Raw genomic sequence first — 56,905 nt, 5'->3', positions numbered from 1 at the left:
AAAGAGTTTCGCTAGGATTTGGTGCGGTATCATCGCCTAAGAGTGTAGGTGGCTCATCGACCACATAGGCAGGGAGATTGCGAATGTAGTTCAAATGGCGAAACTTGCCCTCCGCAACCGTTTTGCACTTGAGCGTTTTAATCGCATTCGGGTTTGCCTTACCCGCCTTTACGAGTTCCTCTAAGCCCTCTTTATCGATAGGCTCTAATCTTGTGCAACTAGTTTGTGCTACTTTCATAATATTCCTTTGTGTTAAATTCTAGCTTTTTAAGGCTAGGGCTTTTGTAACCTAAGATTCTAAAAGCTCTAGCCTCCTAAATGCACGAGATGTAAGTATTCTTATGCTTTTTGTCGGGCTTGAATAGCGCTAAAGCCCTTTCCCAAAAGCGCGAAACTCACATTACCAAGCGCATTGCACCACGGCAAGAGGGCATATTCTTGAAAAATCTTTATGCAGTTTATGAGATTCGCTCTATGGAAGAAAGGGCGTCCATTAATAGATAAGATTCCATCATTAAAGTCCTCAAATCCGCCAATGATGTTTAATAATGTCCTCTTGCCACAGCCACTTGTCCCAATCAAAGCGAAAAACTCATCCCTTTTAATGTCTAAATTGATATTGTTTGGAATCTGCCTTTGATGAAAAGATTGTGATAAATGTTTGATTGCAATCATACTTTTTCTCCAAGTTTGCGCTTTAGAGTATTATATCCCAAAAGGCTAAAAACTCAATGAACACAAAGCCCTAAAATCCCTATAAAAATCATCGCCACAATCATCATATTCCATAGCGATGAGATTACGTCCATCTATTATGATGAGGTAGCCTAGCCCACTTTGAATCCCTAGCATCTCCTCCTGCCACAAGGTGAATCCAAGCTAAAAAGCCCCCTCTTGCCTTATAAATCCTTTATAATCCTTCATAAAGCCGATGTAGAAAGCTTACTACTTTATCTGCTGCCCCCAACTGCCCTTGTGCGCGGAGCTTAGATTCTAAAGTGCTGTTGTAATTAGTGTTGGTATTAATATCATACACCACATTTTCGCCTTTATCGCTCTCTATAAACTCCACCCCGGCAATCTCTATATGATGTTTTTGCAAAAATGTCTCTAACTGCTGCACGAGCGGCGTTTGTGTGGTAATCTCCTCCCTCACGCTAAACTTATCGCCACTGCCTATATCACAGGCTGCTCCAGCAAGTTCAGGCAGGGCTTCTGCCCTTTCAATGTCGCAACTATCGGCAGGACAGAGTTTGAACGCTCCGCCACTTGTATCTACACGCACAGCATATACGAATTTTCCACCAATAAATTCACATCGCGTAATGAAAAGCTCCTTAGAGCGCACATACTCCTGCAAGAGCGTAATGCCATCAATAGGGGCTTCATAGGCACTTGATTCTACATAATCCTTTAGCTCTTTAAGATTCTCAAATCGCTGCACACCTAAGCCTTTTCCACCTTGATTATGCTTTGTGATAAAGGGCGTTTGCAGAGCCTCCGCGCTTTTAAGCAAATCATCTTTGCCAAAAACCGCTATGGTCTTTGGTGTGCGGAATCCTGCGTTGTTTAAAGCGAGATATTGCCTCACTTTGCTTACTTCAAATTCAAGCACATTACTGCCATTAATCACCTTTCTGCCATAAGATTCCAGCCACGCTAAAATTGCCCGTCCATATTCTTTAGAATCCGCGTGGTTGCGCGTATGGCTTGAAGCACTAAGTCTACTCCAAAATACACCTTCGGGTGGAGGCACATCAAGGTTGATCCCGCCACGTGTTAGAAGTATTTCTTTAAACTCCACTCCCGCACGTTTAAACGCATCAGCAAAGGGTGGTATCCACTCAGGGTTCTCATGCAGGATATAAATCCCTTTTTTGTATTCATTATAGAGCATAGATTCTCCTTATTTTTTAGTTCTACCACTATTAGCATAATCATCTATCGTAGATTTCTCGCCACCTACGCGGTATTTCGCCCCTCTGTGAGAGGAGGGCAGCCTATCACCATTGCCAAAGAGCTTATGGCGCAAACTTCCCTCTGTGTAGGATTCTTGATACACGCCTCGCTTTTGGAGTTCAGGCACGATAAATTCCACTACATCCTCAAAGCTTCCCGGTGTGGTTGCATAGGCGAGATTAAACCCATCTGCATCGCTATATTCTATGAGTTCTTGCAGGGTATCGCATACTTCTTTTTTGCCACCGATGATTTTATTGCCTAATGCACCAATTCCCGCGATTTTAATCAGTTCCCTTAAAGTCCAAGTTTTGCCCTCATCGGTGCGAGATTCGGCAAATTCCTTTACCTTGCCAATAATCGCATTAGATGTAATTTCTGTGAGCGGGTCATCAAGGCTGTATTTGCCAAGATTCTCTCCTAGCCAACCTGAATTAAGCACCAAAGAGCCTTCCTCATTGACATAACTTAGCAAATCTTTGTGCTTTGCTTCGGCAAGTTTTTGATTTTCATCAGTGATGATGGTCGCTAATACATAGATTTTCGCGCTATGTGGGTCGCGCCCTGCTTTTATAAGTTCATTGCGTATCTGCTTGACAGCGGTTTTTGTGTATTCCTTAGAGATGGGCGAAATAAAAATCGCCTCCGCATTTTCCGCTGCAAAGCGGATACCTCGCGGGGAATTGCCCGCTTGGAATAGCACGGGCGTGCGTTGGATGCTTGGCTCACATACGTGGATTCCGGGTACATCAAAATATTTGCCCTTATGCCCGATATGGTGAATCTTAGCAGAATTAGCAAACTGCCCACTCTGCCTATCTAAAATCACTGCATCATCTTCCCAACTGCCCTCCAAAAGCTTGTAAATCACCTCTAAATATTCATCAGCTACCTCATACCGCTCATCGTGTGGAAGTTCTTTTGTCCCCATTTGCGCGTTTGCGCTAGGCAGATAGCCTGTTGTGATGTTCCAACCTACGCGTCCTTTGGTAAGATGATCGAGTGTGCTAAGCCGCCTTGCAAATGGAAATGGGTGCTCAAAAGGCACGCCAGCAGTGATTCCAAAACCTAAGTGTTTGGTAACTGCCGCACCAATAGCCGCTAATTGCACAGGGTCATTCACAGGTGTTTGCACTGCCCCGCGCAATGCCGCCTCATCATCGCCATTGTAGATATCATATACGCCCAAAACATCAGCGATAAAAATTGCATCAAATAGCCCCTTTTCAGCTATACGAGCGACATTTTGCCAATATTCAATGTCCTTGTATTTTAAGGCTTGGTCTCCGGGATAACGCCATAAACCCGGGCTTAAGTGGGTAATGCAATTCATATCAAACGCATTGAAACGAATGTGTTTTTTGTGTCCCATACTTTACCTCCTATGGTTTTTATTTGTGTTAAGTGTGTTGCAACTTATGGAGTGATTATACTGATAAATTACATATTTTTTAAAATACAATATGTAATTTAAAAAATATGTAATTTAAGTGATACATTTTTACTCATTTTTTGAGATATAGGATAAAGCTAAAAACGAGGATTCAAATAATTCTTGGATAACAACAATGGTTTTATTTATGGTAATTGTAGTGTGGCCGTGCCGAGAATATATAATCCTTAGTAGTACGTGGTAAGATCAAGATAAAATATTTTTATCAAAATTATATTCTTAATATTAATAAGGATAGTTGGGTTACGAGTCTGGCTGAAGGTAAAATCTTATTGTATTGTCCTTACATTAATTATGAGAATGCAAGGACAATACAGAATCTGTTCTTAATTAAAATGATTAAAAGGCAGGAATAATTTCGCCTTGATATTTTTCATTGATAAAATCCTTGACTTTTTGAGATTGCAAGGCATTTTTGAGCTTTTGCAAGTTTTCATCATTAACCCTTTGACTTTGCACGACTAAGATATTCGCATAGGGCGATTGCGGTCCCTCTAAAAGCAATGCATCACTGCTCTTTAGCCCTGCTTGAAGCGCGTAATTGCCATTGATCACCGCCGCATCAACATCGCCCAATGTGCGAGGCAAAAGTGCTGCATCTACAGGCTTAATCTTTAAATGCTTAGGATTCTCTATAATATCTAGATCTGTGGCGTTGAGATTACTAGAATCTGCAAGTTTGATAAGCCCTTGGGCTTCAAGCAAAAGCAAGGCTCTCCCACCATTGCTTGGGTCATTAGGAATGCCAATCACCGCATTATGAGGCAATTCATCAATATCTTTAAACTTAGTAGAATACAAGCCAATCGGCTCTACGTGGATATTTGCAATCGGCTCTAATGCAAACCCTCTATCCGCTTTGAGCACATCTAAAAAAGGCTTATGTTGATGAAAATTTGCATCAAGTGAGCCATCATCCAAACTCGCATTAGGTGTTACATAATCAGTAAATGCCACGATTTGCAAGTCTATGCCCTCCTCTGCTAAATCCGGTTTGATAAACTCTAAAATCTCCGCGTGTGGCACAGGCGTAGCACCCACTTTGAGTGTTATCTTTTGCGTATTTGATTCTATATGGGAATCTGCCTTATCATCGCCACAACCGATAAATGCCAATATGGTTAAAAGTAATATGCCTAGTTTTTTCATACTTACTCCTTTGTAGAATCTTGAGCGGCAGGGAGGATTTGCCCTTCGTATTTTGAGAGAATAAATGCCCTTGTCTCATCGCTTAGAAGTGCATTTTTAAGCACCGCTATGCGCTCATCATTTTGATTGTCCTCCCTAGAGACAAGCACATTCACATACGCGCTTTTATCATTCTCGTGAAAAAGCGATTCCTTAATACTCATTTGCGCCTGAAGTGCGTAGTTTGCGTTAATCACAGCTCCATCGACACTATCAAGCACCTTAGGCAATCCCGCCGCCTCTAAGGGCTTAAACACCAAACCCTTAGGATTCTCTACACTATCAAGCTCACTTGCACTAAGGTTTTTCGCGTCATTGAGCGTTATCACACCATTATCGTGAAGCAAAATAAACGCCCTTGCCATATTAGACGCATCACCGGGAATAGCGATAGTCGCTCCTTGTGGAAACTCATCAATGTTCTTAAACTTATTAGAGTAAAATCCTAGTGGCACGATATATATGGGTGCTAGAGCCACGAGATGATAACCCTTTTGCTCATTTGTCTTATCCATAAAGGGCTTATGCTGATACATATTCGCATCGCTACTTCCCTCTGCTAAGGACACATTAGGCACGACATAATCTGTAAATTGCTGAATCTGCATTTCCACACCTTGCGCTTTCATCTGTGGCTTGATAAATTCTAGAATCTCTGCCGCTGGCACAGGCGTAGCACCCACTCTTAAAATGGTGAGTTCTGCCTTGTCTTGCGTTTGCGTATTTGATTCTATATGGGAATCTGCCTTATCATCGCCACAACCGATAAATGCCAATATGGTTAAAAGTAATATGCCTAGTTTTCTCATTTTCCTCCTTTGAATTAAGATTAACGATGTGCGCGCAAACGCTTGACGATGAAGTCCCCGCTGCTTTGGATACATTGCACCAAAATAATGATACAAATCACCGCATAAGTCAATACATCGGGCTTAAAAGATTGGAATCCTATGCGATAGGCTAAGTCTCCTAGCCCTCCAGCACCCACCACACCAGCCATAGCTGAAAAGCCCACTAAGCTTACTGCTGTAATGGTAATGGCATTTGCCAGTGAGGGGAGGCTCTCGCTTATCATCATTAGCACCACGCGGAATCTACTCGCCCCCATACTCATTGTGGCTTCTATCAAGCCTTTATCCACTTCATCAAATGCCCCCTCAAAAAGCCGTGCGATGAATGGAGTAGCTGCAATCACAAGCGGGATAATCGCCGCCGTGCTACCAATGCTCGTGCCAATAAGGGCTTTTGAAAGCGGTAAAAGCAAAAATATCAGCACGATGAAAGGAAAGGAACGCACAACATTGACAATCGCGCTTAAGATTCTATACACAAGGGCATTTGCCATAATGCCAGAGGGCTTAATTGCGCTCAAATACACGCCCAAAGGCAGCCCAAATACACAGGCAAAAAACACAGAAAATACCACCATATAGATGGTTTCACACACGCTTTTTGCTAAGCTAAATGCCACAGGGTCGCTAAAAATATCGCGCAATATAAGCAAAAAATGCTTTTCACACAGATTCAAAAAATCAAGCATAGCACTTTCCTTGCACCTGCGGATTAGAATCTATGCTAAAGACACTCACGCCTTGCGTTTTAAGCCACGCTAATGCCTTATCTCTTTTATCATCTGTGGCAATAATCTTTAGTGTCAAATGCCCCACTTCCCCTGTAGCAAGTTCATCAATATGTCCGCTTAGGATATTCACATCAATATCAAAATGCTTTATCATTTGACTAATAAGTGGAGATTGCGCGTAAACACCGGTAAAAATCACCCTATACACATTGCGTAAATCCCTTAAATGAGTGATGATATGTTTGTCATCTTGCGGGAGGAATGCGATTAACTCCTGTGTGATAGGGTGCTTAGGCTTGGCAAAGACTTCGTTCACACTACCCCGCTCTACGATTTCCCCATCGCTCATCACACACATTTTATTGCAAATCTCGCGCACGACTTCGATTTGATGTGTGATAAGCACCACGCTTAAATCTAGCCTTTGCTGAATCTCCCTTAGAAGCGCAAGGATAGAGCGCGTAGTTTTTGTATCAAGGGCGGAAGTTGCCTCATCGCATAGTAGTACTTTAGGGTGATTGGCTAAGGCTCTAGCAATGGCTACCCTCTGCTTTTGTCCGCCACTTAGCTGACTAGGATAGAATGCAGCTCTCTCGCTTAAGCCTACCATCTCTAAAAGCTCATCTACACGAGGTTTAATTGCCTTTTTATCCCATTTGGCAATCCGCAAGGCAAAGGCGACATTATCAAACACATTTTTAGCACTAAGTAAGTTAAAATGCTGAAAAATCATACCAATTTTTTGCCTTTGGGCTTGGAGTTGCTTTTGATTGAGTTTGAGTATATTTATATTATCGATTTTTAACTCCCCGCTTGTAGGCTCTTCAAGGCGATTAATGATACGTATAAGTGTGCTTTTACCCGCACCAGAATAGCCAATTATCCCCATAATATCACCTTTTGAGACTTCCAAATCGATATTTTTTAAGGCACAAAAGCCATTAGGATAGGTTTTGCTAATGCCCTTGAGGCTTATCACATCTCACTCCTTGCGGTTTCCATAAGAAGCTCGATTATATCACAAAATATTAAAATACAATATGTAAATTAAACTTTATGCAGGGCGATTATATTTTTGCGTATAGATTTTGCTTACATAGTACAAAAGGTATTCCTTTAGACGTTAATTGGTGGGTGAGAGGCTTAAATAAAGAATCTTTCTCAATTTAAGCGTTTCTAACAAAAGTTTGTTTTATAATTCCTTATCTGGATTTTGCTGCTTTAAAAAGGATATATGATGAGTTTCACACATTTACATTTACATACAGAATATTCCCTCCTTGATGGGGCAAATAAGATTAAAATTTTAGCGAAAAAAATCCGTGAATTAGGTATGAGCTCAGTGGCAGTAACTGACCACGGCAATATGTTTGGCGCACTTGATTTTTATGTAACAATGAAAGAGGAGGGGCTAAATCCTATCATTGGCATAGAGGCATATATCCATAATGGCGATGTGCTGAATGATAAAAATGTCAAACAGCGATTTCACCTTTGCTTGTTCGCGAAAAATGAAGTGGGCTATAAGAATCTTATGTATCTTAGCTCACAATCTTTTATTCAAGGATTCTACTACTATCCACGTATTAATAAGGCATTGCTTAGGGAGCGAAGCGAGGGGCTTGTATGTTCTTCAGCGTGTTTGCAAGGAGAGGTGAATTGGCAGCTTAATATCAATAACCCACGTAATGTCCGCTATGGCGCGAAAGGCTATGAAGTAGCGAAAGAAGCTGTGCTAGAATATAAGGATATGTTTGGCGATGATTTTTATTTAGAGATTATGCGACACGGCATTGCCGATCAGTTCTTTATCGATGAGCAGATTCTTAGGCTAAGCAAGGAATGCGGGGTAAAGGTGATTGCCACCAATGATACGCACTATACCTTACAAGAAGATTCAAGCGCACAGGAAATTGCTATGTGCGTGGCAATGGGAAAAACGCTCAATGACAAAGATAGGATCAAGCATTCTGTGAAAGAATTTTATATCAAATCGCCCGAGCAAATGCAAAGGCTCTTTTGCGATATACCTGAAGTGATTGCAAACACACAAGAAATCGCGCAAAAATGCCGCTTAGAGCTAAATCTTAAAAATATAGAGATTAGAAATAAGCATACAGGGGAAGTGCTATTATCTAATACCCCCGCTACGCCGCCTACCTTTAAAAACACGCAAGATTATGCTTTAAAAGAAAATCTCCCCCAAATACTCAATTGCCCTTTAGGATCTATTGATGATGCAGCGTATTTTGCTTATAAATGTAGGCAGGGGCTAGATGAGCGTCTAGAGCATATCCCTGAAAATTTGCATACGCAGTATAAAGAGCGTCTAGAGCAAGAAATCAATGTGATTAATACGATGAAATTCCCGGGCTATATGCTTATTGTATGGGACTTTGTGAATTTTGCTAAGCAAAATGGCATTCCTGTGGGTCCCGGGCGTGGCTCTGCGGCGGGAAGTCTTGTGGCGTATTCGCTAAAGATTACTAATATTGACCCTTTAAAGTATGGTTTGCTTTTTGAGCGGTTTTTGAATCCTGAGCGTGTGAGTATGCCTGATATTGATATGGACTTCTGCCAACGTAGACGTGGTGAGATGATAGAATATGTAGCAAATACCTATGGCAAATATAATGTAGCACAAGTCATTACCTTTGGTTCGCTTTTGGCAAAGGGCGTGATACGTGATGTCGCGCGTGTGCTTGATATGCCCTATAATGATGCAGATGCGTTTGCAAAGCTTATTCCTAATGAGCTTGGTATTACCCTGACTAAGCATATAGGCAAGGATGGGCAGGAGAAAGATGGTGCGTGGGAGAAAGAGCCAAAGATTCGGGAGTTGGTTGAGAGTAATGCTTTAGCAAAACAAGTGTGGAATTATGCGGTGCTTTTAGAGGGATTAAAACGCAATGCAGGGACACACGCGGCGGCTATTGTGATAGATTCACAAGAGGAGCTATGGAACAAAGTGCCGCTTTATACCAATGACAAGATGAATGGTGTGGCTACGCAGTATTCTATGAATTGGCTTGAGCCGGTAGATTTGATTAAATTTGACTTTCTAGGGCTCAAGACGCTTACCGTGATTGATGATGCTATTAAGCTCATTAAAAAGCGATATGGCAAGGCGATTGATTTTAGCATTATGGAAATGGAGGATTCTAAGGTTTATGAGAGTATCCAGAGTGGTAATACTCTAGGGCTATTCCAAATAGAATCTGAGGGTATGCAAGCGTTGGCTAAAAAGCTAAAGCCCAGCACATTTGAAGATGTCGTGGCGATGCTTGCCCTCTATCGTCCCGGTCCTATGGAATCGGGTATGCTTGATGATTTTATTGACCGCAAACACGGCAGAGCGAGTATCAATTATGCCTTTAACTCGCTAGAGTCGATACTAAAGCCCACTTATGGGGTTATCGTCTATCAAGAGCAAGTTATGCAAATCGTGCAAACTATCGGTGGATTCTCACTTGGCGGGGCGGATTTAGTCCGTAGAGCGATGGGAAAAAAGAAGATTGATGAAATGCTAAGACTCAAAAAAGAATTTGCCGATGGGGCGCAAAAGCAAGGCTATGATAGGGCTAAGGCGGAGGATTTATGGGAGCTTATTGTTAAATTTGCCGGATATGGATTTAATAAATCGCATTCTGCGGCGTATGCGATGATAACCTACCAAACAGCCTATTTAAAGACATATTACGAACACGAATTTATGGCAGCAATGCTCACAAGTGAAACGAGCAAAATAGAATCTGTGGCAAAATACATCGATGAAGTCAAAAGCCTTAATATTGACATCGTGCCTCCACACGTGAATATTTCTGAAAATGACTTTGGTGTGGGTGAGTTTGAAGGGGAGAAAAAAATTATTTTTGGCTTGAGTGCGATTAAGGGCTTGGGCGATGCGCCTATTGAAAATATTATACAGGAGCGTGAGAAAAATGGCGCGTATAAAAGTTTAGAGGATTTTATCGCACGAGTGGATTTTTCAAAGCTTACTAAACGTTCACTAGAGCCACTTATTAAATCTGGCGGGTTAGATAATCTAGGCTATTCGCGCAAAAGTATGCTTGAAAATATTGATGTGCTTTGTGAAAAGGGCAGAGAGAAAGACAAGGCAAAAGATATGATTCATAACTCTTTGTTTAGTAGTGATGATGTGGAGATTAATATTTATTTATCTATTCAAGATAGAGGCGAGTATGATGTGAAGACCTTGCTTGATTATGAATATGAATGTATGGGGATTTATGTGTCCGGGCATCCACTTGATGATTTTAAAGAGCAGATTCAAAGCATTAAGGGCATTGTAAAAAGTATAGATTTAGAGAATCTTGAAGTTGATTCTTCGTGTATGCTTGTGGGTAAGGTGCTATCTATCAAACGAAGGATTAGTAAAAAAAGTGGTAAGCCTTTTGGAAGTATTGAATTTTTAGATTATGGCGGCAGTATGGAGATTATGGTGTTTGAAAAGCAGCTTGAAAGCCTTGAGAAAATCGATTTACAAGAGCCAATAGCGCTTAAATGCAAGGTGGAGGATAGATTAAATTTCCGTATCTTAAAAATTCTTACGTTAAGGGAAGCAAAAAAAGAAGAGGTGGAAACAATCTTTAAAAAGACAGATGAAAAAAGTGAAGATGAGATTATTCCTATTGATATGAGCGTAGCACAGGTTGATATGTGTATGCCGCTGTGCGTGGTGGTGGATACCCAAAGTGTGCAAGATGGTATTTTAGAAAAGCTTAAAGCCCACGCACAAAGCCTTAAAGGGGAGCACGAGCTGCATTTGAGAATCAAAGATGATCATTTTGGTCATACATTTGTAAGTAATCTTAAGGTGCATTCAAGCATTAAGGAAGTGTTTAGGGAGCTTGAGTGGCAATGATGAGGTAAAGTATATATGGATTCTAGGTATATTGATGATAGGCTGTAGCGATACGCAAAATCCTCAAGAGCAGATTATACGCACTTGGTATTTGGAAGCCACTCATTGATAATGGCAGTGAAAGAAACATTAAGATAGCTGAAAATCGGGCATTTGTTAGATTTGAATCTAATCTACTTAAACGGCAATGCTGGGTGCAATAATTTCTTTGGTAACTATGAGATAAAGGGTAATAATGAGCGAGTAACAAGCAGCACAGGTATGACACGTATGCTTTGTGCTGATGAAATTATGCTGCTTGAGGATAGCTTGATAGGACTTATCAGCGATGGTGTGAGTGAAGCACACACAAGTGGCAAGCAGTTGAGTGTGTAAAAGGGGTAATTAAAGCAGTGTTTCGCAGATAATTATTGTAGAATCCTAGCCCTTCTATAGGGCTAAGCATACATTGTGTGTAGGTAAATATTATTTCCCACTAAATACAGGTGTGGTTGAAAATGCCCCATAGCCTTTAAAATCAAGCTTTTTTAGAATCTCTAAATCTGCCTTAGAAATCTTAAAATCCACCGCTGCATTTTGTGCGATGTAAGCGGGAGTTTTACTCTTTGGCAAAGAGATGAGCCCTAGCTCTAAAGTGTAGCGGATACAAATTTGAGCGGGGCTTACCTGATATTTTTGCGCCATTTTCACAATGCGAGAATCCTTGAGCAATTCGCCGTGCGCGATAGGTGAATAGGCTTCTACGTAAATGCCCTGCTTTTTGCAAAAGTCTATCAAATCAAAAGGTGTATTGCCAATATGGGCTAAAACCTGATTGACAGAGGGTTTTGTGCTTGTATTTACAAAAAGATTTTTTAAATCTTTTTGTAAAAAATTGCTCACCCCAATGCTACGTACTTTCCCCGCTTTTTTAGCAGCTTCTAAAGCCTCCCAAACGGCAATATTTTCTTTGAAATAGTCCCCTCCTCGAAAATCACTCCAAGGCTGTGGAGTGTGGATAAGCATTAAATCAATGTATTCTAGCTTCATCGTTTTTAGGCTTTTATCAATAGAATCTGTAGCACTTTTTTTGTCTTTATATTCTGCCCTCACCTTGCTTGTGATAAAAATCTCCTCACGCTTTAAGCCATTTTTGATAGCTTGATTTACTGCTGCTCCTACGCCACGCTCATTTTGATAGGCTTGTGCCGTGTCAATATGCCGATAGCCGATATGAAAGGCTTCTTTGATAACGCCCTCTATAATAGAATCATCAATTTTCCACACGCCAAGCCCAAGTTTAGGTATCTTCACTCCATCATTAAGCGTAAAAGTTTGATTTAAAATAGCATTTTTTGCCTTTGCCTGTGCGCTTAGGAAGCTTGGCATAGCCATTAATCCCGCTCCAACCAAAGCTGTTTTGAGAAAATCTCTACGATGTATCATATTTGCTCCTATATGTTAAAAGTTTGTAAAATTATAAAACCTGACACCTAGTGTTTGTCAAGGGGGAGAATATTAAAGTTGCAATATCCATACATATTCATTGATATATTTTTGAGATTTTTTGTTGTTGCTTTTAAAACGAGGATACAAAATGCTTTCAAAATACAAATTACCTAAGGGTTTTAAAAGCTCTGTAATAGCTTCTTTTTGCATTATGCCCTCACTATTATAACTCAAAACAAGATTTCTATAGTTTTTATATTTAATGATTTTTTCAAGCTCTATTAAGGCATTTTTAGCATTACAGAAGGCACTTTTTTGATTTTGCCATTCTCTTAGCCCTGCTATGCCTTTAATATTGGGATTCTCATATTTTGCAATGGTTTCTATTAAGTGATAATTTGGAGCATATTGGCGGTGATTGTAAGGTGGGTCAAGATAGAGTATGTCAAATATTTTATGTAAATTTTGCAAGAGCTTTACACCATCATCACAAAAGCAAAAATGTTTTTTATCGCTTATTAAAATATCTATTTCTTTTAAATTAAAATCTTTTAATGCTCTTTTATCCCAAGTTTTGCAAAAAGCCGCATACACCCCAGCCACATTAGCATAAAAAGATACAGATTCTATCAAAGTAGCTAACAAAATAAAATATTCATTTTCATTTATGGCTTTATTATTTTTCCAAGCTTCAATTTGTAAGCGAATCGCATCAATTTTTGCTGCATTTTTATCAATAAAATACATTCTAGGAATTTTTAAATCTTTTGTCGCATTTGGTGCATAATGATTATAAATAAAGCCTTTTTGTATGGGAATAGAATCTAAAAATAAAAGCACTTTTTGATAATGGCTTTGAAAAAGTGAGTTGGTAGTATTAGTGGAATTTATAAGTTTTTTTAAGCCATTAAATTGTGGTATTTCATTGTTTTGTATATAGGCTCTTTGTAGGCAGTAAGAAAAATAAAGTATGTCATTGCTATAAATTTGAAAGCCTTGTTTTTTAAAGAATTTTGCCATACTTGCACTGCCACTAAAAAGATCAAAAAAACTTTGTGTTTTTTGGCTATCAATGACCTTATACTTTTGCAAAAGAGTAAAAATTTGAGGAGCTAAAGATTCTTTATTACCAATAAATCGCATTCACATAACTTTGAGTGGATTATAATTTGTAATCAGCACTTCTTGAGAATCTGCTCTTTTGCTTTGGTAATTACAATTTTTATAAGAAAAATTTACATAATGCGTATACAAATGCGGACTTTGCTTAAGCCAATTTTGCAAGATTGTATGTTCCTTGCCCTTATGATAAAGCACATTAGAAAGGGCAAATTTTATACCCTTAGAATCTAAGATATTTAAGGCATTTAAAAGACTTGATTCTAAAACCTTATTCCAGCCACTAAAGCCCCTTTTGCCATCATTATAAACCCCTTGCGTGATGAGATAAGGAGGGTCAGCATAGACAAAGCTATTTTGAGTAAGTTTTACAGCCTTTAAAGCTTCCAAAAAATCAAGCTTTAAAAAGCTAATATTTTTTGTTTTTAAAGCCTTAGAAAAAGCTATTAAATTATTTTTCATTTTTTCATTAAAGCTAGAGCAATTTTTACCAAAAGGCGTATTGAAGTGATGAGCATTATTAAAACGGATTTGATGATTAAAAGAAAAGGCGATAAGCACAAAGAGTAAAAGCGGTGATTTGTTATGATTATAATCAACTCTTAAGGCATTGTATCCTTGAATATTTTGCAAAGTTAAATCATATTGTTTGATAGTCAAATGAATTTGCTCTAAAATAGATTCTGTATTTTCTTTTTGTAAAAATTGATAGAAATCAATAAGATAAATTAAATTATCATTGCATATAATTTTATCAGCTTGAGGGAGCTTTGAAGTATTATTGAGCTTACTATTAACATTAATAGCCACATTGCAACCCCCGCAAAATAAATCTAAAAATATATCACTTTTACTTGGAAACAAAGGCAGGATTTGAGAGAGGATTTTATATTTTCCACCTATGTAGTTTAAGGGGGATTTGAGGAAACAAAGTTGTTTAGTTAAGGGTTTAGTCATTGCTTTTTCCAAAAATCAAGCAAATTTTTAAGGGCAAAACGAAAAATTTTAGGTGCTTTTATACCTAAAATTATTTGACCTTTTTTATTGAGCAAAAAGCCAATTTCAAGCTCTATAATTTTTTCTTCATATCCTCCATAAAGCACGACAGAGCGAATAATTTTAAATTCTTTATAATATTTTTTAATATATTCTTTTTCTATAAAATCATAATTTTTTAGTTCTTCTATGCCTTGATAGCGATTTTCATATGTCTTGCCCTCAATATTAATAATTTCTAAATGCTGCAGATCAAGCAAAATTAAATCGGGGATAAAAACTATGGCATTTTTATTCCCACTTTTGTAAAGTTCCTTGTTTTCATATTTTTGCAAAGCTATACTTTGATTATCTCTTGTAATAAAATATCCCTTTTCACATCCTGCGTGATTTTCAAAAATAGCCTTTCCACTTGAAAAATTTTCCACCAATAAATGAATAAAAATAGTTCCAAGTTTTCACTTTCTTTTTCATAGTGCCAATATGCTTTTTCTTGCTCTATTTGTGGGATTGTAAGCTTTTGCAAAGAAAGATTTAATAAATTTGCAATTTTTATAAATTTATTCTTGTTTCCTATTTGATTTTGATTTAATCCGTGTGATATGATTTCAAATCGCCTTTAAATCCTAATTTTCTTAATGCCCCAGCTATACCACTTACCGCACCAATATTTGGGTCGTGAGCTAATCTGCCACTTTTTACGAGTCTTGCTGAAATTAGTATTTTATTTGTAGGGGTATAAACTGATATATCATCGCTTGGTAAGCCATCGACTTTAAATTCCCTATCGTCTATCGTTATGGTAATTGGCACATTACCTTTTGGAGCTTTTCGCATTTGAGATTTAAATACAATTAATTCTTTAATGCTTGAAAAGGGCTTTAAAATTTCATCATTTTCTTTAAGGTCTTTTCCTAGAATTTCTACGCCCAAAGTCCTTAAAATTCTCGTTCCAAAGATAGAAGTTTGGGTAGGTTTTTCTTTTTGCTTTACTCTTATGTTATAGAGCATAATTTTTTTAGCATTAGGATAAAAAGTCTCCGCATAAACAAATTTAGAAATTCTTTAATAAACTCCTGTGTTTCTACTTTCGCTATCATCAGTTTTTATTTCCTCTATAAGATAAAATGGCTTATCATCTTGTGTAGGCTTATGATTTTGAAAAAACACCATATAATCTACAAAGCTACTTTTCCCGCTCACAATTTCTAAGTAAATTTTATCAATCTGCTCACTTCGCACACCGATTAATTCATAAGAAAAGCTAAATGTAGAATCCTTAATGATTGGCAAGATTCTTAAATTATCCAAAAACGCACAAAAATTTTTATCTGTTAAAAATTGCTTGATGATTATCTCTAAAACCTCAATTTTTGGTCGCTCTTCTGTGAGTATGTAAAGATTCAAAGCCTCTCCTTGTGTTTATGGCATTGTATCACACAAGAAATAATTTGATTATGTAGATTGTTTGTATCGGCTATAATCCTACAATGAAGTATTGTAGGGCATTGTGATGAAATTTTTGTCCCCACATTTGGCTTTTCACTCCTTGGCTGTGGGTTATATGTTTTGTAGCTTTTACCTCATATCGTGTAGATTGCATTCCCTCCTGCTAATGACATAATTGCTTCAAATAGCAGCCTTCAAGCTTGGCTTACTATGTTAGAATCTATTTTAGGAAGTCTAGTTGCAACAAGTCTCATCTTGCTTACAAAAATAGCAATACAAGTTTGCGCTTATTTTTTTATCACCCTGATAGCGTTAAGTATGTATTATGCGACTTGGTTTTTGCATTGTAGCGGCATAACATCAGCGTATTTACTGCTTTTTGGCTTGGTGCTTATGCCCCCACTTTATTTTTACCTTTTTATTTGAAAAATTACATAATGCTTATTTTTGCATTCCCTTTGGTATGCTGTATTTTATGATAAGCTATGATAATTTTACACTGTAGGCTTTAGTGTCCCACCCTCTTGGCTTGTTCGGGTGGGTAGCGATCGCCTACAATAGTGATTGTATCAAGTTTAGAATCAAGCTCTTTTAAATCATTTGCACTCAATGTTATATTTAAAGCGCTCAAATTTTCTTGTAGATGCGCTTCTTTGGTCGTTCCAAAAAGCGGCACGATGTAAGGCTTTTTAGCGAGTAGATAGGCTAGGGCGATTTGAGCAGGAGTGGCGTTACCATCTTTGGCAGCTGGATTTTTACCCTTGCCAAATGCTTGTAAAAGCTCTATGATTTTGTAATTTGCCCTCATTGCTTCAGGTTGGAATCTAGGGAAATTCACGCGATTGTCATTTTTTGGGTCAAATGTAGAATCTGCATTGAGTTTGCCACTAAGATAACCGCGATTTAATGGTGAGTAAGCCACAAAGCCAATGCCAAGCCGCTCTAATGTAGGGAAAAGCTCGCTTTCTACATTGCGCCACATCAAATGATATTCGCTCTGCACGGCGGTAATAGGGCAGATTTGATGAGCTTTTTCAATAGTCGCAGCACTTAGTTCACACACGCCAAATCGCGCTACCTTACCCTCTTTGATTAAATCCTTTACGCAAGTTGCCACTTCTTCAATGGGTGTTTTTGGGTCAAAGCGGTGCTGATACAGCAAGGGAATCTGCTCTAAATGTAGTCTTTTAAGACTTTGCTCTACCACCTCTTTTATGCGTTTTGGGCTGCTATCAAGCACACTTATATCTTTGCCAAAGCCAAATTTTGTGCTGATGAAAATCTTGTCTTTTTTGTAGGATTTAAGCAATTTGCCCACCAAGATTTCATTTGTATCGGGTCCATAGACTTGTGCGGTATCAAAGAGTGTAATGCCACTATCAAGGGCGGATTCTAGCAAATTTAGAGCTGCTTTTTCGCTTAAGCGGACGCTGCGATGATAATTGAGCCCCATACAACCAAAGGCAAGGGTGGATACTTCAAAGGCATAAGTTCCTATGCCAAGTGTGCGTTTTGGCATAGTGATATGCTTAGAATCTATCCCAAAAAGTGGGCTGAAAATACTGCTAGTATGTAGCCCAAGCACGATACCTAGCAAACTTGTAGTCTTTAAAAACTCTCTACGATGTGGCATATTGCTCCCTTGTTATAGAATCTTACTTTAAAGCAAAAGGTATTATAAGCCCTGACACTTGGTGTTTGTCAAGGGGTTAAATTTCAAATTGATCATAAATTAGAATTAGAATTGTTAGAATATAGATTGAGGAGTTTATGTAGGCATCACTTAAAGTCTTTTGCAATCACAGAATCTACTAAAAGGTTAAAAAAACTGATGACAAAATCACATATAAATCAAATCATCAATCATTATATCAAAGATGTTTTTAATAGGGTGGCTGATTTTCAAAATTATCATTGGCGAAGTGATATAATGAACATTGAAATATTAGATAATACACATTTTATTGAATACAGCAAAAGCGGGCATAAAACGTTTTTTGAAATAACTTTATTGGAAAATTGTAAGATGATTCAACTTTATTTAGAAAATAAAAATATAAAAAGATATTTTATAGGAAATTTTAAGACTATTGATAATGATAAACATTCATCGATTTTACCGAATACATTGAAATAAAAATTTTTTCAAAAAATAATATTCAAGCCCTTTATGAAATCCTATCTCAATACAATATATGAATGATTTAATACATTCATTTGATAAACAATAATTGCTTCACGCAAGGCTTGGAAATAACCTTATTTCTTGTCTTGTTCCAAACTCTCAAGCCATTTTCTTATACTGCCTCTGCTGCTGCCAAAATCAAATTTTTTGTCCTGTTGAAACACCGCTTTTGGAGCGGAATCTTTTAAAAATTTCATACAGGTTTCAAGCTCACTGCCTCCGCTCGTGCAAAAGGGAATGATGATTTTAGAGTGAAAATTATGAGATTCTAAAAAGGTATTGATGATATGGGGTGCGTGATACCACCAAATAGGAAAGCCCACAAAAATCCGTCCATAAGGCGATATGTCGATACTTTGGGCGATTTTAGGGCGTGAGGATTTATCCTTGCATTCTTTGCTGGTGCGAGAATTTTCATCATTCCAATCCAAATCCGCCACACTATAAGGTTCTTTTGGCAGTATCTCGTAAATATCGGCATTTGCGACATCTGCAAGGGTTTTGGCTATATCTTTGGTGATGCCTGTGGCAGAGAAATAAGCGACTAAATCTTTCATCGTTGTTCCTTTTGGTATGGATTGCTTTATATTCCTTGCGAATGTTTGCGATGATATTAGGATTTGTCATTGCGAGAAAGTCCGCAGCGCTTTCGCGGCAATCCACTTTGCTATCATTTATGGAGTCAGCCTCTTTTTGCAAATTACATAGGCGTAGAGCTCTGCTATTTCACTCGCTCAATCTTTGAATCAAAGCATTTTGATAGTTTTTGATTGCACTGCGGCTTATTCCTTGAAACACAAGAGGCTCGAGGTAGGTCATTCCAGCGTGATCCGCACTTGCTTTCATCGAAACAAAAATATCCTTTAATTCTATGCCCACTCTGCCATTTTTGCCATAGGTGCTTGCCCCGCCTCCTGCGGTTGAGACAACAAGCATTTCTTTGCCCTTCCACAAGTCAGGTCCCACACTACCCCAAGTTTCGTTCAAATAAGCTTTCATCATCGGCGTGATATTAAACCAATGCGTAGGAAATAAAAAGACGATTCTTTGAAATTCACACGTAATTTGCCGCTCTTTTGTCCCATCAATCGCCCTTGTATCAAAACCATAGAGGCTTTCAAGATTACGCACTTCTACATTTTTCACGCTCCTTGCTGCACTTTCTAAGGCTTTAATGAAAAATGAGCTTTCAGGGTAGGGGTGCGAGACGATTACAAGGGTTTTTACCCTCGCTTCTACTGCAAACAAAATGCTGCTACATAGCAGCAAAAGCAGGACAATATTTTTCATTTTTACTCCTTTTTAGATTTACAAAGAAACATTATAAAGCCTGACACTAGGTGTTTGTCAAGGGGGTGCAATAGTTTGCCTATATTTTTAATGATTCTATGTTTTGATATCTTAAATCTTGCAGAGGGAATGTATGACGATTACACAACATCTTTTTTATATTAGGGAAAAATTACCCCTATCAATCTAATTTGAAATTTGAATATTGTTTAGAGGGTTATCATTTCTCATATTCGGATTTTATCATCAAGGATTGTAAGGATAGAATCCGCATCTTTGAAGTAAAAAGCGTAAATAAAGCCCAAAATCAAAGCCTTGAAAACATGCTATAAAGCTGCAGCAAAAAAGCTCAATCTAGGGGCTAAAATGTATCATTTTACTTACCTATTTTAAAGGGTAATACTTGGGATATATGGTATAGCTGGGGAGATTCGTCTTTGAGTAAAGAGAGTTTCAAAAAGCTTTTGTAAGGGCTCCATATCAAAGATTCTGCAATCTATTATGCCTTTGCTGATGGTGCCACAAAGTCTCACAAAACGAAGTTTCTTTAGAAAATACCTGAAGGATACACTTATAACTCCTTTGATTATCAATAGAGATTCTTTAGAATCTCTATTGTAGGATTGAAAGACTACCCCCGCATGCAAAGATGAATGTTATAGTTTGGCCCCTTACTTTACTCCCATTACCTCATCAATCGCATTCAACGCATTGAGACTTCGAGGGTAGCCGATGTAGGGCACGAGAGCGGTAACAACGGCGATGAGTTTTGCCCTGTCATTGCCGATATTGAGATTGCCTTGTATATGCCCTTTGAGCTGCGACTCTGCCCCACCCATGGCTAAAATATACACAAAGGTTAAAAGCTCCCTAAAAGGCAAGTCAAGTCCGCCCCTTGTGTAATAATCCCCAAAGCAATTACTACTTAAAAATCGCCTTATGTGCTGATAGTCCTTTGGTGCATTAGCATTGCCCTTATCGATTGCTGCTCCAAAAAGCCTCCTTTGTGTCTCTAAACCCTTCTCAAAGCGATTTGTCCTAGTAGTCGTGCCTTGAGGTTTTAGAGGTAGGTTAATGCCTTCCTCCTTAAAGATTGCATTGCACGATTGTATAAAATCAAGGCTCTTACCCATACCCACATAGGGCGTGGCTTGATAGAGAATCTCCTTAATTGCTTTTGGCTTCACGCCATTTTTCAAAGCCGCTCTTAAGATGTTTTGAAACTCCCCTAAAGCCGGGATTGCCACAAGGGCAGCGATGATAATCATCAGCCGCTCTCGCAGATTGAGGGCAGATTCTGCTATGACTTCATCAAAGGCAAAATTGACATAATTGCTAAAAAACTCCGGGTCGCTCTGTGATAGCTCATTATCGATATTTCCAAAAAGTTGGTTGAAGTTTTGCTGTGCCGTTGGTGTGAGTTGCATTGTCGCTCCTTGTGTGTGTTGTGTGATATTTTGCATTGAGGCGGATAAGAGAGGGCTTGAGCTTAAGCCAAGTGCTGCCAAGCCAGCGAGTTTTATAGAATCTGCCATAAATGCCCTGCGATGCACGCTTTTTAACCTCTGCTGCTTTTTATGTGTGTCCATCAATCTCCTTGCTCAAAGTCCTTAATCTATGCTTTTGCTATTGTGTTTAAAACACCGCGTCTGGCTCTTGTGCCAAAAGATAGAAAAGATTGCGTGATATTATAAAGCCTGACACTTGGTGTTTGTCAAGGGGAAAGATTATATTATTTTGTCAAAATCACTTTGATTACTTCATCTTCATCAAGTTCATTTGCCTTTATAAACTCAACAAAGCTCATATCGGGCGTAAAAATGAAATGATTGTGGGTAATAAAATATGAAAAAATGCTCGTTGGTCTGTTTGCAAAAGTTTTAAAATGTCATTTAAATTTGATTGTGCGAATCGCCAAAAAAAGCTCTTTGTTAGGATTTGAAGCAATGTCAAAACAACGGTTAGGCTTAATGCAAAAGCTAAAATTACCATTAAAATTTGCTTTTTGTGAAAATACTTTTTCAAAGCGTTAAAATTCACCCAAATATGCAAAATCACAGCAATAATCATCGCTAATCCCAGCCATCTATGCAAAATTCCGCCCTGCCAAAATCAAAGTGAAAAATAGCATAACCCCGCTCAAAGCGACTATAAAAAGCCTATCGTGCTTAACGTAGCAAAGAGATGAGAAATTTCATTGATTACTTCCTTTAAATCTCTAGCTGATATCCAATGTGCCTGAAAACCTATTATTTGAGTGAAAATATTGAATCGTGCAAAGATTGCAATCAAAAATTTATCCTGTCAATTGAGTTTCCATAACGTTCCTTAAAGGCTTCTAGCAGGGCTTCTGCGATTTGTAAATCTTCAGCCTCGCTTCCTCCGCCAACGCCTATGCCGCCAATAAGCCTTTCCCCTGCAAAAAGCGGATAGCCCCCTGCGACTAAACAAATCTGCTTGCTTGTGGTATGTATACCCATCAAAGCACCGCCCTCCTTTGCCCAAGCGGCGACATCTTTTGTCTTTGAACGCGTAATCACAGCTGTGTAAGCCTTTTTAAGCACGAGATTCACACTGATTAAGAGTGCCTCGCCAAATCTTTGAAAAAGCTTCAAAATTCCGCTTTCATCAACCACAGCAAAGCTTATATCAATGCCAAGTTTTGCCGCTTCTTCTCCTGCCTTTGTGCGTAAAAATTCGCATATTTCATCATTTAGCTTCATTAGTTTTTCCTTATTATGTGAAATATAAAATTTACTCTATCAAAAAAAAAAAAACAATTTGTCAATACACATTTTGCAATAAAACTTTGACTTTTCACAACCCCCTTCCTGCTTGCAAGATTCTAGCTCAAGCAGTTTCTTTTGCTACATATTAATGGGCTTGTTGGTAGGCATCTCACAACCCCACGCTTTTAGTCGCATCGCTACCGGGTGCGTATCGCTCACCTACGATAGTTATTTTGCTTAAATTTGCATTGATTTCATCAAGCTCAGCCTTACTAAAGCTAATCAGCGAGGCATTAAGATTCTCACCCAAACGCCGTATTTTAGTCGTTTCTGGTATGGGAATGATGAAGTTTCTTTGTGAGAGCAGCCACGCGAGTAAAATTTGCGCGATACTCGCCTTTTTTCTCATCACACTTTTAGAATCTGCCACATTTTTGATAAATGTAATCACCTCTTGATTTGCCTCTAAAGTTCAGGGCCAAGACGTGGAAAATCGCTCCGATATCCGTAGCCTTGTCAAAAAGCCTCTATCAAGCGGAGAATACGCCACAAATGCGATATTGAGCTTTTGGTATATATCAAGCACTCCATTAGATTCTAGCTCTCTAAACGCCATAGAATATTGGCTTTGCACCACGCTTAAATGGCGGATTCTATGTGTTCTTTGTATAGTTTGCCGCTGCTCCGCTCAAGCCCCAGCCGCGAATTTTTTCCATTTTGATAAGCTTACTCATAGTCTGTGTAACTTCCTCAATAGGCGTATCTGTATCCACTCTGTGCTGGATATAAATATCGATATAATCGCTTTGTAGTCTTCTTAAATTTCCATCAATGGCTCTAAAAATCGCCTTTTTGCTAGAATCTTGCATTTGTTTGCCAAGTTGCGCTTGATTAATACAGGTGGAAAAGGAGAAACCACGCTATGGTGGCTTTAAGAATAGATAATGGAGGTTTTGGTGCCTACAAATGTGTGAATAGAAGCTGATGAGTTTGTATAATACAGCTGCAAGCTTTGTGAATCAAAGTGTAAGCGGTAGGTGCTTGCAATGATAAGAATGAAGCATTTGCTTATAACAATGATATGTGTTTGAATATTTTAGGGAGTAAGGGAGGTAAGATTCCCTTAATTAGAGAATCTTGTAAAAAATGATGAGGCAAAATTATTTTTGTTCTGCTTCTAGCTCGATTTTTATATTGACATTATCGCTTACCATAGCATTGCCTGTATTGGTGCCAATGCCAAAATCTTTACGATTGAGTTTGCCTTCTAATGTAAGTGCCACTATGTCTTTGTTTGTTTTTGGGTGTTTCACAGGACCATTTAATTCTACATTAAAGGTTACTTGCTTAGTTATACCCCTCATAGTGATATTTGCATCAAGCTTTTTGCCATTATGTTTTACAAGTGTCAATGTAGCTGTAGGAAACTTTTTAGAATCAAAGAAGTCATCAGCATTCAAGTGTTTATCGCGCTTATCGCTATTGGTATTGATAGAAGCGATTTGCACTTCACCATTAAGTGCCTTGATAGTTTTACCATCGATCTCAAGTGCCCCTCTAAACTTATTGAAGCTTCCTTTGACATTGCTCACAGACATATGCTTCACGCTAAAATCCACTGATGAGTGACTCGCATCGACCACATATTCTGTCGCCATAAGCCAAGAGCCACATAGTAATCCAACTGCCGCACAAAATGCTATTTTTCTCATAAATTCTCCTTAAAAATTTTGTTGAAGTTTTGATTCTATCTTTGTAAGACAAATTGAGTATAAATATTACAGGATTTTATATTTTGGGGCAAAACATCAAAATGCAGCCCCCTAGTAATCTCCTCTCATTGGCTCTCATCATATTTTTTTGCCAAGAAAAGCCCCAATAATCCCCACACAAAAGAAATAATTGCCCCGCATAAAAGCACTGCACTCACACTTATTTTTACCAAAGCCCCTTCAATCTGTGCGGAGAGTGCATCGCCGCCACGATACACCACCGTGTCTAAAAAGTTTTTTACTTTATACTTAGCATTAGAATCAAGTGGCACAAAGAGCATTTCGCGCCCGGGCTTGACTAAGGCATATTCACCCACTCTCCTTATACACATCACAATGATGAAAGGCAAAAACGCAGGGTGTGTGAAAGCCAAGATAATAAAACCTATGCTAATCACAAAGCCAAGCATAGATAAAAGCCATTTTAAGCCCAAACATTCAACGATTTTTGCCGTAAAAAAGATTTGGATAATAAAGCTTAGAGTTTGCACGATGAAGTCAATATTCGCAAAGGCAGCCATTCGCGCTTCTTTGGTAGGGAAAAGTGCTTTGATGATACGCGCTTGCTCCATATATAAAAAAGTAGAGACGCTTGTCAGCAGCAAAATAAAGCCCACAAAGGCTAAGAGATATTTGCTTTTAAGGATAATAGCAATGCCACTAAAAGGATTTTTAGAGCCTATGGGGTTTTCAAACCTCGCACAAAAATCCTGCTTTTGTGCCTCATCGTTTAGGAGATGATAAGATTCTCTAAGCAATAGCTTCTCTACAAGGATTGCCAAAAGTAGCAAAGACAAAGCAACAAAAATAAAATGATGAATGCTAATATATTTGCTTAAAATGCTAACGCCTAAACTCCCTAGAATGCTCCCCAAACTCGCCCCAGTAGAGATAATGCCAAAAAGCCTTTTACTCCGCTCTTTGCTAAATACATCGGCAAGCAAACTCCACGCACTTGAGATAATAAAGAGATTAAACACACTCACCCAAATATAAAAAATCCAGCTCAAATATGTAAAGCCCCTACTCTCCTCATCAAGCACAAGCAGAGCGATAAAAAACCCTAGCAGATTCAGCGCAAAGAAGCTAAAAATTATATCCACATAACGCTTTCGCTTCATACTTCCGCTTAAAAACATAGCAAAAAGTGAGGCACATATTGTAGCGATAAAAGTCCCTAAAAACAGCCATTTGAGATGTTCCTCTGCGTTGTGAATCCCTAGCGTATCGCGTATAGGACGCAAGGTCGCATAACTTGCAAAGAGTATGAATATAAACAAAGTCGCACATATTAGAATCTTCCATTCATTAGGTTTAAGCGAGAGGATTTTATACACAATATTTTTCATTAGTTAATCCTTTTGTCTTGCATTATGATGAGAGATTTTGTATATCATTAATCGAATACAAATACGCCTTACCTGCGAGTTTTACCCGCTCTTTTTGATATTCACAATACAGCACCCCACCACGTTTTGAAGCTTGGTAGGCAGTGATTTTTGCCCTATTAAGAATCTCACTCCACAGCGGCACAAGATGACAATGCCCACTTCCACATACAGGGTCTTCTGCCACGCCGTGCTTTGGTGCAAAGGAGCGGCTAACAATATCATATTTGCTACCCTTGCTTGTAATATGCAGCAATTCACCTTGCAAATGCTTAACCTTTGCTATATCAGGGGTAGCATTTATCACTTGATTTTCATCTAAAATACAAACTGAATCCCGCCCCAAATATGCCTTTTGTGGCATATAGCCAATCGCCTCACTCATCTCTTGTGTAACGCTAATAGGCGTGAGTTGAAAACTAGGAAAATCCATTTCAAACAAGGAACCATTTTTTATAACCTTTAAAATCCCGCTTTTTGTATGAAAATGGACTGCTTTAGCATGAGATTCTATAATATTCATCACCACAAATGCACTTGCCAAAGTAGCGTGTCTGCATAAATCAATCTCTTTAGCAGGTGTAAACCAACGCAGAGCACAATCTCCGCTGTCTTGCTTAACAATAAATGCCGTTTCTGATAGATTATGCTCAATGGCTATCTTTTGCATAAGTGTATCTTCTAAGAAATCCTCTAGCACACAAATGGCTGCAGGATTCCCACAAAATGGCGTATCACTAAAGGCATCAACTATATAACAACGCATAATGCTCCCTTTTCAGTTATAAATGAGTTATTTTCGCTCCAAAAAGTATAATCAAAATGCCACAGCATACGAACAAAACGCCCACGATATCATATATATTAAAGCTCTGTTTTTCCACGATATAAAGCCATAAAAATGAGCTTGCAATATACACGCCGCCATAAATGGCATACGCCCTCCCTGCAAATTCAAGCCCACTTTTTGTAAGTAGAAAGGCAAAGGCAATCACACAAATCACGCCTAAAATGAGGAAGTAGGGGCTTTTTTGCAGTTTAAATACTGCCCAAAAGCTAAAGCAGCCTAGAATTTCAAAAAAGGCAGCGATAAAAAATACGGCTAATTCTTTTAGCATTTATAAAATCCGCAGGTGGTGCAATAATGACATAATGTATTTAGCTTATGCAATATTTTTGTAAATGTGCTTTGTAATCAGCGATGTAGCGTTCAATTTGCGGGTTTTTCACTACATCATTACACATAAAGGTAGGCAGCACATTCATACCGATAAATTCGTGCGTTTTTCGCAAAGGCAAATACACTATCTCCACGCCCAAACCCTCAAAAAACTCTTCTTTGTCTGTGAAAGCCTCTAACGGGGCATTCCAAGTAACGCTAAACATTACTTTTTTATCCTTTGCTAGTCCACCTCTGCCATAATTCTTGCTAGGATCGACACTGCTTCTGCCATCATTTTGAAAAAGCCGCCCCTCGCCCTCTGTATAGACTTCATCGATATATTTTTTTACAATCCAAGGCACACCCATCCACCACGCAGGAAGTTGATAGATGATAAGATGAGAATCTAAAATCTTTTGTAGCTCTTCTTGTATGATATAGCCACTATTGATATGCGTTTGGATTATTGTAAAGCCATTTTGCTCTAGCAGCTCCTTAGCCACTTCTTGCAACGTATGGCTAAGCTCTGCTTTAGAATCATTAAAAACCTTTGAGCCATTAATCAGTAATGCCTGCATATTGTTCCTTTTTATTTAAATATCTGCCTTGTATTCACTCAGCCATTTTACCATTTTTGGGTCGCGGTGGTCAAAAAAGAGGCTATTTTTATCATCAAGTTTTGCGATTGCTGCCATATCCGCCTCGCTTAAGACAAAGTCAAATATAGAAAAATTCTCTATCATTCGCTCTTTTTTTGTTGTTTTGGGAATGACGATAATATTTCTTTGGACAAGCCATCGCAAAATTACCTGTGCCACGCTTTTATTGTATTGTTTGCCAATTTGAGTAAGTGTGGCATTGCTAAACATATCTTTTCGCCCCTCGCCAAAAGGTGCCCACGATTCCATAGCGACATTGTATTCTTTAAGAATCTCTTGTGCCTCGTGCTGCTGGTGGAAAGGATTGCATTCAATTTGATTGAGTGCGGGGGTGATTTCATTATTGAGGCAAAAATCTGCTAACCTATCGGGGTAAAAATTACTCACGCCAATAGCTTTAATCCTGCCCTCCTTGTAGAGCTTACTCATCGCTCTCCACGCCCCATAGACATCATTATAAGGCTGATGAATGAGATATAAATCCACATAATCAAGCCCTAGTTTTTTAAGTGAAGATTCAAAGGCTTTGGGGGCTTTTGCCTCGCTTACGTGATTTATCCATAGCTTGGTAGTTACAAAAATTTCCTCTCGCTTGATACCACTTGCCTTAATCGCCGCTCCTACCGCCTCTTCATTAAAATAGCTTTGTGCGGTATCAATGCTGCGATAGCCCACTTCTAAGGCATCTTCGACACATCGCTGACATTCTTTAATATCTTCAATTTGATATACGCCATAGCCTAAAATTGGCATTTTCACACCATTGTTTAAAGTAATCATTTGCATAGTTGCTCCTTGTGTGTTTTGAATTGATGATTGTTAAGGTTGTGCTCGATTGCGTATGCTTCGAATCTGTATCGCAACCCACTAATATGCTCCCTGCTGCCAATGTCGCTAATGCGCTTGTTTGCAGAAATTCCCGACGTGAAAGGCTCTTACTCTCTTGCATATTGCTCCTTTGAATATAGAATCTGCTTTAAGCAAAAGCATTATAAAACCTACCACTTGGTGTTTGTCAAGGGCTGCATTTCATTTGTTGAAGAAAATTCCAGCGATATGCTATAATGCTCCATAAAAAAGAGGTAAAAAGCAAATGATTGAAGCGTTATGTGCTATTAGTAAGCAATGCTGTCAATGGCGCAGTGCCCAAAACGGGAGAAAGGATAAATAATGAATATTGTAAGATTTATAGCTTTTCTAATGATGATAGCTAGCATAAGCAACGCATTAGAGATGACAAAAAGTCAATATGACTTTGAAACAACAATTAGTAATGCGTATGTCTTTTTGACACAAAAAGACATACCAATATTTGCAGAATTTAATCACGCTAAGAATGCCAAAGATGCCGGTTTGCCGCTTAATCGAACAAAGGTTATAGTTTTTGGGAATCCAAAAGTCGGGACACTTTTAATGCAAGAAAATCAGCAAATAGGGATTGAATTGCCATTGAAGATTATTGTATGGGAAGATTCAGGGCATAATGTATTTGTAGCTTCTACTGATATTAACGAAATTGCAAAGCGATACGGGATTACCAATAGAGCTATTGTTGATAACATTGCTCAACTTCTAGCAAACATCATTCATTACTCTACGAAGCAACGCGCCCATTAGGATATTGCAATGTAATGCATTCCCCGTATTATATCTATATATAATGTCCCATAAAAAAGGGCAAATAAAGGGATAATATGACATATGAAGAAATCAAAAAGCTTACCCATAAAGAAATGGATATTTTGCAAAATGAGCTATGGGAGCTTATCTCTAATAATCAAGTGGATAAAGTAAAAATATTTTTAAAAGATTTTGCCATCGATGAGAGTTTTTATGCACCGACCTTTGATGAGGAGCAAGAGCCACTCTTTAATGCCGCACATTGCCTTGAAAAAGCAGCCCTAGCTTATGAGCAAAGCGGGAATTTTGATATGTTAGAGTGTCTTTTTCGCTATGGGCTTAAGGCGAGTGATAATGATGGCTTTCGCAATGTGTTGCAATATTATTGCGATGGGGGTGGCAGAGATGAGAGGCTGATTGCTTATCTCTTGGCTAAAGGGGCGACTTTTGAGGCTTTGGGTAAAGATGGCTTAAATATTTTGCACCACTGGGCGTATAAGCAAGAGGCAGAAAAACTCGCCCTCGCTCACCATTTTGGGGCGGATATGGAGAGCAAAAGTGCCGTGAAAGGCTGCGAGGGGCAAACTCCTCTCATGTATGCGGCAAAATCTGATGTAGCACCTATTGGCAAGGCAATGGCAATGCTTATCAAGCTTGGCGCAAATATCCACGCGCTAGATTCTCAAAATCGCAGTGTGCTTGATGTCGCTTTGGAATCGAATAAAAGCATATTGCAAGGCAAGGGTTGAGAATTCTGTTATAAAAGATTGTGTTATGGGCATATACTAAAAATAACACAAGCCATAATGCTAACAATAGCATTGATGAGAGCAAGAAAATTATACAAACTAAAGATTTTCAATCCATTGTTAGCTTTATTTGGAATGTGGCAGATGATATTTTGCGTGATATGTATGTCAAGGGCACAAATACCACGATGTGATTTTGCCTATGACGATTGTCCGCAGGTTTGATGTCATCCTAAAGTCTAGGGTTTCTAAAACAGGTGAGGGCAGACTTGCATTAAGCGGAATAAATAGCTATGAGGGTACTACAAGAGTAGTGCAAGGGGGGCTTGAGCTTACAAACTCTGGTAAACTCACACAGAGTAATGCCTATGCCGAGCGAAGCGGCATATTTGTGCCTACAGGCGGGGAGATAAGCCATAATGCCTATGCTATAAATGGCAGCACAATCACACTTAATGTAAGCAGCACAAGCAGCTCCATACTTACAACTGATAAGGTAGGCGGGATTTTGCTAGGTCAGGGGAGCATTAGCAATGCAAATAAAAAATATTAGCGGTGGGATACTAGAATTTTCTATAATGGAGATGCGCGATTAAAGAGCGGGGTAAAGCACATAGCTTGATTTTAGACACATTAAATAGCTATGCAGATAAATTTGATAGTATAAAAACTAAATCAAGCAATATGCTTCATTTTAGTTATGATTCTAACACACAGCGGCTTGTCTCTACTCTTAAAGGCAATACCTTTCAAATGCCCTGCCTATAGAGTATGGCGAATATTTTGGGAATCTTGATGTCGTAAATGCAGGGGTGTATCAAGCTGGGATAGATAGCATTGCAGAAAATGCTGCTTTGCCCATTTTTGACAACATTGTAGCAAGATGTCTCATTTAAGGGCTTTGCTACTTATTCATTTAGGCAGAATTTTAATCTCAATACGTAGTTTTATAGTGGGTTAACCGCTCAATCGCGTCTCAATCAGTATTTTGCAAGACTTGGCTTAAGCAATGCAATGGGCGCGGATTATTATTTGATAAACACAAGCCTTACCTTAGTATGGAGTTTTGAGGATGAGGGTATAGGGATTTGATAATATTCTCACAAAAGGGAAGCTTGCTAAGGATAGCGATAAAGAGACTAAGCATAACTGCGTTATGGCTGATTCTATGCCCCTATAATTTAAGTAACGCGTAGTTATAAGCACATCGCTTTTCATAGATTTTTGCGATTCAAAGTCTTATGGAGTTTAAAGATAGACACTTTTTCGCACTGAATGCTACTATCTAATTTAAAGTATTTTAATGATATAAAGCAAAAGTGATTTTGATAGCTTAAAATATGGCAAAGGAGTAAAAATGCAAAAAATCGCTATTCCTTGCGTGATTCTCGCAGGGGGGAAAAGCTCACGTTTGGGTAAGGACAAGACACAGATTCCATTGGGCGGATATTCGCTTAGCCAATGGGTATTTATGCGTTTAAGAGAGATAAGCGATGATGTCTATATCAGCACGAAGCAGCGGGATAAATTTTGCTTTGATGCGCCATTTCTGGTAGAAAAAGACCCCATTTATGCCCCAATCGTGGGTATGATTAATGCTTTTAATACCCTCAAAGCGCAAGAATTGCTTTTCATTAGCGTAGATACGCCATTTATTACTGCTCATACTTTGCATAAAATTGCTACTTCAAGCGCAGCTATCGCGTATGCTAAAAGCACGGATAAGGCGCATTATCTTATTTCAAAATGGCATATCTCCTTGCTTGATGCGCTCCTTTGGGCATATAAGTCTAAAATGTATGCCCTGCACCGCATTATAGAATCCCACCCAAGTGAAGGCATTACTGCCACAGATGAGGAATGCTTCAATATCAACACAATGACAGATTACACACAAGCCTTGCGTGTTTTGGAAACATTGCAAAATAAGGGCTAGGATTAGCAAATGGCAGATGATGAAGAAAAGACTCAAGCCCCGAGTGCCCATAAGATTCAAAAGGCTAGAGAGGAGGGGAATGTAAGCAAGAGTCCAGAACTTGCTGGATTTTTTGTTTTACTTGTGGGCTTGGGGCTGATGTTTTTACTCATACCCTTTTGGGTAGAGGGAGCGCAAAAAATTTTTGTGTATGTGAATACATTAATTATGCTTGATGTAGATCGCCATTTGTTGGGAAATCTTATGCTAAGCATTGTTTTTGAGGTGTTTGTTATGTTAGCACCGATTTTTATTGCACTGATGATTACAGGTGTGATTGCTAATATTGCACAATTTGGGCTTTTGCTTTCCCCTAAAGCTATTAAACCTAAGCTCTCTAAGCTTAATCCTATTAGCGGGATTAAAAATGTTATTTCACTTAAAAAAATGCTTGATGGCTTTATGATTACTCTAAAGGTATTTGTTGCCTTTATTGTAGGATTTACGGTGTTTGTGAGCTTTTTTAACGAATTGCCAAGTGTCTCTATGTCAGGGCTTTATTCGCAGATTCTGTGGTTTAGACAAAAGGCATTGATTCTCATTGGTGTATTGCTGATTTTATTTTTTGTGATGGCAACAAGTGACTATCTTATCAAAAGGTATCAATATACCAAAAGCCTGAGAATGAGTATTAGAGAAGTTAAGGATGAGTATAAGCAATATGAGCAAAGCCCAGAGATTAAGGCAAAGATTCGCAAAATGCAGCAAAAACTCGCACAAAGTCGTATGATGCAAGAAATTCCCACCGCTTCAGTGGTGATTACTAACCCTACACATTATGCGGTGGCATTGCGATACGGAGAAGAAGAGCTAAAACTAGGCAAAGCCCCTGTGCTTGTAGCAAAAGGTATAGATGAACTCGCTATACGCATTAAAAGCATCGCTAGGGAATATGGTATTAGAATTATTGAGAATCCACCTCTTGCACGAGCTATTTATCGGCAATTAGATTTAAATCAAAGCATTCCGCCTGAACTTTTTGGCGCAGTCGTGCAGGTATTGGGCGAAGTGGCGTATCTTGATGCGTTAGAGGGTAAAGAGGGCTTAAGCAAAATACTTCAGGCAGCAAACGATAAAGCTTCATCACGCGCATAGGACTTTTAAGCATTTTGGTGTATAAGGGAGTGATTTGTGCTATAATTGAGGGCTATTTTTTGCTTAAATAAGGTTTTTGCTATGGATAATAAGCGATTAATCGTAGTGAGTGTAGGTATAGTCATACTTATAGTTGTAGGTATCATTGCTTTTAGTTCAATTATGTTTGAGACAAAAGCCCCACAGTTTAGCAATCAAGTGCCTACGCATTGGAATCTCAATGATGAAATCTTTGTAGAATTTAGCGATGAGAGCGGTATTCGCGATTATCGCGTGCAAATGGTTTTTGATGGAGAGATATTGAGCGACCAAAAAGAAATAGTCTTAAATAAGCCAAAAACGATTAGAATCCCGCTTCCTAAGTCTTCTACTCCTCTTAAAAATGGCACGTCTATTCAGTATAAGATTTCTGTAACCGATTGGAGCAATGCACATTTTTTTAGCGGCAATACAGCCAATATTGAATTGAGCTTAGTCGTTGATACTACTGCTCCTGTGGTAAAAAATATCGCCTCATCGGGTCAAATTGTGCGTGGAGGCAGTGCTGTAGTAGCTGTGCAAGCCAAAGATATGGCATTAGATAATGTGTATATCAGTAATGGGACAGATAATTTTAAACTCTTTTCATATCTCAATAATGATATTTATGTGGGAATCATTGCTTGGCCATTAAAAAATAAATTTTTTAGCGCACAGGTTGTTGCTAAAGACAAGGCGGGAAATATTACTAAATATAATTTACCTATCGCGCGCAATATAAATGCTCCCTATTATCGCTCTAATATCGCTATTAAAGAGGATTTTCTCAATGGCAAACTCAATGAACTCCTCGCACAAATCAATCAAAAGCATTTAAAGCCTTTTGAAAACAATGTAGAACGATTTGTATTTTTTAATGAAACCATCAGGCAAGAAGATGAGAGTAGAATCTTAAAGGCGTGTAGTGATTTAAATTCAAATATTAGCTTCGCAGAGGATTTTCACGCATTTATGCCACTTAAAGGCTCAAAGGTGGTGGGTAATTTTGGCGATTATCGCACCTATTTTTTAAATAAAGAAAAAATCAGTGAAGCGGTGCATTTAGGCATAGATGTGGCAAGTGTGAAAAATGCGCCCATTATTGCAAGCAATAAGGGAGTGGTGCTTTTAAAAAGTCATTTAGGACTTTATGGCAATACCTTGCTGCTGTATCACGGCTTTGGTGTATCCTCGATTTACTCACATATGCAGGAGAGCTATGTGGAGGTGAGCGATGAAGTGAGTGTGGGACAGGAACTTGGCAAGACAGGGCAGACAGGCTGGGCGTTTGGAGACCATTTACATTTTGGAATCTTGGTACAAGGGCATTTTGTGCGCTTGAATGAATGGTTTGACCAAAGGTGGATTGATGATAATGTTATTAATGTGCTTAAGAAAGCGCAAGATTTTGCTAAGAATACGCCTTAATCTATACCAAAAAGTAAAGTGATGATAAAGACGCGTCAGCATACCATAAGGCTATTTGAATTTGAAGAAAATGTTGATAGTGAGGAATGTATCATTTTTATTGAGAAGCATTTGCCCCTTTTGCAGCACCATATCCTTGGCTTTAGAGGTGAGATAAGTGAAAAATTATCGACTTTTTTACAAACGCATAATTTGAGCTTCGCACTCTTGAGTGGCACAATACATACATATTCTGCAAAATTCCGCTCTGCTGGTACGAATGCGCTTCAAACAAAACATAAAGCAGAGGAAAAACTCCCAAAAGATGAGCCACAAAATTTGTCCCGCACACTTTGGGTAAAAAAAGTCGTGCGAAGCGGAGAGGAGATAGCTCATAGGGGCGATGTGGTGATAGAATCTCAAGTCAATAGTGGCGCACATATTTTCGCCGAGGGGAATTTATTTCTGCTCGGAGAGTGTAGTGGGAGCATAGAGGCAAGGGGGGAATTTATCATTTGTAAGAAGATTTTTGCCCCTGCTATTTTGTTTCAAGATATACTGCTTGACGCAGAGATTTTACAGAAAATTAACCAAAGTAGCGCATTATTCAAGATAATTTTTAAAAAAGACGATAATGTGGCGATAAAGGATTTGAAATGAAGCAAAAGACGATTGAAAAGCGAGTTGAAATTGTGGGGATTGGGCTGCATAAGGGTGTGCCGGTAAAAATGATTCTTGAGCCTTTGGAAGCAAATAGCGGGATTGTATTTTATCGCAGTGATTTGGGCGTAAGCATTGAACTCAAGCCTGAAAATGTGGTAGATACGACAATGGCAACCGTGCTTGGCAAGGGCAAAGTGCGGGTTTCCACTATCGAACATTTTTTATCTGCAATCGCAGCCTATGGGATTGATAATTTAAGAATCTGCCTTGATAATGAAGAAGTACCTATTATGGACGGAAGTGCGATAGGCTATTGTATGCTCCTTGAGGAGGCGGGGATTTGTGTGCAAAATGCAAATAAAAAGGCTATTGCTATTAGAAAGCCTATCGAGATTGTAGAAGCGCAAAAGTTTGTCCGCGTAGAGCCAAGCGAAAAGATGATTTTTGACTTTAGCATCGATTTTGACCACCCCGCTATCCGCAATCAGCAGTATAAATTTACTTTTTCTACAAAGGCTTACAAGGAGGAAATCGCACGGGCTAGAACTTTTGGTTTTTTGCACGAGGTGAATTATTTGCGCTCTAAAGGCTTGGCAAAGGGCGGGGATTTGAGTAATTGTATCGTGCTTGATGAAAGTGGGATTTTGAATAAAGAGGGGTTGCGTTATAAAGAGGAGTTTGTGCGGCATAAGATTTTGGATGCCATTGGCGATATGGCATTGCTTGGTATGCCACTGCTTGGGACATATATATCTTTTGCAGGAAGCCACAAGCTCAATCACTTCCTTACTAAACAGCTTTTAAGCGATGAAAAAGCCTATGAAATTATTAATCTTGAAGATAAGGCAGAGGAGGAAAACCTCGAATACGCTTATGAGACACATTGATATTGTTCTAGTGAGTGTGAATAGCCCTATATTGTGCGGCTTGTATGAAAATAATATATTATTTGAATCTCTGCAAAGTGATGAGCCTCTTCTCATAGGGCTACCTCGCCTTTTTGAATCTTTGCTCCCCACCGCAGAGCAAAACCCTGCCTATAAAGATACAAAAATAGAATCTATCTATTATGCTAATGGTCCGGGGAGCTTTAGCGCATTGAAGCTTATACATATTTTTCTGCATACATTGCAAAGTATATATAAAATAGGGCTTTTTGCCACTTCGAGCTTTTATTTTACACAAAGTGCATATATCAAAGCTTTTGGGACAAGTTATTTTTATATCAATCCCCAAGGTGAAATCGCTCTCAAACAAAACTTAGAATCTCAACCTCAAGAGATAGAATTTGCTCTCCCTCAAATACTTGATACATCTGCTTTTACCGCCTTCACACAGCCACTTTATATATTGCCTCCAGTATAGGCAATATAAACTTTTCAAAATAAATAGAATGAAACAAAAAGAATTTTGTATCCTTAATATTTTGGGAGGTGCATTAGATTTGGGTTTTGAGAAAACTCCGCTAATGCTTATTTTTTAAGATTATCCACTTTTCACTTAGGGGGTAAAGCTCTTTGATGGATTGTTTCCCCACACTTTTGGGTATTTAAGATAAGATGTGCCAACTTTTCATCATCTTGTATTTTTGATTTAAAGACTAAAATCTAGCCTTGCATTCTTTTCTCACGTAAAGCTTTGTTTGCATTGCTTCTATTGCTTGTTTAAATTTAGCATAATAATGTAAAATGCCACAAATTATTCGTTGTTAAGGAGCAACTATGGGAATTGAAAAATTTAAATTATTTGTTGATGAGTATCAAAAGAAGGCAGATTATAAAGCACCTTTGGGCTTTGGTATTGCGCGGGTGGAGATTGGCAAAAAATCTAAGGCTGTGCTGTGTGCGACTTATCCCACTCTTAACTGGCAAGGGGAGAATCTGGGCACCTATGCCGTGCTGTGTGAAAGCGCACAGGAGGCGGAGCTCATAGCGCAAAGTGAAAATGAAGCGGTATATGGGATTACAAATGCGTTTGTAGCAAAGGCATTGGAGTTATATGCGCCATTTTTAAGCGAGGCGTTGGGAGATTCGCAAACACATAAAAATATTCAAGTGATTTTAGAGCTTAAAAAACAAATGGAAAAGGGCAAACTCAAAACAAAAGGTGGTAGAAGCCGCTATCGCTTTTGTATTCTCTATAAAGACACAAAATGCGAGAGTGTGGAATCTGCTTATCTCAAGCTTTTGGCTCTCTCTTTGGGTAAAGCCCCTTTGCGTTCCTTGCAGCTTGATGGAATCTTTGGATTATTGCAAAATGTCGCGTGGAGCGGGAATAAGCCCTATGAGCTTGATTGGTTACGAGAAAATGAAGTGCGGCTAAAGATGGAGGGGGAGTTCCCGCATATTGACTTTGTGGATAAATTTCCGCGATACCTTATGCAAGTCATTCCACAATATGATAATATCCGCCTTTTAGATGCTGCAAAAACGCGATTTGGCGCATATCTAGGCACAGGTGGCTATACGCAAATGCCCGGGGCAAGTTATGTGAATTTTAACGCAGGGGCGCTTGGGGCTTGTATGAATGAGGGACGTATTAGCTCAAGCGTGATTGTGGGTGAAGGCACAGATATAGGCGGCGGTGCAAGTATTTTGGGTGTGTTAAGCGGGGGAAATAGTGAGCCTATTAGCATTGGTAAAAACTGCCTTCTGGGTGTGAATAGCGCAACAGGCATTAGCTTGGGTGATGGGTGTATTGTCGATGGGGGGATTGCAGTGCTAGCTGGCGGGGTGTTTTATATCAATGAAGAGGAAGCGCGTAAAATTGCTGAAATCAATGATACCTTTGTGATTAAAGAAAGCAATCTCTATAAGGGCAAAGAACTCTCGGGTAAACACGGCATTCACTTCCGCTGCGATAGTCAAAGCGGCAAGATGATAGCCTTTAGAAGCAATCGTAAAATAGAGCTTAATGCGGCTTTGCATTAAATAATAGAGTAAGGTGGCATTGTTTTTGCTTTTGCAGTTGGTAGCTATGAGGCAAATTTACTATGAGAGGATAGAGAATGAAAATAATTCTTCGGCTTGGGTGGGCGATGGTATGTATTGTGGCAATTGCCTTTCCAGAACCACAAGAGAGCGAGGGGAGTATCTCTAGTGAATCTCCTGAGGCATCTAATACATCTCAACCTTTAGAAGAATCTACTCCGCAAACTGCACAATCTCCACAAAGCCCACCTGTTTCATCAAATTCAAATAGTGTTCCCTCTGGGCTTTTAGGTGCTACGCCTCTTACACCGGCAAATCAAATCGGGGGCGCACCTATTGATGATATGTTTGAAAATGTTGAACAGTCCAATACAACGCTTAAGGCAGCTATGAGCTTTGCAAAAGATGGTGATTATGAAAGTGCATTAGGGCTTTTTACACAATCGTGTGAGCAGGGTAATGCAGCAGGGTGCTTTGGCACTGGGCTTATTTATATGTATGGAGCAAATACGGGTGTGCCTGAGCCACAAAAGGCTGCGAATTACTATTATAAGGCTTGTGTGGGTGGCGATGCTGTAGCTTGTGCGAATCTTGCTATGGCGTATGATAACGGACAAGGTGTTAAAGAAGATAAGAATCAAGCCGCCCAACTCTATGAAGTGGCGTGTCAGGGAGGAGATTCTCTAGGCTGCACAAATATTGGCTGGATGTATGCTAATGGCGTAGGTGTGAAAAAGGATTATCAAAAGGCTTTGGCTTACTATAATAGCGCGTGTCAGTTAGGGAGCGATTTGGGCTGTTATAATTTAGGCTTGATGAGCAATACCTATAACATTTATGGTATGACGAAAGATTCGATGAGTTATGTTGAGATGAATTATGTTGCCTGCAAGCAAGGTGATATTGTAGGTTGTGGGAATCTAGGTTGGATGTATGCCACAGGCTCAAGCGGTGCGGAGAAAAGCTACTATAATGCGGCAAAATACTTTACTATCGCGTGTGATAGCGGACATTTGCAAAGCTGTAACAATCTAGGGGTGCTTTATGATGGAGGATTTGGCGTAAGGCAGGATAAACGCAAGGCAATAGAGCTATTTGGGTTAGCTTGTGATTATGGCATTGAATCTGGCTGCCATAACTATTCACTGATGAAAACTAGAGGAAGCGTAAGCAGTGCAGGGAATGTATTTTCTGGCTTAAAATAATGCGTCTTAATCAATATATCGCACATCATAGCAGTTATTCGCGCAGAGAAGCCGATAGACTCATCAGTGAGGGACGTGTGAGAGTAGGGAGAGTGAAGGCGACATTACACTCTGTACTAAAAGCGGGGGAGAGCGTGTTTATCGATGGTAAAAAGCTTATGCCAAAGGAGCATTTTACCTGCATTGTCTATCATAAGCCTAAGGGTGAGCTAGTAAGCAAGAGTGATAATCGCAATAGGCGCGTCATATATGAGAGTTTGGGAGAGAAGTTCAGGCATTTTATTTATGTGGGGCGGCTAGATTTTGTAAGTGAGGGACTACTCATTCTTACAGATAGCACTCCTGTGGCAAAAGCACTTATGGAATCATCTTTAGAACGTGGCTACATACTTAAACTTAATGGGGCTATTACAGAATCTATCATTAAGGCAATGGAAGAGGGCTTAGAATGTGAAGACGCACGTGCAGGAGGGCATAGTAAGAGCGATATTGTGAGTATGAATTTTGCCTCCTTTGCCTCATACCAAATACTTAAAAATGATAAAAAATACAGCAAACTCAAGGTAAGCATTACAGAGGGAAAAAATCGTGAGTTAAGACGGTTTTTTGGCGCATTTGGACTGAAAGTTTTGGATTTAAGACGCATAAGTTATGGCTTTGTGCATTTAAACGCCCTGCCTTGTGGGAAAAAGAGATTTTTTACTAAAGATGAATATAAGCAACTTCATCTTTTTTTGCAAACATATGGTGATATAGAGCAAAATAATACAGGCAAAACTCTTTTAGAGTAGGGTGTTGAACAAAAACTAAGGAAAATCATTGTGAAAGGTTACATCTATCTTTTCATTCTATGTGCGGTATACTCCCATGCTGTGCCTAAAAATATGAATGCCTTGCGGGAGATGTATCTCCTGCCCCCATCACAATGGCAAAAGCCTCATATTGATAAGGGCGTAGAATGGCAAGAGCTTGCCCCCTTGCCAGAATCTCCACCCTATCCAGATTCTAATCCCTATTCTAAAGCAAAAGTAGAGCTAGGCAAAATGCTTTTTGATGAGCCTAAGCTTTCGTTTTCTAATCAAATCGCTTGCGCCTCTTGCCACGATAGAGAATTTGGCTTTGGTGATGGGAGGAGGGTAAGCTATGGGCATAATCGTCAATTAGGACATCGTAATGCCCCAAGCGTAGTAATGTCTGCCTTTAGCACGGAGCAATTTTGGGATGGCAGAGCAGAAAGTCTAGAATCCCAAGCCCTTTTCCCCATAGCTGACCCTAAGGAAATGGCTTACACGCCACAATCTGCAGCGAAAAAAATCGCTAAAATTCCCGCCTATAAAGAGAAATTCAAAGAAGCCTTTGGCAGTGTTAAAATCACTCCCGAGCTTATGGCGCAAGCCATAGCCACTTATGAACGTTCCCTTGTGCCTAACCCTACGCGATTTGATAGATTCTTAAAAGGTAAAAAGGACGCCCTCACGGACAAAGAAGTGTGGGGATTGCACCTTTTCCGCACAAAAGGGCGATGTATGAATTGCTATAGCGGCGTGGCTCTAAGTGATGGGAAATATCATAATTTAGGATTGCATTTTATTGGGCGTAAATATGAGGATTTAGGCAGATATGAAGTAACGGGTAATCCTGATGATATAGGTAGGTTTAAAACCCCTTCCTTGCGCCATATCTCAAAAACCGCGCCCTATATGCACAATGGGCTTTTTCCGCATTTATCAGGTGTGCTAAATGCTTACAATGCAGGAATGTTTCACCCAAGCCCTCCTAAACCAGGGCAAGAGAACACAAAAGCGGCAAGAGAGTTACCCTTTCCCGGCACAGATTCGCTTCTGCAAAAACTTCATCTTACCAATGAGGAGCTTGAAGCCCTTGAGGCATTCTTAAAAACATTGTAGAATCTTAGACACGCAAGTGAAATAAGCATGATATGTTTTAAAATGTGGGTAGATATAGGGCTAAAGTTGCTTACAAATATGTTTTCCCTTTACATCAAATCATATAGAACCAAAAGCACCACTTTATCAATATGCGATGAAAGAGATTTATGCTTTGCGCAAAAATATTTAGCCGCCCTCTTGCAAAAGATTCTATATTGCCGTGCTGTTGTGCTTGTGGGAATGCCTATCGCTGCTTAGTTTGGTTTTAGTTCTTGTGTAGTGAGAAATGTGAATACCAAATATTAATATGTCTTTTTGATTTTTGTGCGGTATTGCTCCCTTATGTCATAGAGTGAGATTCTATTCTTACGCTGCACTTCCCAATACATAAAGCCATTGAGCCTTTTTACTTTTGCTTGCTTTAATTTTGCCGCAAGTGTGTGAATATCATAACTTTGCCCTTCAAAGATAGCCTTTCCATCGCTTTGCAGTTGCGCACAAAAGGGCGTATTTTTCAAATACAGCTTTTCATTAGATTCTAAAAATCCAGCTTCTATAAGTGTCTCTAAGCTTACTTTCAAGGGCTTTTTATCAAAACTTGCCTTTGCTATATCGCTCTCCTCAAATATGATAGAATCTAGCCGCTTTTTAGCATATTGTATATAATCAGCATTTTTCTCAATGGTAATAAAATTTCGCCCTAGCCTTTTTGCCACCGCCGCAGTAGTGCATGTCCCCCCAAATGGGTCGCACACCACATCGCCTAGACTAGAGTTTATGGCGATGATTCTATATAAGAGCGCTTCGGGCTTTTGCGTGTTGTGTAGCTTTTCTCCATTCATATCTTTAAGTCGCTCATTTCCCGTACACACAGGCAGCCTCCACACGCTTCCTAGTTGCTTTCTCTGTCCCTTTTCAAAGCCTACAATCTCATTGTTTAGCTCTTTAGCTGTTTTATAATGAAATGTGTATTTGCTTTTTTTATCCTTTGCCGCCCAAATGAGGCTCTCGTGGGAGTTATTGAGTCTCGTGCCTAGAAAATTGGGCGTGGGATTGCTTTTGTGCCAAATTACATCATTGATAAACCAAAAGCCCAAATCCTGCATAATCGCCCCAATCGTGTAAATACACTGATGTGAACCTATCACCCAAATGCTGCCATTAGGCTTTAAAATCCGCTTTGCCTCTTTGAGCCAAATGTAGCTAAATGCTTTGTAGGCTTCATTATCGCTAAACTTATCCCAAGCATCATCACAGCCGCTGAATGCACTTCCCTCTGGACGATTTAAGACTCCTTCCGTGCGCATAAAATAGGGTGGGTCGGCAAATATTACATCTATGCTAGAATCTGCAATTTGGGGTAAAATCTCAAGGCAATCGCCCTGTGTGATTGTATTGAGTGCTAAAGTAGTTTTCATTAAAGTCCTTTTAGGTTGAGGTTTGTAGGGAAAAGTTCTTCACGTAATTAATCAGTGCGAGAAGAAAGCAAGTTTTTAATCAAAGTTAGATTATTGTGTTTGATTTGCAAAAGTGCTGTTTTTATTTCACTGCTTGTATCAAAATCAGGAACGTTTAGTATCTCCTTACTTCTTTCCTGCTTATGCTTTTTAAGATAACGAACAATTTCATCCCAAATATCAGTTCTTTCAAAAAATATTTTAAAAGGCTCTCTGCCATAAAAAATATATAGCTCCACCATATCATCAGTGTTGTTGTCAATTTGTTCGTTATAAAATTTTTTACTCTTTTTAAGACTTTCATCACTAAACCACATACAAGCTTTTATTTTCTGTTGTGGAAAATTTTGCTTTAGACATTTGATTTTTTTAATTAAATTGCTATACTGCTCTCTTTTTTTCGTGCTATCGTGGTCATCTCTAATTTTTTGTTCTATTAGATAAATATTGTCATCTTTTTTGAATGCTTGGTCGGCATTTAAATGATTATTGTCCTCATCTATTCCTATATTCTTATTTAGATCCTCATAACCCATCATTGCAATATATTCAGTTAAGATTTCTTCTATAAAATCTCCAAATTTAATTTCGCAACTTTGTGTTGTATTTTGTATAAGTTTTGTCTTTGCATTTGTGATTCTAAAAATACCGGTGTATCGTTTTGGATTATTTAAGACTGTGAGTAAAATTTCATAATGTAAGTCTTTACCAAAAATGCGGTTATTAAGTTTATTTGCAAAATGCTCATAAGTCATTTATAATTCCTTTTTTCTCATATATGATTCGCATTTTCGCACACCTATTGTAACTTATTTTGTATAATTGTGCTTTTATCTCATAATCACTATGGAAATAATAAATGCTTATAGATTCATTTAATAGAAAAATCGATTATATGCGTATATCAGTTACTAAAGAATGTAATTTCCGCTGTCAGTATTGTATGCCCGATACGCCCTTTGATAAGGTGATGTGCGATGAATTGCCACTTGATAAAATGCTAGAATTTATCAAAATCGCCATTGATAATGGTATTAAAAAAATCCGCATTACCGGTGGTGAGCCGCTGCTAAGGAAGGATTTATGCGATTTTTTAGCACATATTTATGCCTATGCGCCGCATATTGAAATTACCCTTACAAGCAATGCCTTTTTTCTCGCAAAATATGCTCAAAGCCTTAAAAATGCGGGGCTTTCACGCATTAATATTTCACTAGATTCTCTCAAAGCAGAGCGGATAAAAGTTATTTCTCAACGCGATGGATTAGAGCAGATTTTTAAAGGTATTTTTGCGGCTAAGGAATGCGGTTTGGGTATCAAGCTCAATATGGTGCCGCTGAAAGGCATTAATGATGATGAGATTATCGATATGCTGCATTTTGCCTACACACACGGCTTTGGCATACGATTTATTGAATTTATGGAGAATATCCACGCCAAAGATGGTTTAAAGGGCTTAAGAAATGCGGAGATTCTGCAGATTATCAATGCTCACTATCTCACACAGGTGGAGAAAAGCGATTGCTTTGGTCCGGCAAAGCTTTATAGCATTACTGCAAAATCTTTTGCCCCCCATCAGGAAAAACCTTTTATCTTTGGGATTATCTCGCCGCACGAAGATGATTTTTGCTCTACTTGTAATCGTATCCGCTTGACAAGTGATGGCGTGATTTGCCCGTGTTTGTATTACCAAGAAAGTATCTCACTTAAAGATGCCATACTCAAAGGGGATAAAGCCCAAATGCGTGAACTTCTGCGCCTTGCGATAAAAAACAAGCCCGAAAAAAATCAATGGGAGAGCGAAATGTCAAAGGAGCGGCATTCCACACGTGCATTCTACTATACCGGCGGGTAGCAAGCCATAATGTGTTGTTTTAGAATCTACAATTTTTGTGCTTTTTGCACCTCTGTGAATGTTTCAAACACATCACCTACTTTAATATCATTATAATTTTCTAACATAATGCCGCATTCGTAGCCTTTTGAAACCTCTTTCGCATCATCTTTAAAACGTTTGAGCGAAGCGATAGCCCCCGTATGCACCACTACGCCTTCACGTATGAGCCGCACCTTAATGCCTCTTTGAATACTTCCATCAATCACCATACACCCGGCAATTGTACCTACTTTAGGAATATTAAATGTCTCACGCACTTCAGCCTGTCCAGTGTTTTCCTCCTCAATCACAGGTGACATAAGCCCCCCGAGCAATGCTTTAATATCATCAAGCAAATTATAAATGATAGAATAGGTTTTAATCTCCACGTCAAGCTCTTTTGCCCTTGCTTTGACATTGCCAGTTGGGCGGACATTGAATCCCAAAATCACACTATTATCACTTGTAGCACACAAATCAATATCGCTTTCACTTATGCCGCCCACGCCAAAACCAATAACATTTACTCGCACTTCATCATTGCTTAACTTCTCTACGCTTGCCTTAATCGCCTCTAAACTGCCTTGTGTATCGGCTTTGATAATAAGGGGTAGTGTCTTTAGATTGCCTTGTGCGACCATTTCGCCAAGCTCATCAAACGTAACTTTTGTGCTTTTACTCAATTCTTTTTGACGCAAGTAAAGGGCTCGTTTTTGAGCGTGTTCCCTAGCGATACTATCGCTTTCTACGCTAAGTAGCACCGCCCCAGCTTGTGGCACTAAGGACAATCCGGTAACAACCGCCACACCCGAAGGATATAGCTCATTAATACTTTTACCCCTATCATCAAGCAATGCCCTCACACGTCCAAACGCTGTATCCGCTACGACAGAATCTCCTAGCTTGAGCACACCTTGCTGCATAATAATTGTAGCCACAGGTCCGCGCCCCTTTTCTAAACTCGCCTCAAGCACAATCGCTCTAGCATTGCCCTGCTGTGCTGCCTTTAGCTCTAACACTTCGGCTTGGACAAGGATTGTCTCAAGCAGATGTTCTACTCCATCGCCATTTTTTGCAGAAATAGGGATAAACTCATGTTCCCCGCCCCAATCAATGGGAGTAAATCCAAGCTCCGCACACTCTGCCTTAAGCTTATCGGGATTGGCATTTTCTTTATCCATTTTATTCATGGCGATGATAATTTGCACATTTGCGGCTTTAGCGTGGTTTAACGCCTCAATAGTTTGCTGTTTCACACCATCATCTGCGGCAATCACAATAATGGCAATATCCGTTACCTGTGCCCCACGGCTACGCATTTGCGTAAAGGCTTCGTGTCCGGGTGTATCGATAAAACTAATCTTTTTGCCATTTTTTTCCACCATATACGCTCCGATATGTTGGGTAATGCCCCCAGCTTCACCACTTGCTACACGTGAGTTGCGGATATAATCAAGCAAAGAGGTTTTCCCGTGATCGACATGCCCCATAATCGTAACCACCGGCGGACGCTCAAATTGGGGCAAATCCTCAAGGAGACTCGATTCTAAAATCTCGCTTGTTTGTGTATCCTGTATGGATATTTCAAGTTCAAACTCATCGGCAAGAATTTCAATAGCGTCCCTGTCTAAAAAGTCATTTTTTGTTGCCATTACACCGAGATTGAAAAGCACTTTAATTACATCTTTGAGTTCTGCTTTAATCAGCTCAGCGAACTCATACACGCGGATTTCTTCAGGGATAGAAATGGGACCTTTGATTTTATCCTCATTTTTTGGCACTTTGATAGGCTTGCGTCTTCTGCCCCCACGTTTAATGCTTCCTTCATTCATCCACGGATTCTTACGATGGATATGCACCCGCTCGGTGATGGCTTGGCGGATTTGATTTTCTTCCTCCTCATCGCGCACTTGTGTTTCATTCAAGTCAAAAAGCATAATTTCATCTTGCTCATCATCATAATCAAAGGCAATTTCTCTATCATCAAGTATGTGCATTTTTTGGTCAGTATGTTTGTGTGCGACTTTAGATTTGGGCTTGTCTCTTTTGGGTTTTTTTGGCGATTCATTAGCACTTTCTGCTAGAAGTTCTTTGTAGCTTAGAGTTTGCTTCTTGCTTTCTTCTTTTTTAGATTCTGTAATTTTAGGCTCTTGCTCTTTGTTTTTCCTTACAATGCGCAATCCTTTTTTGGGTTCAATAGGTGCAATTTGCTTCACATCTTCTGTAATGGCTTCTTGCTCTGTATTTTCAGGCGCTTCTTGGCTTGTTTCTTCTTTTGAATTTTCCGCCTTCGCTTTTTTGGTTTCTTTTTTAGCTTTGCTTTCTGTGGAAGCTTTCTTAGATTTTTTACCCTCAAGCTTTAAATCTGCCGTATCTTGTGTGGCTTGTATGTTTGGATTTACACCTGTGGTAAGATATTCATAAAGTATACTTGCTTCTTCTTCTGTAATCGAGCTTGATGTGGACTTTACATTTAGCCCTATGGCTTTAGCTTGCTCGAAAGCATAGCTTGCATTTTTGCCAAATTCTTTTCCTATGTCTGCTAACCTTATCTTAGTTCCCATAGATTCTGTATCTCCTTTAAACGCACAATATGCTCTTGTTTTGGTTTGAGTTTGTTAATTTTAAGAATTATTTGGAGTGTTTTGGGCTGCGTTAAGCATTCCTCACACACATAAAAACTTCGCCCTCTCCCGCTAAACTGACATAGGGAGTAACCATCACTCTGCAGTCTTAGAAGCTCCTTTTGATGAAATCTTTTGCGACATTTGATACACATACGTGTTTGCTTGGGTTGTTTCATAGCATTATACCTAAAGATTCTATGATTCTACTAGCGTTGCGCCTATATTGTCAAATGCTAATGTAAGCACACGGAATTTAGGGAACTGCTCTTGTAAAGTTGCCGTTAACGCTGCACTATCATCAGCATAGCAAATATTTAAAAACGATGAACCACTCCCGGATAGTGTGCTTAGGAGTGCGCCATTTTGCAAAGCTGTCTTTTGGAGATTAAAAAGTATGGGCATATTTTTCATACGCACCTCCTCGTGGAATCTATCCTTGCTCGCTTCTCGTAATAGTTCCCATTTATGCGTGATAAATGCCGCACTTAGCATACAGGCGTGAGAGAGGTTAAATACTGCATCTTTAGTGCTATATTTTTTAGGCAGGGTGCGACGGGAGAGTTTGGTTGAAATAGCTGTATTTGGAATCACTACTACTGCCTTAATATCCGTTGGTAAAGGCGATTGCAAGGTTATAACACGTGATTTATACGCTGCTCTTTTGGGAGACTGGCTATCTAGCATAGCGATGTTAAATCCCCCATAAAGCGCAGGAGTAATATTATCAGGGTGATTTTCATATTTGAGTGCAAGTTGCAATATTTCGGGCTTATTGATGGGCTTTTGCATAATATGATACGCGCTCACAATCGCACCAATAATCACTGCAGAGCTTGAGCCAAGCCCTCGCGATATAGGAATGGCATTATTAAAGCTAAGCTTAAAAGGGCGGATAGGATAGTTATGTAAGGTCAAAATCTCATTAAAAATCTTTATAAACACATTATCCACCCGCAGCTTTGGGCGCTCCCTCCCCTCACCGGAGATATGGATACTGCTTAATCGCGATGGGACAATGCTAAAAGTATTGTGGAGATTCAGTGCTAAACCTAGTGTATCAAAACCCGGTCCAAGATTAGCACTTGTAGCAGGAACGCGAACAATCACTACTCACCTTTATATAAAAATCAAAAATATGATTATAGTGTGTTTTTGATAGATTTTACTTAATTGCAGAAAATAAAAAATGGGGTTTTGCTATCAGTTTGTAAGCAAAAATAAGGCTTTCCCCTTTAAATTGCTAATTTTTTGCGTTAAAAGGGCAAATTAAGATATTTTTTCGTAACTTGTTTTATCCAAAAAGGCAAAAAGAATCTGCGGATTTGCTATAATGCATAATTTCTTATCTCCTTTAAGGATTGCGCGATGAATATCTTGCATAGTATTAATGACTTCAATGAGGCAAAGCAGGTGATTCCCGGTGGGGTTAATTCCCCTGTGAGGGCGTTTGGCTCGGTGGGCGGCACACCGCGATTTATTGCTAGGGGTAAGGGTGCGTATATCTATGATGAAGATGATAATGCCTATATTGACTTCGTGCAAAGCTGGGGACCGTTGATATTTGGGCACGCTGATGAGTTTGTAGAATCTGCGCTGATGTTGGCGATTAAAGATGGGTTAAGCTTTGGTGCGCCTACGCAAAAAGAAACAACCCTAGTAAAGCAAATTATCAGTATGACGCAAAGTATAGAGAAAATGCGCCTTGTCAATTCTGGCACAGAGGCGACAATGAGCGCGTTGCGTCTAGCAAGGGCATATACGCAAAAAGATGATATTATCAAGTTTGAGGGCTGCTACCACGGGCATAGCGATAGTCTGCTGGTGAGTGCGGGAAGCGGCTGTGCTACGTTTGGGAATCCAAGCTCCCCGGGCGTGATACAAGATATATCAAAGCACACTTTAGTGGCGCGATACAATGATATACAATCTGTCCGGGCGTGCTTTGAGACATCGCAAAATGTCGCGTGTGTGATTATCGAGGGGTTGGCTGGGAATATGGGGTTTGTTCCTGCTGATGAGGTATTTATGGAGGAGTTGCGGGCATTATGCGACAAACACAATGCGCTTTTAATCATCGATGAGGTGATGAGTGGCTTTCGAGCAGGGGTAAATGGCGCGATAGGATTCTATAATATCGAGGCAGATTTAGTAACTTATGGCAAGGTTATTGGCGGAGGTATGCCTCTAGCGGCTTTTGGCGGGAGGGCGGATATTATGGATATGCTCTCTCCTGTGGGTGGGGTGTATCAAGCCGGGACTTTAAGCGGCAATCCTATCGCGGTGAGCGCGGGGATAGCGACACTGCGTAAAATTAAAGACAATCCGAATTTATATGAATCGCTTCAAAACCTCGCACAAAGGCTTACCAATGGTTTAAAGAATGCTGCTGCGACACATAATATTCCCTTGCAGGTGGATTATCGGGGTAGTATGTTTGGGTTTTTCTTTAATGATAGGGCGGTGAAAAACTTTGATGATGCTAAAAGGAGCGATACGGCGATGTTTGCTAGATTTCATCAAAAAATGCTAGATAAGGGCGTGTATTTTGCGTGTTCGCAGTTTGAGAGCGGCTTTATCTGCAGCGCGATGAATGAGGAAATGATAGACTTAGTCATTGCAAAGGCACAAGAAGCATTTACTGAAATCGTATATGAATGAGATGAGGCAAACGATGAATCCTAAAGAGAATCTACAAGCAAATCAGCAGGATATAAATGATACAAAGCAAGATGTTGCAAACAAGGCAGAGCAAAAACCAAGGCTAAGTGCGGTGGTGAGCGGAGCAAATGAACTAAGCGTGGGGATTTCTATCGTGGTGGCAGTTTTGCTAGGGATGGGTATAGGCATACTTTTAGAGCGATTAAGTGGCTATAAATGGACATTTTGGCTAGGCGTAGTGTGGGGCGTGGGTGCGGCGATCTTAAATCTCTATCGGGCATATAAAAGAGCGCAAAAAGAAGCCCAGGAATTAGCGCAAAACCCCCGTTATAGCTACAAGCCTGATAGTAAAGATGATGATGAAGATATCTCAAATGGCAGATATTACTAAAATATACTCTATCGGTATAGCCATTGTAACGGGATTAGCGCTTGTAGGTGGGGTTGTAGCTTTTATGCAAGGCGTGGAATCTCTAGCAAGTTTTGAAGTAGGGTTTGTGGGGTTTAATCTTGTGGTGGGTAGCTCTTTTGGTGCGTTACTTAAACGCGTGAGGGCTGAAAAAGCCACACAAGAGGCACAAAGCAATATTATAGAATCTACCCAAGAAGCTAAAGATTCTACAAGCAACGCCGAGCAAAACTCCAAAGCACAGGATAAAGTAACATTTTCTACGCGCTTTATCGTAGGGGCGCAAATGAGCTTGTCCTTTTTGCGTATGATAAGCTATGCGCTTTTTGCCTTTATGATATTTGGGCTGCTCAAATATCAGCTAATGTCTTTGCCAAGTCTTAGTGTGGGCTTAGGCTTAGCGATGATATGCTTTATAAGCTTTGGATTCTATGCTATGGTTAAGACTTCACAAAGGACTAAGCACTTTTTTGGCAAAGTAAGCTGATAAATCTTAAGGTGTATTGTCTGTGGCGATGTTGCGAGGCTATCGTTTAGGTAGCTTTCTAGGCGGCTTTTGTGTGTATCTGTGTATGTATTTAAGAATGCGCTATATCCTTGCATAGAGCATTTATCAAAGAGGTTATCTAAGCTTGTAAAATTGCCATAAGCATATCGCTCATAAGTCTTTTATATATCGTGGATTGTAGGTTGTCTGTTTATCTAGCACATCTGTAATAGCCCTTTGCAAATGAGATGAGCTAGGCTCTTTAGATGTAAGCAAATCATTAGCAATAAGCTCTGCCTCACGATAAGCAATCTGCTCACATACAGAAAGAAATATATCCTGCTGCTTTTGTGTGGGATTATCAATAGATGCAAAGAGTATATAGAGTATATCAAATATAAGAGAAAGCAAAATGGAAAGCATTACCACCGCTATTCATTAAATGTATAGAATCTTATTTAAATGCGCTTAAGAATAGCATTGGTTTTGTAAAGATCTGCTAGCAAATCTTTACAAAACCAATGAGTTTAATGGGTTTGTTGTTGCTGCTTTAAAAGAGCTTTAACTTCAATAATGATTGTCTCATCTTCACTGATGTCAATATACATAAACTCATCGCCGCTTTGCCGCTCTCCACTTAGTAAATCCCCGCTACGGCGGTATTTTAAATCAAGCTCGGCAATGTCAAATCCGCTTAGTGTGCGACAAAAGGCGTTTAGCCGCTCGTTTGTAGGTTGGTGTGTATAAAGATAGCAGTAGCCCTTTAGTCCATTGCGGCTTACTCTCCCACGCAATTGATGTAGGGTGGCTAGTCCTAATCGTTCGGGTGCAACGATTATAATAGTAGAAACTTTTGGCAAGGATATGCCTACTTCAATCAACGTTGTGGCAAGGAGCAGCGTCCCATCACGGGCAAAATCGTTAATAACTTGCGTTTTACTTTTATCTTTACCAAAGGTGTGATAGACATTTGTAAAATGTTTTTGCCAAAAGCCCAAGCCCTCATTCAATGAGAGATAATCCAAGCTCTCACTCTCCTCCACTAAAGGATAAACGATAATGGCTTGATTTCCTTTTGCCACTTCGCTTTGTAAATGCATAAACATCTCCTTAAAATGTGCCTTGTCAATAATCATCGTGCTAATGTCCTTTTTAAAAGGCAAATCCTTAATAACACTCATATCAATAAGACTTGCATTAATCATCGCTAGAGTGCGTGGGATTGGCGTAGCGGAAAATTGTAGCACGTGGGGCTTTGTGTTGTTTTCAGACGGGGTAGATTCTCTAAAAAGGCTTTGCATATCATCATCTTTGCTTTGCCCGATTTTTTCTAGGATATATCGTTGGTTTGTGCCAAAGCGATGCTGCTCATCACTCATCACAAGCGCGAGATTTTCTAATTCAAGCTCACGATGGAGCAGGGCTTGTGTGCCGATAATGAAATGTGATTGTATGGCTTCTTGGGTGGGGACTTTGTGTTTAGCCGTGATAAGGTGGAGGCGTACAAATGGCGGGAGAAACCGCCTTGCTTCCTCATAAAGCTGCTCAGCAAGAATAGTCGTAGGTGCCATAAGAATGCTTGTATGTGGATAGCACATCATCACCGCGCAGAGAATCACCATCGTTTTGCCACAGCCCACATCACCCATAATGAGCCTTTTTGCTGCCACATCTTTGCAAAAATCCGCCTTTATATCCGCGATAGCCTGATTCTGTCCTTGTGTAAGACTAAAGGGTAGTGAATGGATAAATGCGTTTATATCATTCTCACATTTGAATCTTGCGGAAAAATACCGCCTTTTTTTAGAAAAAAGGGCAAGGTGATGATAGATTTCAACAAATTTTAGTGCGTGTAAATACGCAGGAGGAAGCGCATTTTTCTCACTAAAAGCTACGCAAAATGCCGCATTGGGCGTAAAAATCTCATATATTTTTTGTGCAATATGATTGGGAATCCCGCATAAAAGGAGATTCTCAACACTCACAAACGCCTTGCATAGCTCCTGCATAGACTTAGTATTAAGTGCGGTGGTTTTGAAATGGCAGCGAATAGTATTAATCTCTGTAATCACTTTAGGCTGTGTGATGTGGTAGTGGTGATTAAATAATTCAAGCTTACCCATTACATATATATCCTTATCGGGCGCAAATAGTTGCTTATGAAAGGCTTTGGCGTGAAAGATATTCATAAAAAGCGGCTCTTGGTTAAAATCACTCATCGTAGCGTAGATTTTCAAACGGGCTTGGTTGCCAAAACCTAAGGTTTGTATATCTTGAGTATGCACTTTAAAAACACAGTTGCGATTGATAGCAAGGTCTTGAGAGAGGGTAGTATTTGTGTAGGATTTGGGCGTGTGGGTGATGACAAACTGCAATAAAGAGGTAATTTTGAGCTTTTTTAAACGGGCTTGATTGGTGGGGCTAAGACGATTTAGAATCTCATCATACATTCGCGCACTTTCGTACCATATCTAGCACACGATTGGCATAGCCCCATTCATTATCGCACCACGCCATTACGCGCAACATATTCTCACTTACCGCGTAGGTTAAATCCGGCGCGAATACCACGCTATGAGGATTATCGATAAAGTCGCTACTCACGCCCTGCTTGGTATCTATGCCGATAATACCTTTCATTGTGCTTTGACTTGCGTTGATAATAGATTCATTAAGGGCTTTTGCGTGAGCGGGGGCAGAGAGCATAAAGGTAATATCAAGTAGCAAGACATTTGATACAGGCACACGCACACTATGTCCGCCTACTTTGCCCTGCAGTGTGGGGAGGAGGCGGGTAAGGGTATGCGTAGCTCCTGTGCTTGTAGGGATAATATTTTGTGCGGCGGCGCGGGAGCGTCTTTTGTCATTTGGATAGACGCTATCAAGGAGAGATTGCTCGTTAGTATAGCTATGTATGATACAAAAACTCATTGTCTCAATGCCAAAAGATTCATCAATTACCTTGCAGAGTGGGGCTAGGGCATTTGCCGTGCAGGAGGCGTTAGAAAATATAGCCTCGCCATTATATGTATCATCATTCACGCCACACGCAAAAATAGGCATATTATCTGTGGGAGAAGCGCAGAGTATGACATTTTTTATGCCTTTTTGACAATGATGTGCGATAGAGGGAGTATCTAAAAATTGTCCGCTAGATTCTATGACTATATCCGCCCCAAAGACTGCGAAGTCTAATGCTTTAGAATCTTTGTGATTGAGCGTTGCAATGGGCGGCAGATTACTTTGAGTGAAACTAAGCGTGTGGTTTTGATAGGTTGTCCCAAAGGGCAAAGTGCGATGAGTGCTATCGTGCTCTAAAAGATAGCTAAGAATCTCCCAATCATATATATCATTTATGGCGACAATACGGATTTGCTCCTTATATGGCAGTGATGAGCGCACGATGCTCCGTCCAATGCGTCCAAAGCCATTGATAGCAATATTTATCATATTATCCTCTCTGCTGGGTAAAATATTGTGGCAAAACTAGCCCAAAATTGTAGCATATTGCTACAAATGTTTATGTAATTTGCATTAACACATTTGTGATAGGGTGAATATTTTAAGGAAGGTGTAATGGATACTTTTGTAGTGGGAATCATAGGGGTTAGTGTGGCATAAGCAAGGCTTTAGTCCTATGATATGCTAAGGAAGCGACGCATTGATTTATTGTAGGGTGCAATACACAAGCCCTAAGTGAAAGCAAAGCCGAACTTATAGCGTTAAATCCACATTTGCAAATGCAGATTGAGTGCTTTGATGTGGGCGATGAGGCAGCATATAAAAGGTGGTATGAGGAGATATTTCATATATGTATTGATGTGATAATTCTTAATGCGGGTATTGCAATGGGCGAGAAAGAGTGTGTAGAGAGATATTTTGAAATATGTAGCACAAATACTAAGGGTGTTATGTATGGAGCATTTTATGCACTGCAATATTTTCAAAACAAGAGAGATTGAGAGAATACAAGAGGCAAATCTCGTGCCGATAAGCTCCATTGCTGCCTTAATTGCCCTGCCCAATGTGCCAAGTTATAGTGCGTCAAAAAGCTTTGTGAAAAGCTTAGGAGAATCCTTAAGTCTGAAGCAGCAAGATGTGCTTATCACAACCATTTGTCCGGGCTTTATCAAAACGCCTTTGACAGACTATCTTCATCAGGGGATTCCACAAATGAGCGTGCAAAAAGCGAGTAAAAATCCATAAGGCCATTCAAAGAGGTAGGCATTTTTACGCATTTCCTTGCTATTTAGCGTGGGCTGTGAGTTCTATACTCCAGCTATGGCTTAAATGCAAACTACTTGGCAGAGTAAGCTTTAAGGGGCAGTTGTGAGAGTATTTATCGCGTCTCTAATAGCCTCTATAGAGCGTGGCTCAATTAAGCGCTCTCCCACTTCCTTGCCATCTTTATAAAAAATAAGTGTAGGAATCTTGCGAATATTGAGAGTATCTTTAAGCTGCGTTTCTTTATCAAAGCTTACTTTAAAAAACTTGACTTTTTCACTTAATTCTTTATCTAATGTTTCAAGCATAGGGTCAATAAACCTGCAATCCGGACACCAAGAAGCGCTAAAATCCACTACTACATAGCCCTGCTTAATGCTTTCATTAAAGGACGCCGCATCCAAACTAGCTATCATCTTTACTCCTTAAAATAATACATACACTAAGGCATAAGTGCCACACAGAAGTATAATAAACAAAGTTAATGCAAGGGCAAATGTTTTTGCTCCAAAGGAGATGAATTTCTGCCAATCAATCTGCAGCCCTAAAGCCACCATCGCAAAGACGAGAAGCAATTTTGAGGCAAATTGTGTAGATTCTATCACTATTGCGGGAAAGTCAATCACGGAATTACACACTATTACGGCTAGAAAACCTAAAGCAAAGTAAGGAATGTAGAGGGCATTTTGCGCTTTTGCCTGAGAATCTTCGTGGGCTATACGCTCTTGGGCGAGTTTAAACATTATATATGAGATAATCAGCAAAAGTGGCACGAGCAGCACGACACGTGTCATTTTGACGATAAGGGCGACATTTTGAGATTCAGGTGATATGGCAGCAGCCCCTACGACATTAGCGACTTCGTGCAGACTAGCGCCGATGAAAATGCCCCATTGGTAGTCATTGAGCGGTAATAATCCACTATAATACACTACAGGCAGGACTATCATACCACAAAGCCCAAAAATCACAATGAATCCCAATGCCACAGAGCTTTTGCTCGGGTGCGTTTTTAACGTGGATTCTAAGGCAAGGATTGCTGCTGCTCCACACACTGCACTCCCAATCCCCACGAGCATAGCGATTTCATTATCAAGTTTAAGCATTCTGCCTATGACAATAGCACATACAAAGACCACACTCACTACGATGAGAGAGACAAGCAATCCATTTAGCCCAAGTGTAGCGATTTCCCCGAGTGTGATATATGAGCCATAGCAGACAATCCCAGCCCTAAGGAGCTTTTTAGCCCCAAAGGTAATGCCACTTTGTATATCATAGGCTTTTTCAAGGCGCGGATAAAGTGGTGAGAGGGCTGCCCCGAGCAAGATTCCCACAATAAGTGGAGAAAGAAAGGGTGTGAGTATGGCAGAGATAGCCATAGCACACGCACTGATAACGCCCAAAATAAGTAAGCCATAGAGAAAGCCTAAATGTTTATATTTCATTATTGTCCTTATAGCAGTTTGTTTATATATTTTTTCTGTGGTATGCAATGATAGACAAAATGAGTGTGGATTTAGTAAATCAGAGCAGGGAGAAAGAGACAAATAGCGGCTTTAAGTCTTAAGCACCAGGCTTTTATCCTTGTACCCCATTTGAATATACAAATAAAATGAGAATACTAGGATTGCTTCTAACTACACGATATTTCTTTATATTGTTGTCAAAAATTTTCTAGCTATACGACCCATTACTTGCCTTTTATCGAATTTCTAAGTAAGTATATATAGTTCTCTTAAGTGTTTTCAAACAAAGAGAAAACAAACAGAAATGAGAATAGCCAAATAAAAAGATAAAGGCTTCAAATAGTCCTACTTGCGTCGCTTTAAGAGAAAATGAAAGTAAAGGAGGGCAATCGTGGTGGCTCGAGGCGGAATCGAACCACCGACACGGAGATTTTCAGTCTCCTGCTCTACCGACTGAGCTATCGAGCCTTGCATTATGAAATGATAAAAAGAAACGCGGATTATATATTAATACTTTTAAAACTTGGCTTAAGGCTTAAAATGTAGAACTCATTTTCTCGCTGATATAATAGATATAAAAATAAACAATGAATGTTCTTTAGCAAAAAAAGATTTACTCGCCCCTAATCCTTGAAAGATTTTCCTCCTACTAAAAAGGAGCAACCCCACACTTGTGCTTTAGCACTAGCCCATACTTGCACATTTAAGCCTCTCCCCCTTATAGAAAAAGAAAAATTAGAATAGACTAGAGATTCTTGCCTTGATAACTTAAATAAAGTCCTTACGCTCTCTCTATAAATAAAACAAAGAGATTCAATAATGATAGATAGTTAACTCAATAAAGAGTTAAATAAATAAAAGTTTATCCCCCCTAAAACTTCTTCTTATTCACATCATCAAGTA

At 39.4% G+C, this 56,905-nt stretch carries 63 protein-coding genes, 1 tRNA gene and 2 pseudogenes (1 of these 66 cut by a window edge); 26 read left to right on the top strand and 40 right to left on the bottom strand.

Annotation, left to right across the window (positions count from 1 at the left end):
* The 9 genes from QZ289_RS05760 to QZ289_RS05720 all read right to left on the bottom strand — a co-directional run.
* A protein-coding gene (locus QZ289_RS05760) for an OsmC family protein (RefSeq protein ID WP_295700261.1) crosses the window boundary here: on the bottom strand, positions 1-238 show its 5' end (the start). The gene continues 293 nt to the left of window position 1, outside the view; 238 of the gene's 531 nt are visible here — the first part of the coding sequence; the start codon lies at positions 236-238; the stop codon falls past the left edge of the window.
* A 101-nt stretch (positions 239-339) separates the two neighbouring features.
* Complete coding sequence (locus QZ289_RS05755; RefSeq protein WP_295700259.1) at positions 340-675, bottom strand: ATP-binding cassette domain-containing protein; 336 nt, start codon at positions 673-675, stop codon at positions 340-342.
* Positions 676-720: 45 nt separating this feature from the next.
* Positions 721-852: a hypothetical protein gene (locus tag QZ289_RS05750; RefSeq protein ID WP_295700256.1), complete on the bottom strand. Its 132-nt coding sequence runs from the start codon at positions 850-852 to the stop codon at positions 721-723.
* Between the two features lie 58 nt (positions 853-910).
* The gene (locus QZ289_RS05745) at positions 911-1,897 is read right to left on the bottom strand and encodes an alpha-L-glutamate ligase (RefSeq protein WP_295700253.1); all 987 of its coding nucleotides are present in this window, start codon (positions 1,895-1,897) and stop codon (positions 911-913) included.
* Positions 1,898-1,906: 9 nt separating this feature from the next.
* Positions 1,907-3,331 carry an LLM class flavin-dependent oxidoreductase gene (locus QZ289_RS05740; protein WP_295700250.1) on the bottom strand — a complete coding sequence of 475 codons (1,425 nt, stop codon included), beginning with the start codon at positions 3,329-3,331 and terminating at the stop codon, positions 1,907-1,909.
* 420 nt (positions 3,332-3,751) lie between these two features.
* A complete protein-coding gene (locus QZ289_RS05735) occupies positions 3,752-4,561 on the bottom strand; it encodes a MetQ/NlpA family ABC transporter substrate-binding protein (protein ID WP_295700247.1) in 810 nt (269 codons plus the stop codon).
* Positions 4,562-4,563: 2 nt separating this feature from the next.
* Positions 4,564-5,409 (bottom strand): MetQ/NlpA family ABC transporter substrate-binding protein, encoded by an 846-nt coding sequence (locus QZ289_RS05730; RefSeq protein WP_295700245.1) that lies wholly within the window; start codon positions 5,407-5,409, stop codon positions 4,564-4,566.
* 20 nt (positions 5,410-5,429) lie between these two features.
* Entirely contained in the window at positions 5,430-6,140 is a 711-nt protein-coding gene (locus QZ289_RS05725) for a methionine ABC transporter permease (RefSeq protein ID WP_295700243.1), read from the bottom strand.
* Positions 6,133-7,161 (bottom strand): methionine ABC transporter ATP-binding protein, encoded by a 1,029-nt coding sequence (locus tag QZ289_RS05720; protein WP_295700241.1) that lies wholly within the window; start codon positions 7,159-7,161, stop codon positions 6,133-6,135. Before QZ289_RS05720 ends, QZ289_RS05725 begins: the two co-directional genes overlap by 8 nt.
* 258 nt (positions 7,162-7,419) lie before the next feature.
* Between QZ289_RS05720 and dnaE the strand changes: the two genes are divergently transcribed.
* The 3 genes from dnaE to QZ289_RS05705 are packed head-to-tail and all read left to right on the top strand — an operon-like array spanning position 7,420 to position 11,442.
* A complete protein-coding gene (gene dnaE / locus QZ289_RS05715) occupies positions 7,420-11,067 on the top strand; it encodes a DNA polymerase III subunit alpha (RefSeq protein WP_295700238.1) in 3,648 nt (1,215 codons plus the stop codon).
* Positions 11,054-11,176, top strand: a complete 123-nt coding sequence (locus QZ289_RS05710; protein ID WP_295700235.1) for a hypothetical protein — start codon at positions 11,054-11,056, stop codon at positions 11,174-11,176. The genes dnaE and QZ289_RS05710 overlap by 14 nt, the downstream gene beginning before the upstream one ends.
* 53 nt (positions 11,177-11,229) lie before the next feature.
* Positions 11,230-11,442: an META domain-containing protein gene (locus QZ289_RS05705; protein ID WP_295700232.1), complete on the top strand. Its 213-nt coding sequence runs from the start codon at positions 11,230-11,232 to the stop codon at positions 11,440-11,442.
* 90 nt (positions 11,443-11,532) lie between these two features.
* Here the strand turns inward: QZ289_RS05705 and QZ289_RS05700 are convergent, their stop codons facing one another.
* From QZ289_RS05700 to QZ289_RS05670, 7 genes are all read right to left on the bottom strand, one after another.
* A complete protein-coding gene (locus QZ289_RS05700; protein WP_295700230.1) occupies positions 11,533-12,492 on the bottom strand; it encodes an aldo/keto reductase in 960 nt (319 codons plus the stop codon).
* A 72-nt stretch (positions 12,493-12,564) separates the two neighbouring features.
* Positions 12,565-13,638, bottom strand: coding sequence for a DNA adenine methylase (locus QZ289_RS05695; protein ID WP_295700227.1), 1,074 nt, complete (start codon positions 13,636-13,638; stop codon positions 12,565-12,567).
* A complete protein-coding gene (locus QZ289_RS05690; protein WP_295700224.1) occupies positions 13,639-14,571 on the bottom strand; it encodes a DNA adenine methylase in 933 nt (310 codons plus the stop codon).
* On the bottom strand, positions 14,568-15,038 hold the full coding sequence (locus tag QZ289_RS05685; protein ID WP_289688012.1) for a hypothetical protein: 471 nt from the start codon (positions 15,036-15,038) through the stop codon (positions 14,568-14,570). Before QZ289_RS05685 ends, QZ289_RS05690 begins: the two co-directional genes overlap by 4 nt.
* A gap of 160 nt (positions 15,039-15,198) precedes the next feature.
* Positions 15,199-15,621, bottom strand: a complete 423-nt coding sequence (locus QZ289_RS05680; RefSeq protein WP_289688013.1) for a hypothetical protein — start codon at positions 15,619-15,621, stop codon at positions 15,199-15,201.
* 54 nt (positions 15,622-15,675) lie between these two features.
* The gene (locus QZ289_RS05675) at positions 15,676-16,017 is read right to left on the bottom strand and encodes a hypothetical protein (protein ID WP_289688014.1); all 342 of its coding nucleotides are present in this window, start codon (positions 16,015-16,017) and stop codon (positions 15,676-15,678) included.
* A 550-nt stretch (positions 16,018-16,567) separates the two neighbouring features.
* The gene (locus tag QZ289_RS05670) at positions 16,568-17,692 is read right to left on the bottom strand and encodes an aldo/keto reductase (protein ID WP_289688016.1); all 1,125 of its coding nucleotides are present in this window, start codon (positions 17,690-17,692) and stop codon (positions 16,568-16,570) included.
* Between the two features lie 198 nt (positions 17,693-17,890).
* On the opposite strand from QZ289_RS05670, the gene QZ289_RS05665 reads away from it, so the two are divergent.
* Positions 17,891-18,196, top strand: coding sequence for a hypothetical protein (locus QZ289_RS05665; RefSeq protein ID WP_289688017.1), 306 nt, complete (start codon positions 17,891-17,893; stop codon positions 18,194-18,196).
* 122 nt (positions 18,197-18,318) lie between these two features.
* Here QZ289_RS05665 and QZ289_RS05660 read toward each other — a convergent pair whose 3' ends face one another.
* The 13 genes and pseudogenes from QZ289_RS05660 to QZ289_RS05600 all read right to left on the bottom strand — a co-directional run bounded on the left by QZ289_RS05660 (position 18,319) and on the right by QZ289_RS05600 (position 28,193).
* A complete protein-coding gene (locus QZ289_RS05660) occupies positions 18,319-18,801 on the bottom strand; it encodes a flavodoxin (RefSeq protein ID WP_289688018.1) in 483 nt (160 codons plus the stop codon).
* 169 nt (positions 18,802-18,970) lie between these two features.
* Positions 18,971-19,534, bottom strand: coding sequence for an NAD(P)H-dependent oxidoreductase (locus tag QZ289_RS05655; RefSeq protein WP_289688019.1), 564 nt, complete (start codon positions 19,532-19,534; stop codon positions 18,971-18,973).
* A gap of 671 nt (positions 19,535-20,205) precedes the next feature.
* The gene (locus tag QZ289_RS05650) at positions 20,206-21,123 is read right to left on the bottom strand and encodes a carboxymuconolactone decarboxylase family protein (protein WP_295700217.1); all 918 of its coding nucleotides are present in this window, start codon (positions 21,121-21,123) and stop codon (positions 20,206-20,208) included.
* A gap of 214 nt (positions 21,124-21,337) precedes the next feature.
* A complete protein-coding gene (locus QZ289_RS05645; RefSeq protein ID WP_295700216.1) occupies positions 21,338-21,628 on the bottom strand; it encodes a hypothetical protein in 291 nt (96 codons plus the stop codon).
* 194 nt (positions 21,629-21,822) lie between these two features.
* Positions 21,823-22,257, bottom strand: coding sequence for a heme-binding protein (locus QZ289_RS05640; protein ID WP_295700213.1), 435 nt, complete (start codon positions 22,255-22,257; stop codon positions 21,823-21,825).
* A 175-nt stretch (positions 22,258-22,432) separates the two neighbouring features.
* Positions 22,433-23,132: pseudogene (locus tag QZ289_RS05635) on the bottom strand (aldo/keto reductase).
* A 291-nt stretch (positions 23,133-23,423) separates the two neighbouring features.
* Positions 23,424-23,975, bottom strand: coding sequence for a YceI family protein (locus QZ289_RS05630; RefSeq protein WP_295700211.1), 552 nt, complete (start codon positions 23,973-23,975; stop codon positions 23,424-23,426).
* Between the two features lie 125 nt (positions 23,976-24,100).
* Positions 24,101-25,384 (bottom strand): NTP/NDP exchange transporter, encoded by a 1,284-nt coding sequence (locus tag QZ289_RS05625; RefSeq protein ID WP_295700209.1) that lies wholly within the window; start codon positions 25,382-25,384, stop codon positions 24,101-24,103.
* A 22-nt stretch (positions 25,385-25,406) separates the two neighbouring features.
* Positions 25,407-26,189, bottom strand: coding sequence for a PhzF family phenazine biosynthesis protein (locus QZ289_RS05620; protein WP_295700207.1), 783 nt, complete (start codon positions 26,187-26,189; stop codon positions 25,407-25,409).
* A 16-nt stretch (positions 26,190-26,205) separates the two neighbouring features.
* Positions 26,206-26,541, bottom strand: coding sequence for a hypothetical protein (locus tag QZ289_RS05615; RefSeq protein ID WP_295700205.1), 336 nt, complete (start codon positions 26,539-26,541; stop codon positions 26,206-26,208).
* A gap of 40 nt (positions 26,542-26,581) precedes the next feature.
* Entirely contained in the window at positions 26,582-27,163 is a 582-nt protein-coding gene (locus tag QZ289_RS05610) for an NAD(P)H-dependent oxidoreductase (RefSeq protein WP_295700203.1), read from the bottom strand.
* A 15-nt stretch (positions 27,164-27,178) separates the two neighbouring features.
* Positions 27,179-28,030, bottom strand: a complete 852-nt coding sequence (locus QZ289_RS05605) for an aldo/keto reductase (protein WP_295700200.1) — start codon at positions 28,028-28,030, stop codon at positions 27,179-27,181.
* Complete coding sequence (locus tag QZ289_RS05600; protein WP_295700199.1) at positions 27,963-28,193, bottom strand: twin-arginine translocation signal domain-containing protein; 231 nt, start codon at positions 28,191-28,193, stop codon at positions 27,963-27,965. The genes QZ289_RS05605 and QZ289_RS05600 overlap by 68 nt, the downstream gene beginning before the upstream one ends.
* A 221-nt stretch (positions 28,194-28,414) precedes the next feature.
* Between QZ289_RS05600 and QZ289_RS05595 the strand changes: the two genes are divergently transcribed.
* The 16 genes and pseudogenes from QZ289_RS05595 to QZ289_RS05520 all read left to right on the top strand — a co-directional run bounded on the left by QZ289_RS05595 (position 28,415) and on the right by QZ289_RS05520 (position 41,053).
* Positions 28,415-28,861 carry a DUF302 domain-containing protein gene (locus tag QZ289_RS05595; RefSeq protein ID WP_295700196.1) on the top strand — a complete coding sequence of 149 codons (447 nt, stop codon included), beginning with the start codon at positions 28,415-28,417 and terminating at the stop codon, positions 28,859-28,861.
* A gap of 77 nt (positions 28,862-28,938) precedes the next feature.
* Positions 28,939-29,613, top strand: coding sequence for a hypothetical protein (locus QZ289_RS05590; protein ID WP_295700194.1), 675 nt, complete (start codon positions 28,939-28,941; stop codon positions 29,611-29,613).
* Between the two features lie 92 nt (positions 29,614-29,705).
* A pseudogene (locus QZ289_RS05585) lies at positions 29,706-29,851 on the top strand (type I restriction-modification system subunit M N-terminal domain-containing protein); the annotation flags it as partial.
* On the top strand, positions 29,843-30,166 hold the full coding sequence (locus QZ289_RS05580) for an autotransporter-associated beta strand repeat-containing protein (protein WP_295700366.1): 324 nt from the start codon (positions 29,843-29,845) through the stop codon (positions 30,164-30,166). The pseudogene QZ289_RS05585 and the gene QZ289_RS05580, both read left to right, overlap by 9 nt.
* A 65-nt stretch (positions 30,167-30,231) precedes the next feature.
* Complete coding sequence (locus QZ289_RS05575; RefSeq protein WP_295700192.1) at positions 30,232-30,381, top strand: hypothetical protein; 150 nt, start codon at positions 30,232-30,234, stop codon at positions 30,379-30,381.
* 589 nt (positions 30,382-30,970) lie between these two features.
* The gene (gene mobA / locus QZ289_RS05570; RefSeq protein ID WP_295700190.1) at positions 30,971-31,549 is read left to right on the top strand and encodes a molybdenum cofactor guanylyltransferase MobA; all 579 of its coding nucleotides are present in this window, start codon (positions 30,971-30,973) and stop codon (positions 31,547-31,549) included.
* A 9-nt stretch (positions 31,550-31,558) separates the two neighbouring features.
* Positions 31,559-32,683: a flagellar biosynthesis protein FlhB gene (gene flhB / locus QZ289_RS05565; RefSeq protein ID WP_295700188.1), complete on the top strand. Its 1,125-nt coding sequence runs from the start codon at positions 31,559-31,561 to the stop codon at positions 32,681-32,683.
* 81 nt (positions 32,684-32,764) lie between these two features.
* Complete coding sequence (locus QZ289_RS05560; RefSeq protein ID WP_295700187.1) at positions 32,765-34,129, top strand: M23 family metallopeptidase; 1,365 nt, start codon at positions 32,765-32,767, stop codon at positions 34,127-34,129.
* 21 nt (positions 34,130-34,150) lie between these two features.
* Complete coding sequence (locus tag QZ289_RS05555; RefSeq protein WP_295700185.1) at positions 34,151-34,768, top strand: septum site-determining protein MinC; 618 nt, start codon at positions 34,151-34,153, stop codon at positions 34,766-34,768.
* Positions 34,765-35,658, top strand: a complete 894-nt coding sequence (gene lpxC, locus QZ289_RS05550) for a UDP-3-O-acyl-N-acetylglucosamine deacetylase (protein ID WP_295700183.1) — start codon at positions 34,765-34,767, stop codon at positions 35,656-35,658. The genes QZ289_RS05555 and lpxC overlap by 4 nt, the downstream gene beginning before the upstream one ends.
* Positions 35,645-36,136, top strand: coding sequence for a hypothetical protein (locus QZ289_RS05545; RefSeq protein WP_295700181.1), 492 nt, complete (start codon positions 35,645-35,647; stop codon positions 36,134-36,136). The genes lpxC and QZ289_RS05545 overlap by 14 nt, the downstream gene beginning before the upstream one ends.
* Before the next feature lie 356 nt (positions 36,137-36,492).
* The gene (locus tag QZ289_RS05540) at positions 36,493-37,701 is read left to right on the top strand and encodes a 2,3,4,5-tetrahydropyridine-2,6-carboxylate N-succinyltransferase (protein ID WP_295700179.1); all 1,209 of its coding nucleotides are present in this window, start codon (positions 36,493-36,495) and stop codon (positions 37,699-37,701) included.
* A 77-nt stretch (positions 37,702-37,778) separates the two neighbouring features.
* On the top strand, positions 37,779-38,906 hold the full coding sequence (locus tag QZ289_RS05535; protein WP_295700176.1) for a tetratricopeptide repeat protein: 1,128 nt from the start codon (positions 37,779-37,781) through the stop codon (positions 38,904-38,906).
* Positions 38,906-39,697, top strand: a complete 792-nt coding sequence (locus tag QZ289_RS05530) for a pseudouridine synthase (protein WP_295700174.1) — start codon at positions 38,906-38,908, stop codon at positions 39,695-39,697. The genes QZ289_RS05535 and QZ289_RS05530 overlap by 1 nt, the downstream gene beginning before the upstream one ends.
* A gap of 30 nt (positions 39,698-39,727) precedes the next feature.
* Entirely contained in the window at positions 39,728-40,813 is a 1,086-nt protein-coding gene (locus QZ289_RS05525) for a cytochrome c peroxidase (RefSeq protein WP_295700172.1), read from the top strand.
* Positions 40,814-40,855: 42 nt separating this feature from the next.
* On the top strand, positions 40,856-41,053 hold the full coding sequence (locus tag QZ289_RS05520; RefSeq protein ID WP_295700170.1) for a hypothetical protein: 198 nt from the start codon (positions 40,856-40,858) through the stop codon (positions 41,051-41,053).
* 44 nt (positions 41,054-41,097) lie between these two features.
* Here the strand turns inward: QZ289_RS05520 and QZ289_RS05515 are convergent, their stop codons facing one another.
* Both QZ289_RS05515 and QZ289_RS05510 read right to left on the bottom strand, forming a co-directional pair.
* Complete coding sequence (locus QZ289_RS05515; protein ID WP_295700167.1) at positions 41,098-42,213, bottom strand: DNA methyltransferase; 1,116 nt, start codon at positions 42,211-42,213, stop codon at positions 41,098-41,100.
* A gap of 47 nt (positions 42,214-42,260) precedes the next feature.
* Positions 42,261-43,007, bottom strand: a complete 747-nt coding sequence (locus tag QZ289_RS05510) for an HpyAIV family type II restriction enzyme (RefSeq protein ID WP_295700166.1) — start codon at positions 43,005-43,007, stop codon at positions 42,261-42,263.
* Positions 43,008-43,111: 104 nt separating this feature from the next.
* Here QZ289_RS05510 and moaA point away from each other — a divergent pair, with 104 nt between their 5' ends.
* Positions 43,112-44,107, top strand: a complete 996-nt coding sequence (moaA, locus tag QZ289_RS05505) for a GTP 3',8-cyclase MoaA (RefSeq protein WP_295700164.1) — start codon at positions 43,112-43,114, stop codon at positions 44,105-44,107.
* Positions 44,108-44,133: 26 nt separating this feature from the next.
* On the opposite strand, the gene infB is transcribed toward moaA, so the two are convergent.
* Genes infB through thrB form a run of 3 tightly spaced genes read right to left on the bottom strand, consistent with a single transcriptional unit; the run spans position 44,134 to position 47,862 of the window.
* Positions 44,134-46,692 carry a translation initiation factor IF-2 gene (infB, locus tag QZ289_RS05500; RefSeq protein WP_295700162.1) on the bottom strand — a complete coding sequence of 853 codons (2,559 nt, stop codon included), beginning with the start codon at positions 46,690-46,692 and terminating at the stop codon, positions 44,134-44,136.
* Positions 46,677-46,931 carry a DUF448 domain-containing protein gene (locus QZ289_RS05495; RefSeq protein WP_295700161.1) on the bottom strand — a complete coding sequence of 85 codons (255 nt, stop codon included), beginning with the start codon at positions 46,929-46,931 and terminating at the stop codon, positions 46,677-46,679. The genes infB and QZ289_RS05495 overlap by 16 nt, the downstream gene beginning before the upstream one ends.
* Positions 46,932-46,950: 19 nt before the next feature.
* A complete protein-coding gene (gene thrB, locus QZ289_RS05490; protein WP_295700158.1) occupies positions 46,951-47,862 on the bottom strand; it encodes a homoserine kinase in 912 nt (303 codons plus the stop codon).
* A gap of 258 nt (positions 47,863-48,120) precedes the next feature.
* Between thrB and hemL the strand changes: the two genes are divergently transcribed.
* Genes hemL through QZ289_RS05475 form a run of 3 tightly spaced genes read left to right on the top strand, consistent with a single transcriptional unit; the run spans position 48,121 to position 50,309 of the window.
* Complete coding sequence (hemL, locus tag QZ289_RS05485) at positions 48,121-49,413, top strand: glutamate-1-semialdehyde 2,1-aminomutase (RefSeq protein WP_295700156.1); 1,293 nt, start codon at positions 48,121-48,123, stop codon at positions 49,411-49,413.
* Complete coding sequence (locus tag QZ289_RS05480) at positions 49,406-49,804, top strand: AtpZ/AtpI family protein (protein WP_295700153.1); 399 nt, start codon at positions 49,406-49,408, stop codon at positions 49,802-49,804. The genes hemL and QZ289_RS05480 overlap by 8 nt, the downstream gene beginning before the upstream one ends.
* Positions 49,773-50,309 (top strand): hypothetical protein, encoded by a 537-nt coding sequence (locus QZ289_RS05475; RefSeq protein ID WP_295700150.1) that lies wholly within the window; start codon positions 49,773-49,775, stop codon positions 50,307-50,309. Before QZ289_RS05480 ends, QZ289_RS05475 begins: the two co-directional genes overlap by 32 nt.
* Positions 50,310-50,480: 171 nt before the next feature.
* Here QZ289_RS05475 and QZ289_RS05470 read toward each other — a convergent pair whose 3' ends face one another.
* From QZ289_RS05470 to QZ289_RS05460, 3 genes are all read right to left on the bottom strand, one after another.
* A complete protein-coding gene (locus tag QZ289_RS05470) occupies positions 50,481-50,738 on the bottom strand; it encodes a hypothetical protein (RefSeq protein WP_295700148.1) in 258 nt (85 codons plus the stop codon).
* 98 nt (positions 50,739-50,836) lie between these two features.
* Positions 50,837-52,759 carry an ATP-dependent DNA helicase RecG gene (gene recG / locus QZ289_RS05465; protein ID WP_295700146.1) on the bottom strand — a complete coding sequence of 641 codons (1,923 nt, stop codon included), beginning with the start codon at positions 52,757-52,759 and terminating at the stop codon, positions 50,837-50,839.
* Positions 52,752-53,759 (bottom strand): glyceraldehyde 3-phosphate dehydrogenase NAD-binding domain-containing protein, encoded by a 1,008-nt coding sequence (locus QZ289_RS05460; RefSeq protein WP_295700144.1) that lies wholly within the window; start codon positions 53,757-53,759, stop codon positions 52,752-52,754. Before QZ289_RS05460 ends, recG begins: the two co-directional genes overlap by 8 nt.
* A gap of 290 nt (positions 53,760-54,049) precedes the next feature.
* On the opposite strand from QZ289_RS05460, the gene QZ289_RS05455 reads away from it, so the two are divergent.
* The gene (locus QZ289_RS05455) at positions 54,050-54,271 is read left to right on the top strand and encodes a hypothetical protein (protein ID WP_295700142.1); all 222 of its coding nucleotides are present in this window, start codon (positions 54,050-54,052) and stop codon (positions 54,269-54,271) included.
* Positions 54,237-54,515, top strand: a complete 279-nt coding sequence (locus QZ289_RS05450; protein ID WP_295700139.1) for an SDR family NAD(P)-dependent oxidoreductase — start codon at positions 54,237-54,239, stop codon at positions 54,513-54,515. Before QZ289_RS05455 ends, QZ289_RS05450 begins: the two co-directional genes overlap by 35 nt.
* 110 nt (positions 54,516-54,625) lie before the next feature.
* Here the strand turns inward: QZ289_RS05450 and QZ289_RS05445 are convergent, their stop codons facing one another.
* From QZ289_RS05445 to QZ289_RS05435, 3 genes are all read right to left on the bottom strand, one after another.
* On the bottom strand, positions 54,626-54,949 hold the full coding sequence (locus QZ289_RS05445) for a co-chaperone YbbN (RefSeq protein WP_295700136.1): 324 nt from the start codon (positions 54,947-54,949) through the stop codon (positions 54,626-54,628).
* Positions 54,950-54,958: 9 nt separating this feature from the next.
* Complete coding sequence (locus QZ289_RS05440) at positions 54,959-55,981, bottom strand: putative sulfate exporter family transporter (RefSeq protein WP_295700133.1); 1,023 nt, start codon at positions 55,979-55,981, stop codon at positions 54,959-54,961.
* A gap of 413 nt (positions 55,982-56,394) precedes the next feature.
* Positions 56,395-56,470, bottom strand: a tRNA-Phe gene (locus tag QZ289_RS05435).
* Positions 56,471-56,905 lie beyond the last annotated feature (435 nt).

It is taken from the genome of uncultured Helicobacter sp., assembly GCF_910577135.1.
Classification (GTDB): Bacteria; Campylobacterota; Campylobacteria; order Campylobacterales; family Helicobacteraceae; genus Helicobacter_C; species Helicobacter_C mastomyrinus.
This window is presented reverse-complemented; position numbering and strand designations above follow the sequence as displayed.

Bases quoted from the DNA above. Each gene is read 5' to 3' on its own strand.
- QZ289_RS05755 (WP_295700259.1), bottom strand. From the start codon at position 675: ATGATTGCAATCAAACATTTATCACAATCTTTTCATCAAAGGCAGATT.
- QZ289_RS05750 (WP_295700256.1), bottom strand. From the start codon at position 852: ATGCTAGGGATTCAAAGTGGGCTAGGCTACCTCATCATAATAGATGGA.
- QZ289_RS05745 (WP_295700253.1), bottom strand. From the start codon at position 1,897: ATGCTCTATAATGAATACAAAAAAGGGATTTATATCCTGCATGAGAAC.
- QZ289_RS05740 (WP_295700250.1), bottom strand. From the start codon at position 3,331: ATGGGACACAAAAAACACATTCGTTTCAATGCGTTTGATATGAATTGC.
- QZ289_RS05735 (WP_295700247.1), bottom strand. From the start codon at position 4,561: ATGAAAAAACTAGGCATATTACTTTTAACCATATTGGCATTTATCGGT.
- QZ289_RS05730 (WP_295700245.1), bottom strand. From the start codon at position 5,409: ATGAGAAAACTAGGCATATTACTTTTAACCATATTGGCATTTATCGGT.
- QZ289_RS05725 (WP_295700243.1), bottom strand. From the start codon at position 6,140: ATGCTTGATTTTTTGAATCTGTGTGAAAAGCATTTTTTGCTTATATTG.
- dnaE (WP_295700238.1), top strand. From the start codon at position 7,420: ATGAGTTTCACACATTTACATTTACATACAGAATATTCCCTCCTTGAT.
- QZ289_RS05700 (WP_295700230.1), bottom strand. From the start codon at position 12,492: ATGATACATCGTAGAGATTTTCTCAAAACAGCTTTGGTTGGAGCGGGA.
- QZ289_RS05695 (WP_295700227.1), bottom strand. From the start codon at position 13,638: ATGCGATTTATTGGTAATAAAGAATCTTTAGCTCCTCAAATTTTTACT.
- QZ289_RS05690 (WP_295700224.1), bottom strand. From the start codon at position 14,571: ATGACTAAACCCTTAACTAAACAACTTTGTTTCCTCAAATCCCCCTTA.
- QZ289_RS05680 (WP_289688013.1), bottom strand. From the start codon at position 15,621: ATGCTCTATAACATAAGAGTAAAGCAAAAAGAAAAACCTACCCAAACT.
- QZ289_RS05670 (WP_289688016.1), bottom strand. From the start codon at position 17,692: ATGCCACATCGTAGAGAGTTTTTAAAGACTACAAGTTTGCTAGGTATC.
- QZ289_RS05665 (WP_289688017.1), top strand. From the start codon at position 17,891: ATGACAAAATCACATATAAATCAAATCATCAATCATTATATCAAAGAT.
- QZ289_RS05660 (WP_289688018.1), bottom strand. From the start codon at position 18,801: ATGAAAGATTTAGTCGCTTATTTCTCTGCCACAGGCATCACCAAAGAT.
- QZ289_RS05655 (WP_289688019.1), bottom strand. From the start codon at position 19,534: ATGAAAAATATTGTCCTGCTTTTGCTGCTATGTAGCAGCATTTTGTTT.
- QZ289_RS05650 (WP_295700217.1), bottom strand. From the start codon at position 21,123: ATGGACACACATAAAAAGCAGCAGAGGTTAAAAAGCGTGCATCGCAGG.
- QZ289_RS05640 (WP_295700213.1), bottom strand. From the start codon at position 22,257: ATGAAGCTAAATGATGAAATATGCGAATTTTTACGCACAAAGGCAGGA.
- QZ289_RS05630 (WP_295700211.1), bottom strand. From the start codon at position 23,975: ATGAGAAAAATAGCATTTTGTGCGGCAGTTGGATTACTATGTGGCTCT.
- QZ289_RS05625 (WP_295700209.1), bottom strand. From the start codon at position 25,384: ATGAAAAATATTGTGTATAAAATCCTCTCGCTTAAACCTAATGAATGG.
- QZ289_RS05620 (WP_295700207.1), bottom strand. From the start codon at position 26,189: ATGCGTTGTTATATAGTTGATGCCTTTAGTGATACGCCATTTTGTGGG.
- QZ289_RS05615 (WP_295700205.1), bottom strand. From the start codon at position 26,541: ATGCTAAAAGAATTAGCCGTATTTTTTATCGCTGCCTTTTTTGAAATT.
- QZ289_RS05610 (WP_295700203.1), bottom strand. From the start codon at position 27,163: ATGCAGGCATTACTGATTAATGGCTCAAAGGTTTTTAATGATTCTAAA.
- QZ289_RS05605 (WP_295700200.1), bottom strand. From the start codon at position 28,030: ATGCAAATGATTACTTTAAACAATGGTGTGAAAATGCCAATTTTAGGC.
- QZ289_RS05600 (WP_295700199.1), bottom strand. From the start codon at position 28,193: ATGCAAGAGAGTAAGAGCCTTTCACGTCGGGAATTTCTGCAAACAAGC.
- QZ289_RS05595 (WP_295700196.1), top strand. From the start codon at position 28,415: ATGAATATTGTAAGATTTATAGCTTTTCTAATGATGATAGCTAGCATA.
- QZ289_RS05590 (WP_295700194.1), top strand. From the start codon at position 28,939: ATGACATATGAAGAAATCAAAAAGCTTACCCATAAAGAAATGGATATT.
- mobA (WP_295700190.1), top strand. From the start codon at position 30,971: ATGCAAAAAATCGCTATTCCTTGCGTGATTCTCGCAGGGGGGAAAAGC.
- flhB (WP_295700188.1), top strand. From the start codon at position 31,559: ATGGCAGATGATGAAGAAAAGACTCAAGCCCCGAGTGCCCATAAGATT.
- QZ289_RS05560 (WP_295700187.1), top strand. From the start codon at position 32,765: ATGGATAATAAGCGATTAATCGTAGTGAGTGTAGGTATAGTCATACTT.
- QZ289_RS05555 (WP_295700185.1), top strand. From the start codon at position 34,151: ATGATAAAGACGCGTCAGCATACCATAAGGCTATTTGAATTTGAAGAA.
- lpxC (WP_295700183.1), top strand. From the start codon at position 34,765: ATGAAGCAAAAGACGATTGAAAAGCGAGTTGAAATTGTGGGGATTGGG.
- QZ289_RS05545 (WP_295700181.1), top strand. From the start codon at position 35,645: ATGAGACACATTGATATTGTTCTAGTGAGTGTGAATAGCCCTATATTG.
- QZ289_RS05540 (WP_295700179.1), top strand. From the start codon at position 36,493: ATGGGAATTGAAAAATTTAAATTATTTGTTGATGAGTATCAAAAGAAG.
- QZ289_RS05535 (WP_295700176.1), top strand. From the start codon at position 37,779: ATGAAAATAATTCTTCGGCTTGGGTGGGCGATGGTATGTATTGTGGCA.
- QZ289_RS05530 (WP_295700174.1), top strand. From the start codon at position 38,906: ATGCGTCTTAATCAATATATCGCACATCATAGCAGTTATTCGCGCAGA.
- QZ289_RS05520 (WP_295700170.1), top strand. From the start codon at position 40,856: ATGTGGGTAGATATAGGGCTAAAGTTGCTTACAAATATGTTTTCCCTT.
- QZ289_RS05515 (WP_295700167.1), bottom strand. From the start codon at position 42,213: ATGAAAACTACTTTAGCACTCAATACAATCACACAGGGCGATTGCCTT.
- QZ289_RS05510 (WP_295700166.1), bottom strand. From the start codon at position 43,007: ATGACTTATGAGCATTTTGCAAATAAACTTAATAACCGCATTTTTGGT.
- moaA (WP_295700164.1), top strand. From the start codon at position 43,112: ATGCTTATAGATTCATTTAATAGAAAAATCGATTATATGCGTATATCA.
- infB (WP_295700162.1), bottom strand. From the start codon at position 46,692: ATGGGAACTAAGATAAGGTTAGCAGACATAGGAAAAGAATTTGGCAAA.
- QZ289_RS05495 (WP_295700161.1), bottom strand. From the start codon at position 46,931: ATGAAACAACCCAAGCAAACACGTATGTGTATCAAATGTCGCAAAAGA.
- hemL (WP_295700156.1), top strand. From the start codon at position 48,121: ATGAATATCTTGCATAGTATTAATGACTTCAATGAGGCAAAGCAGGTG.
- QZ289_RS05480 (WP_295700153.1), top strand. From the start codon at position 49,406: ATGAATGAGATGAGGCAAACGATGAATCCTAAAGAGAATCTACAAGCA.
- QZ289_RS05475 (WP_295700150.1), top strand. From the start codon at position 49,773: ATGAAGATATCTCAAATGGCAGATATTACTAAAATATACTCTATCGGT.
- recG (WP_295700146.1), bottom strand. From the start codon at position 52,759: ATGTATGATGAGATTCTAAATCGTCTTAGCCCCACCAATCAAGCCCGT.
- QZ289_RS05460 (WP_295700144.1), bottom strand. From the start codon at position 53,759: ATGATAAATATTGCTATCAATGGCTTTGGACGCATTGGACGGAGCATC.
- QZ289_RS05455 (WP_295700142.1), top strand. From the start codon at position 54,050: ATGCAGATTGAGTGCTTTGATGTGGGCGATGAGGCAGCATATAAAAGG.
- QZ289_RS05450 (WP_295700139.1), top strand. From the start codon at position 54,237: ATGCACTGCAATATTTTCAAAACAAGAGAGATTGAGAGAATACAAGAG.
- QZ289_RS05445 (WP_295700136.1), bottom strand. From the start codon at position 54,949: ATGATAGCTAGTTTGGATGCGGCGTCCTTTAATGAAAGCATTAAGCAG.
- QZ289_RS05440 (WP_295700133.1), bottom strand. From the start codon at position 55,981: ATGAAATATAAACATTTAGGCTTTCTCTATGGCTTACTTATTTTGGGC.